Raw genomic sequence first — 55974 nt, forward strand, 5'->3', positions numbered from 1 at the left:
GCATCACGCTGTAGCCGCGCGTGCGCAGTTCACCGGTGGCGCCGCGCGGCAGGGTGACGCCGGTGACCGGGTCGACGACCTTGATCTCGATGTGCGGCAGCACCCGGCCGACCGTGCCGGTGCGGCGCTCCAGGTCGTCGTCGCGGCGGGTCTGCGTGGAGACGGGAGACGTCTCCGTCATGCCGTAGCAGATAGACACCTCACGCATGTGCATCTCCGCGACGACCCGCTTCATCACCTCGACCGGGCAGGGGGAGCCCGCCATGATCCCGGTGCGCAGCGAGGAGAGATCGTACGCCGCGAAGTCGGGCAGGTCCAGTTCGGCGATGAACATGGTGGGCACGCCGTAGAGCGAGGTGCAGCGCTCCTGCTGGACGGCGGCCAGCACGGCGGCGGGCTCGAAGGACGGGCCCGGGATGACGACGCACGCGCCGTGCGAGGTCGCGCCGAGGTTGCCCATGACCATGCCGAAGCAGTGATAGAAGGGCACCGGCAGGCAGATCCGGTCCCGCTCGGTGTAGGCGACCGCCTCTCCCACGAAGTAGCCGTTGTTGAGGATGTTGTGATGGGAGAGCGTGGCACCCTTGGGGAAGCCGGTGGTGCCCGAGGTGTACTGGATGTTGATCGGGTCGTCGCAGGAGAGCTCGGCCTCACGGGCGGCGAGCTGCTCCGGCGTGACGGCGGAGGCGGCGGTCCTCAGCTCGTCCCAGGACGGGTCGCCGATGTAGTGGACAGCGCCCAGCTCGGGGCAGTCGGCGCGGACCTGATCGATGAGGGCCCGGTAGTCGCTGGTGCGGTGGGCGAGGGAGGCGACCAGCAGGCAGATGCCCGCCTGCTTCAGGACGAACTCCAGCTCATGGGCCCGGTAGGCGGGGTTGATGGTGACCATGACGGCCCCCACGCGGGCCGTGGCGTACTGGACGAGCACCCACTCGGGGCAGTTGACCGCCCAGATGCCGACGCGGTCCCCCTTCCGCACGCCCGACGCCATCAGGGCGCGGGCCAGCTCGTCGACGTCCGCGCCGAGCGCGGCGTACGTCCAGCGACGGCCGGAGACCATGTCGACGAGTGCCTCGCGGTCGCCGTGGGCGGCGATGGTCCGGTCCAGGTTGCGGCCGATGGTGTCGCCGAGCAGGGCGGTGTCCCCGGTGCCGTGCGCGTAGGAGGCGGCGGGCGCAGCGGTGCCGGCGGGCGGGCGGGGAGCGGCGCCGGGCGCGGTGGACGGGCCGGTCATGTCAGGTCCCCCTCGTCGAACTCGGCTCCGGGGCCCCGTGCGGTGCGCTCGCGGAGCTCGATGCGGCGGATCTTGCCCGAGACGGTCTTGGGCAGGTCGGCGAACTCCAGTCTGCGGATGCGTTTGTACGGGGCGAGGACCGACCGGGAGTGCTCGAAGAGCGCCTTCGCGGTCTTCGGCCCCGGCTCCCAGCCCTCGGCCAGCACGACGTACGCCTTCGGGACGGCGAGGCGCAGCGGGTCGGGGGCGGGCACGACGGCGGCCTCCGCGACCGCCTCGTGCTCCAGAAGGGCGCTTTCCAGCTCGAAGGGCGAGATCTTGTAGTCGGACGCCTTGAAGACGTCGTCAGCGCGGCCGACGTAGGTGATGTATCCGTCCTCGTCCCGCGCGCCGATGTCCCCGGTGCGGTAGTAGCCGCCCGCCATCGCCTCCGCGGTGCGGTCGGGGTCGCCGTGGTAGCCGGTCATCAGGCCGACCGGGCGGTCGGCCAGATCGAGGGAGATCTCGCCCTCCGCAGCGCCGGGCCGGCCGGTGACCGGGTCGAGCAGCTCGACGGTGAAGCCGGGACTCGGGCGGCCCATGGAACCGGTCTTGAGAGGCTGGCCGGGGGTGTTGGCGACCTGCACGGCGGTCTCCGTCTGGCCGAAGCCGTCCCGGATGGTGACGCCCCACGCCCTTCTGACCGTCTCGATGACCTCGGGGTTCAGCGGCTCGCCCGCCGCCACGGCCTCGCGTGGCGAGGTCTTCAACCGGGAGAGGTCCGCCTGGATGAGCATCCGCCAGACGGTGGGCGGGGCGCAGAAGCCGGTGACGCCCGCGCGGTCCATCTCCGCCATCAGACGGGCGGCGTCGAAGCGGGTGTAGTTGACGATGAAGACGGTGGCTTCGGCGGTCCACGGGGCGAAGAGGTTCGACCAGGCGTGCTTGGCCCAGCCGGGCGAGGAGATGTTCAGGTGGACGTCGCCCGGCCGGAGACCGATCCAGTACATCGTCGACAAGTGGCCGACGGGATAGGACACATGGGTGTGCTCGACCAGCTTGGGACGGGCGGTGGTGCCGGAGGTGAAGTAGAGCATCAGCGGCTCGTCGGCGGCCGTCTCGCGGTCCGGCGTGAAGCCGGCGGGCGCCTCGGAGGTCTCTCCGTACGACAGCCAGCCCGCCACCTCCCCGCCCACCGCGATCCGGGTGTAGGAGCCGGGTACCTCAGCGAACTTCGCCGTGTCCGCGTCCCGCACCAGCACGTGGCGGACCCGGCCGCGCTCCACCCGGTCGCGCAGGTCGGCGGGGCCGAGCAACGGCGTGGCGGGGATGACGACGGCGCGCAGCTTCATCGCGGCGAGCGCGCTCTCCCACAGTTCGGCCTGGTTGCCGAGCATCACGAGGATGCGGTCGCCCGCCCGGGCCCCCTGCGCCTTCAGCCAGTTGGCGACGCGGTCGGAGCGCTGCGCCATCTGCGCGAAGGTCACTTCGGTGCGGCGGCCGTCCTCCTCCGCGATGTGCAGGGCGGTGCGGTGGTTGTCCGCGGCGATGACGTCGAACCAGTCGAGCGCCCAGTTGAAGTGGGCGAGGCGGGGCCAGCGGAAGCCCTCGTACGCCGTCCGGTAGTCCTCGCGGTGCTCCAGCAGGAAGTCCCGGGCGGCCCGGAACGTCTCCGTCGCGCTCGTCGGCGACATGTGCCCTCCTCGTTGCGGACCGGTCCGGTCGCTTGACATCATGTAAACAGTGACCCAGGTCTCACCACCCCCGGACGGGGGTGGTCCGGCCGGGTGGAGAGGCGTCGGTGTGCCGGAACCGGTCGATGCGGTCGAGATGCAGACGGCGCTGCTGAGGCTGCGCCGCACGAGCGGGCTTCCCGTGGTGTTCGGCGGCCTGTCGTCAGAGCCGCGCCACGCGCGGATCGCCGAACTCAACGGCGCGCAGACCAGCGCGTTGCGCGGGCTGGTCGTCTCGGCCGGGAGCGGCCTGGGCGGCAAGGCCATCGCACTGGCCCGGCCCTGCGCGGTGACCGACTACGCCTCCTCGCGCCACATCAGCCACGAGTACGACACGGCGGTGGCGGCGGAGGGGCTGCGTTCGGTCGTGGCCGTTCCCGTCGTCGTCCGCCGGGTGGTGCGGGGGGTTCTGTACGGGGCGCTGCGCACGCCGGTGACGCTGGGGGACCGGACGTTCGACGCGGCGGTGGCGGCGGCCCGCGATGTGGAGCAGGCCCTCGCGGTACGGGACGAGGTACGGCGGGTGCTCGCCGCCTCCCGGGCCCGGGTGACCGATCCGGACGCGGCGCCGGGGGCCTGGGAGGACGTGCGCGAGGCCCACCGGGAGCTGCGCGCTCTCGCCCCGAAGATCGTCGACCCGGCCCTGCGCGGTGAACTGCTGGACGTCTGCGGGCGGCTCGCGTCGGCGTCGGGCGCGCGGGCTCCCGCGGCCCGGGAGGTCGCTCTCGCGCCGCGTGAGGTGGACGTCGTGGCGTGTGTGGCGGCGGGCGCGACGAACGCGGCGGCGGCCGAGCGGCTGGGCCTGCGCCCGGAGACGGTGAAGGGCTATCTGCGGTCGGCGATGCGGAAACTGGGGGCGCACACCCGGCTGGAGGCGGTGGTGGCGGCGCGCCGGGCGGGTCTGCTCCCCTGACCCCGCCCAGCGGGCGCGGGGTCCACCCCGCGGCCCGGCACTCGCCCGGTGGGGTCAGTCGCCGAAGTCGAGGAACGCGCCGAACCGTACGTCGTGCGTCGACGCGTCCGTCATCGCCGTCAGCGTCCGCGCCGCTTCCTCGGCGATCTCCGCACGGTCGGCGCGGGAGAGGGTGTGGAGCGGTTGCACGGTCAGGACCGCCGTGTCCCCTTTCCGGTCGATGCGCCGGCAAGCGTCGAAGAACCCGTCGACCAGGACGGTCCCGTAGGGCTGGTTCCCCGCCCCGTTGCGGCCCTTGTTCACCACCGGGATGACGCGGGTGCGGTCGGCGTGGCCGAGCAGGACGTCGTCTGGGACCCGGCAACGCCCAGGCGTGAGGAGCACGGCGCGCCGCCGTCGAAAGGCGCCCCGGGGAGAGAAAGGGGCTCGGGCGCGCGCCGCCGTCCCGCTCGCGGCGGCGGATCAGGTGGTGCGCGCGAAGTCTCCCTGGACTTCGAACGTGCTGTCCCCCGCCGTCGCACGGGCCCGGTACGCGTCCGCCCCGGCGTCGCGGCCGCCCGACGCGTGGTCGTACTGGCCGGCGAAGACGTGCGTCCCGGCCGGCACCGTCCGGCCGGCCTTGAGGGTCCAGCGGTAGACGAGCATGCCGTCCCGCTCGTGCAGGGTGAGGTCGAAGTCCTCGCCGGGCGGCGTCTCCCACCGCCCGGTGCTCCTTACCCGGCCCGTCTGCGCCACGAACAGCTCCACCGTGAGCGCGGTGAGGGGCTCCTGGGTCTTGAGGGTGACGTTGCTCTGGGCCCAGTGGATGTTGTCGTCGGGGGCGACGGAGCCGTCCGCCCACAGCGGGCCGTCCGTGGTGCGGCCGCGTCCGGGCTGCGGCGGACGGCTGTCGTCGGCCGTGGGCGGGGCGGAGGCGGGGACGTCCGGCACTGCGCCGGTGGACACTTCCCGCGGCGCGGGCCCGTCCCCCCGTACGACCGCGGTCACGGCGACCCCGCCGACCACGCATACCGCGGCGGCGGCGAAGGCCGCGAGGGTCACGCGCGGCCAGGCGGGACGGGTCCGGCTGGCGCGGGCGACGCCCGGGGGGTGAGCGCCCTCGGCCCGCGCCCGCTCGATCCGGGCCAGCATGCGCGCCCGGTCCGGCCGGTGGGACCGGGCGGCTTCTTCCAGTCCGCTGCGCAGGTCGCTCATCGTCGTCCACTTTCCGCGGTCTCGACGGCGGTCCGGTCGCCCAGCAGCCGTTCGAGTTCCGCCATTGCCTTGGAGGTCTGGCTCTTCACCGTGCCGACCGATATGCCCAGGGCCAAGGCGGTGTCCTTCTCCGACAGGTCGAGCGCGTGCCGCAGCACGACGCACGCCCGCTTGCGGAAGGGCAGTCTGCGCAGCGCCTCCCGTACGTCGAGGACGGCCGCCACGTCCGGGCCGTCGGTCTGCTCGCTGCGCCGGGACCAGAACAGGGCGACCCGCCGGCGCTCGCGCACGGCGCCCCGGACGCGGCTGCGAGCCATGTTGGCGACGACGCCACGGGCGTACGCCACGGGGTGGTCGGCGGCGCGCACCCGGTCCCAGCGGTCCCAGAGCGCGACGAAGGCGTCGGCGGCCAGGTCGTCGGCGGTGTCCGCCTCCCCGGTCAGGAGGAAGGCGAGCCGGGAGAGTTCGGCGTAGTGGCGGTCGAAGAACGCGTGGAACTCCGCGGATGCGTCGTCGGCCATGCCCCGGAACCTCCGTCGTACGCGCCTGTGCGGCCTGAACGCCGGATCTTATGCCGCGGCCCCGGGGCGGCCGGCCACCGGCCCCGGGACCTGGTCGTGCGGAGGTCACCTCATCGATGCGCCGATGTCCGGCGTACCGGTCACCAGGAAGTCGGTCGCGGGGAGCGAACCGTCCGCGTGCCGGGGCCCGTAGGCGGTGGCCGGGTCGGTGGCCGGACGCTTGACCGGGGTCGCGTCCGCGTCCCAGGTGTTGGCGGCCGACACCACGCGCTTGCTGAGCTTCGCCGCGCCGGAGGTGTTGTCCAGCGCTAGTTGCGGGAGAGGCGGGAGGGCGAGGAGGCGACGTAGTAGCCGGCGGCGCCGTTGGCGTACGCGGTGTTGCGGTGCAGGCGCAGCGCCCCCGAGCCCGGCGCGGTGCGGCCGGACCACCCCTTGTCGCCGCCGGGTCTCAGAAGGTTGCCGCGGGAGGCGTGCCGTCGCCGAACGGCCGGCCGCCGAGCTGTTCGCGGTGGTGCGGGGTCCTCCAGCCGGAGAGGTCGGGGCCGAGCGGGACGATGCCGGTGGGGTTGATGCCGGTGTGCACCTGGTAGTAGTGCCGCTTGATGTGGTCGAAGTCGACGGTGTCACCGAACCCGGGCGTCTGGTAAAGGTCGCGGGCGTACGCCCACAGGACGGGGTCCTCGGTCAGCTTCGTACGGTTGCACTTGAAGTGCCCGTGGTAGACGGCGTCGAAGCGGACCAGGGTGGTGAACAGCCGGATGTCGGCTTCGGTGATGGTGTCGCCGACGAGGTAGCGTCGGTCCGCCAGGCGGGCGGAGACCTCGTCGAGGCGGGCGAAGAGCGCCTCGTAGGCGGCGTCGTACTCCTTCTGGCCGCTGGCGAACCCGGCTCGGTAGACGCCGTTGTTGACGTCCCGGTAGATGCCGTCCATCACCTCGTCGATCTCCTCGCGGAGCGGCTCCGGGTAGAGGTCGGGGGCTCCCGGCCGGTGCAGTGCGGTCCACTCGGTGGCGAAGTCGAGGGTGATCTGCTGGTAGTCGTTGGAGACCAGCTTGCCGCTCGGCACGTCCACGATCGCCGGGACGCTGACGCCGCCCGGGTAGTCGCTCTCCCGTGCGTCGTAGGCCTCGCTCAGATAGCGGATGCCGAGGACCGGGTCGCGGCCGTCCGGGTCCAGGGTGAAGCGCCAGCTGCGGTCGTCCTGGATCGGGTCGGCGACGGCGAGCGGGAGGGCGTCCTCCAGCCCGAGGAGCCGCCGGGAGACCAGGGAGCGGCTCGCCCAGGGGCAGGCCCGGCTGACGACGAGCCGGTAGCGGCCGGCTTCGACGGGCCAGCCGTCGCGCCCGTCGGCGGTGATCCGGTCGGAGAAGTGGCTGCGGGAACGCTTGAAGGGCTTGTGGCCATAGCTGGTGTTGCCGTCGCTGCCTGCTGGTGTGTCGCTCATACTGTGCTCCTGGGTGTGTCGGTGGGTTCTCGCTCCGCACGTCGTCTGCCCCGTCGGTCGGCCCCCACGTCGGCGAGCGCCACGAACAGCGCGGCCACGACGAAGGCGACCGAGACGAGGAGTCCGTGGTCGTACGCGTCGGCCCAGCCGTCCGGTCCCACCTGGGCGAAGAACACCGCGCCGACGGCGGCGATCCCGATCGCGGAGCCGACCCGCTGCCCGGTCTGGAGGGTCCCCCCGGCGCTCCCGGCCCGGGGCACCGGGACCTCCGCCAGGGTCAGGGTCTGGTTCGGGGCGATGACCAGCCCGCTGCCGAGGCCCGCGAACAGCAGCGGGGCGGCCATGGCCCACCCGGCACCGGGCCCGGGGACCAGGTGGACGGCGAGGGCGGTGCCCGCGAGACCGGCCGCGACCATGGCCAGACCGGCGACCACGAGCGGGCGTCCGAAGCGTCCGACCAGTCGGCCGCCGACGGCGGCGGCGACGCCGGAGCCGAGGGCGAAGGGGGTGATGGCGAGGCCGGCCTGAAGGGCCGAGTAGCCGAGGCCCGACTGGAGGTAGAGGGTCGTGATGAAGAAGATCGAGGTGAATCCGGCGAAGTAGAGCAGGATCAGCAGGCACCCCAGCCAGTAGGACCGCAGCCGGAACAGCGCCAGGTCCAGGACCGGCTGGGTGGGGCCGCGGGCACACCGCGCCTCCCAGCCGACGAACGCGGCGAGCAGGGCGGCGGCCAGGACCAGCAGGAGCCACTTGCCGTTGCCGGGCCACTGCTGGGCCTGGACGAACGGCAGCAGCAGGGCCAGCACCCCCGTCCCGAGGAGCGCCACGCCGACCGGGTCCAGGTCGCGCGGCCCGACCCGGCCCGCGGCGGGGGTGTCGGGGAGCAGCCGGCGGGCGAGCAGGAGGCACAGAGCGCCGAGCGGGAGGTTGACGTAGAACACCCAGCGCCAGCCGTGGTCGGGCCCGGCGGCCTGGATGAGCACCCCGCCGAGCAGCGGCCCCACCGCGGTGGAGATCCCGACGACGGTGCCGAACATGCCGAAGGCCCGTCCGCGCTCGCGGCCGGAGAACATCTGCTGGATCAGGGCGGAGATCTGCGGGGAGATCAGCCCGCCCGCGATGCCCTGGACCAACCGGGCGACCACCAGCCACAGACTGGTCTGGGCGGCTCCGCAGGCGGCAGAGGCCAGGGTGAAGAGGGCGAGGCCCGCCATGAAGACCGCCCGGCGGCCGCGCGCGTCTCCGAGGCGTCCTGCGGGGATCAGGAAGAGGCCGAAGGCGAGGGCGTAGCCGGAGAGCACCCACTGGAGCTCCGACTCGGGGGTGTTGAGCCCCTCCCTGATAGAAGGGAGCGCCACGTTGACGATGGAGACGTCCAGCAACGTCATGAAGCCCGCCACCAGGCAGACGGCGAGCGCCTGCCAGCGCCGGGGGTCGGGGCCGCCGGGGTCGGGGTCGCGCCCGGGCGGCCCGGAATGCGCCGCGCTCCGTGCCATGGTTCGCACCTTAGGCCGCTCCGGGCGATTCCTCATCCCCGGACACGTCGGGGCGCGGCCGTGGGCGTCCGCCGGCGTGTCCGGGCCCGCCGGGGGTAGGAGTTCCACATGACTGTGGAGAAGACGAGCGTTCTTGTCCTTGACTGCGCCGACCACCTGGAGCTGGCCGAGTTCTACGCCGGTCTGCTGGACGCACAGACGCGGACCGCGGACGACCCCGACTTCGTCGAGGTCGTCGCCCACGACGGCGTACGGCTGGCGATCCGCCGCGACCAGAGCTACGTTCCGCCGAGCTGGCCGCGTCCGGCGGCCGCCCAGGAAGCGCGCCTGCGGGTTCTGGTGCGCCGGGAGGACATCGACGAGGCCGAGCGGGAGGCCATCGGGCTCGGAGCCCGGCCCGTGGACACCGGTGAGACCAACAACGGCCCTCGGGATGTGCGGGTGTACGCCGATCCGGCGGGCCATTCGTTCGCGCTCGCGGTCACCCCGCTGCCGGAGGGGTGAGCCGGGGGCCCGTCGCCGGGGCACGGCGGCGGTGGGCCCGGAAGGGGTGAACAGGGCGTTGGGCTGAGCGCGTTAATAGACAGGAAAGTTTCCCAACACTGTTGACGGCATTTGGAAGGCGGCTTTACTTTCAGTGCTGCCGACATGGCGCCTCCCACCCCCTTCGAAGGGAGCACCACCATGCACCAGCGCACGAGTCCCCCCACCGAGCCCCGCTCCGCGACCGGCCGCCGCCGCTTCGCCCGCAAGGCCCTGCTCGTCGCGTCCGCGCTCGGTGTCGTCACCGCACTGGCGGCCCCCGTCCGGGCCGGAGCCGCCCCGGCCCCCACCGCACCGGCCGCCGCCACTCCGCTCGCCGCCAACGGCCGGCTCTCCGTCTGCGGCCGCCAGCTCTGCAACTCCTCCGGACAGGCCGTCGCCCTCAACGGGATGAGCACGCACGGCACCCAGTGGTACGCCCAGTGCGTCACCGACGGCTCGCTCGACGCCCTCGCCCATGACTGGCGCGCCGACGTCCTGCGCGTCTCCACCTACGTGCAGGAGGGCGGGTACGAGACGGACCCGGCCGGATTCACGGCCCGTGCGCAGAAGTTCGTGGACGCGGCGCACGCGCGCGGCATGTACGCGGTCATCGACTGGCACATGCTCAGCCCGGGCGACCCGAACGTGAACCTGGCCAACGCCAGGACCTTCTTCACGGCGATGGCGAAGAAGTACAAGGACCACCCCGGTGTGCTCTACGAGATCGCCAACGAACCCCACGGGGTGAGCTGGTCGGCCATCAAGTCCTATGCCGAGCGGATCATTCCGGTGATCCGCGCCCAGGACCCCGACGGGGTCGTCCTGGTCGGCACGCGCGCCTGGTCCTCGTTCGGAGTGTCGGAGGGCTCGAACGAGAACGAGGTCGTGAACAATCCCGTCCGCGCCGCGAACATCATGTACACCTTCCACTTCTACGCGGCCTCCCACCGCGAGGCCTACCTCAGCGCCCTCGACCGGGCGTCCGACAAGCTGCCGGTCTTCGTCACGGAGTTCGGGACGCAGACCTATTCGGGCGACGGCGCCAACGACTTCGCCATGTCGCAGCGGTACATCGACCTGATGAAGCGCAAGAAGATCTCCTGGACCAACTGGAACTACTCCGACGACCACCGCTCCGGCGCGGTCTTCAGGACCGGCACCTGCAACGGGGGCGACTGGGCGGGAACCGGGGTCCTCAAGGAGGCCGGGGTCTGGATTCGGGACCGCATCCGCCAGTGACCCCGGCCTCGCCCCTCGAAGGCGGCGCGGCGATCCGTCGCTGACGGCCGGGCCGGGCGGGGGCCGGTGTCGCCCGCCGGGCGGGAGCTCCCTCACCTGACCGGGCGGGGGCGCCCCCGCCCGGCCGTCGCCCGGTGGGCCGGGCGTCCAAAGTGGCCGACGAAGCCCGTACTCCACCCGGACGATGCCGGGAATTAACCGATGATGCCTTGTCACACCCTGTTCTACGCGCATAGTTTTTGGCCTTCACTACTCAGTTGGGGGCTCCTCCCGTGCAGATACACAGATCCGGTTCCGTCCTGCTGACCGGCGCCGTCGCCGTCGCGCTCTCGGTGACCGCCCTGCCCGCCGCCCACGCGGCCCCGTCCGCCACCGCCGTGATCTCCGAGGTGTACGGCGGCGGGGGCAACTCGGGCGCGACGCTGACCCGGGACTTCGTGGAGCTGGCCAACGCCGGCTCCACGGCCTTCGAGGTCGGCGGGCTCAGCGTCCAGTACCTGCCGGGCAGCCCGTCGGCCGGCTCGCGGTGGCAGGTCTCCGCGCTGTCCGGGGCGATCGCGCCGGGCGGCCGCTACCTGGTCTCCCAGGCCGCGGGCTCCGGGGGGACCGTCGACCTGCCGGCCGCCGACGCCGCCGGCACGGTCTCCATGGGGGCGAGCAGCGGGACGGTCGCGCTGGTCTCCGGCACGACGCCGCTCACCTGCAAGTCGGCGGCGGACTGCGCCGCCGACGCCCGGATCGTGGACCTGGTGGGCTACGGCTCCGCGGTCGTCCGCGAGGGCGGCGGGCCGGTCCCTGGCGCCTCGGCCACCGCGTCCGTCTCGCGGAGCGCCTCGCTCACCGACACCGACGACAACGCCGCCGACCTCCTGGCCGGAGCGCCGACCCCGGTCAACGCGGCAGGCGAGACGTCCGGGGGCGGCGGCCAGGAGCCGGAGGAGCCCGGCCCCACCGAGCCCGGCTCCGTCCGGGTCCACGACATCCAGGGCGCCACGCGCCTCTCCCCCCTCGACGGCACGACGGTCACCGGGGTCCCGGGCGTCGTCACCGGGGTGCGGGCGAGCGGTTCGCGTGGCTTCTGGTTCCAGGACACCTCGCCCGACGGCGACCCGCGCACCGGTGAGGGCCTGTTCGTCTACACCGGCTCCGCGGTCCCCGCCGTGGCGGTCGGGGACGCGGTCCTGGTGAGCGGGAAGGTAGCCGAGTACTACCCGGGCGCCGGGGCCCAGTCGATCACCCAGCTCACCGGGGCGCGCACCACCGTGCTCTCGTCCGGCAACGCGCTGCCCGCCCCGGTCGTCCTGGACGCCCGCTCGGTGCCGGACCGCTACGTCCCCTCCGCCGGCGGCGGGTCGATCGACACACTGCCGCTGGAGCCGTCCCGGTACGCCCTGGACCTGTACGAGTCGCTGGAGGGCTCGCGGGTCCGGATCGCCGACACCCGGGTGACCGGGGCGACGACCGCGTACGACGAGATCTGGGTGACGGTGAAGCCGCGGGAGAACCCGACCCGGCGCGGCGGCACGCGCTACGCCTCCTACGAGGACCAGAACACCGGCCGGCTCAAGGTGATGTCGCTGGACCCGGCGCGTGAGGTGCCGGAGGCGAACGTGGGCGACGTGCTGGAGGGCCGCACCACCGGCGTGCTGGACTACGCCTCGTACGGCGGCTACAACCTTCAGGCCACCGAGCTGGGCACGCTCGCCGACCGGGGGCTGCGGCGAGAGGTGACCCGCAAGCAGAAGAAGAACGAGCTGGCCGTCGCCACGTACAACGTGGAGAACCTCGACGCGCGCGACGACCAGGCCACGTTCGACACCCTGGCCGAGGGCGTCGCCGTGAACCTCGCCTCCCCGGACATCCTCTCGCTGGAGGAGATCCAGGACGACAACGGCCCGGTGAACGACGGCACGGTGGGCTCGGAGGCGACGCTGCGGCGGTTCACCGACGCGATCGTGGCGGCGGGCGGCCCGCGGTACGCCTGGCGGTACATCTCCCCCGAGAACAACGAGGACGGCGGCCAGCCCGGCGGCAACATCCGCAATGTGTTCCTGTTCAACCCGGAGCGGGTCGCCTTCACCGACCGTGCGGGCGGCGACGCCACCACACCGGTGCGGGCCGTGGACACGTGGAAGGGCGTGGAGCTGTCCGCCTCCCCGGGCCGGATCAGCCCGCGGAGCGCGGCCTGGGACAACAGCCGCAAGCCGCTGGTGGGCGAGTTCGTCTTCCGGGGCAGGCCGGTCTTCGTCATCGGCAACCACTTCGCGTCCAAGGGCGGCGACCAGTCGCTGCACGGCCGCTTCCAGGAGCCGACCCGGTCCTCGGAGACCCAGCGGGTCCAGCAGGCCGCAGAGGTGAACGCCTTCGTCGCCTCGCTGCTGAAGGCGGACCGGTCCGCGCGCGTCGTCACGCTCGGGGACATCAACGACTTCGAGTTCTCCCCGACGATGGAGCGGCTGACCCGGGGCGGGGTCCTCAAGCCGCTGATCACCACGCTGCCCGCGGCGGAGCGGTACAGCTACGTCTACGACGGCAACTCGCAGACGCTGGACCACATCCTGACGAGCCCCGGCATCCGGCGCTTCGACTACGACGTGGTCCACATCAACGCGGAGTTCGCCGACCAGGCGAGCGACCACGACCCCCAGGTCGTGCGCGTGAAGGTCAACGGCCCCCGCCGCTGACCCACCGGCCCGGCGGGGCGGGTCAGACCCGTTCCGCCGGGGCGGCGGCCTGGCGCGGCAGGGCGGCCGCGGGGACCGCCGCGTCCGGCGGCGCCCCGACCTCGCCGCCGGTGAAGAAGCGGGCCACCAGGGCCGCCACGTCGTCGGCCCGCTCCAGCACGACCCAGTGGTCCGACTCGCCCATCGTCAGGAAGCGGCTGCCCTCGATGGTCGCGGCGAACGCGCGCTGCCGCTCCGGCGAGGTGACCGTGTCGTGCTCCCCGGCGAAGACCAGCGCCGGCACGCCGGACAGCCCGCCGGAGAAGTCGGGCCGGTCGGCGAGCGCCCGGTACAGCGAGTCCGCCGCGTGCGGCGAGTTCGCCAGCGCGTGCAGGAAGGAGCGCCGGACGTAGCGGCGGGCCAGCTCGCGCCGGTGAACCGGGCGTCGGGGGTCCAGGCACATCAGCGCGTCGGCGGCCAGCGCGGCGAACCCCTCGCGGTCCCCGTTCGCCAGGAGCCGGCGGGCCCGCTCCCAGCGGGCGGCCTGGGCGGCGTCGATGTGGATCGGGACGCCGCCCAGCGCCAGCCGCGCCACCCGCTCCGGATGGCGGCGGGCGAACCCGAAGGCGATGGCGGTGCCGTAGGAGAAGCCGAAGACGTTGATCCGGGGCGCGCCGAGGTCGTCGGCGATGCGCAGGACGGCCCGGCACAGGAGGTCGGCGCTGGGGCCCGCCGGAAGGGGGTCCGCACCGCCCATGCCGGGCAGGTCGGCGGTGACCACATCGGTGGCCGGGCCCAGGTGGTCGTCCATCTGGGGCCAGCCGTACATCCCCTGGAGCGCGCCTCCCAGGACGAGCGCCGGTTCGGTGGCCGGGGGTGTGCCGGGCCGGGCGTGCGGCAGGACCCGGTAGCCGTAGCGGACCCCGTCCACCGACAGGTCCCGGATGATCTCCTCGGGCATGTGCTTGCGCGTTCCCTTCTCTCAGGCGCTGGTGAGGACGAGTGCCGCGTTGTGGCCGCCGAAGCCGAGCGAGGTCTTGACGGCGCAGTCGAAAGAGGCGTCCCGGGCCTCCTTGGCCACCACCTCGATCGGGATGCGCGGGTCGGGCGCGTCCAGATTGACGGTGGGCGGGACGCGCTGGTGCTGGAGGGCGAGCACGGTGAGCGCGGCCTCGATGCCGCCCGCCGCGCCGAGGGTGTGCCCGGTCATCGCCTTGGTGGAGGTCACCAGCGGTCCCTCGCCCAGGACCCGGCGGAGCATGGTCGCCTCGATCAGGTCGTTGGAGAGCGTCGAGGTGCCGTGGGCGTTGACGTGCCCGACGTCCTGCGGGACGAGTCCGGCGTCGGCGAGGGCGGTGCGCAGGGCGCGTTCGATGCCGAGTCCGTCGGGGTCCGGGGCCACGGCGGAGTGGGCGTCGCTGGAGGCCCCGTACCCGCTCACCTGCGCCCGGACGGTGGCCCCGCGGGCCCGGGCGTGCTCCGGGTGCTCCAGGACCAGCAGGCCGGCGCCCTCGCCGACCACGAAGCCGTCGCGGTGGGTGTCGAAGGGGCGGCAGGCGGCCTCGGGGTCCTCGCGGCGGGTGGAGACGGCCTTGAGGCGGCAGGCGCTGGCGATCAGGAGGCGGGTGCAGGTCGATTCGGCCCCGCCCGCGATGACGACGTCACAGGCTCCCGAGCGGAGCATCTGGTGAGCGGTGCCGATGGCGACGGTCCCGGAGGAGCAGGCGGTGGAGACGGCCTGGCTGGGGCCCTGCACGCCGAGATCCAGGCTGACGCTGCTGGCCGCGCCGTTGACGACGCTGAGGGGTGCGAGTTTCGGGGAGACCCGCCGGGGGCCGCGCTCGGTCAGGGCGGCGTGCTGCTCGTCGTAGAACGCCAGCCCGCCGTGGGCGGAGCCGATGACGACGCCGACCCTGCCGCTGTCCCAGACCGACGGGTCGAGCCCCGCGTCCGCGACGGCCTCCCGGGCGGCGATGACGGCGAGCTGGGCGAAACGGTCCATCAGCCGCTGGGCGGCGACCCCGAGGACGGCCTGGGGGTCGCAGTCGGTGACGGAGTAGAAGAAGTCGCAGGGCAGCCCTTCCAGTTCGGGCCGCGGGCCGACCGACGGGGCCAGGTGCTCGGTGACGCCGCGCCAAGCGGCGTCCACGCCCGTCCCGGCGGCCGTGACCAGGCCCAGCCCGGTGACGGCGGCGGCGAACGGGGCGAGCGCCGGTCGGCGGTAGGGCCGGCCGGCCGGGGCCGGGGCGGGGGCGCTCACGCGGTGGCCTTGACGTGGACGGCCTCGACGAGGCGGCCGAGGGTGTCGCGCGAGGTGAGCGCGACGTCCTCCAGGTCCACGTCCAGCCGGTCCTCGATGAGCAGCCTCAGTTCCTCCAGGGCGAGGGAGTCCAGCCGCAGCCGGTGCAGCGGGACATCGGGGCGCAGCGCCGCGGGGTCGGTGCCGAACTTCGTTACCAGCAGGGCTCTGATCTCTTCCGAAGTGCTCATTGGCGCTCCTGGGCTCAGTGACGCGGTGACGCCGGCCGCGTGAGGGAAGGTGGGGCCATCGGGGGACGCCGGCTGCTCCGGAGGGACCCTTTATACGCCTTCACGGGCGAGTCCCCGGCCTCCGTTCCCCCGTGGGGTTGGAGGGGCGTCCAGGTGTGCGAATCTTCGCTGTCGCGGCGGCGGATGCCAGGATGGGGCCCAGCCCGTACGGGAGAGCAACGAGAGAAGGAGAAGGACATGACGGCCGAGCAGGACGGCGACGCACAGGTCACGCTCAGCCCCGCCGAATGGGTCGCCCGGCAGGCGGAGCTGTACGAGTCGTCCGGCGGCACGCAGGGCACCACGCAGCTCGGCGTCCCCTGCCTGCTGATGGACTACGTGGGCCGGCGCAGCGGGGCGGTGCGGCGGACGGTCCTGATGTACGGGCGGGACGGTGAGGACTATCTGATCGTGGCGTCCAACGGCGGCTCCGACAGGCCGCCGCTGTGGTATCTGAACCTCCAGGCCAACCCCGAGGTGGAGCTGCGGGTGAACACCGAGCGCTTCCGGGCCGTCGCCGCGACGCTGCCGCCGCAGGAGAAGGCGCGGGTGTGGCCCGGTCTGGTGGAGCTCTTCCCGCGCTACGGGGAGTACCAGGCGGGCACGGAGCGGGACATCCCCGTCGTGCGGCTCACCAGGAGCTGAGCACGGCGTTCCGGCGGTCACCGGGCCGGCCCAGGCCGTCCCCCCGTGTCCGCCGGGGCCCGGCCTTCGTCAACCGGCGCGCTGGGCCTGTCGGGTGACGCTTCCCCTCCCCCGGCGAACCCTGGTCGCATGTCAACGAGGCCGTATATGCAGGAAGTTGCCAGAGGGAACGCCCCCTTTCGCGATTGTCATGCCTACCTCACATCGATAGCCTGACGGCGTTGGATCTCCCTTTGGCCCGCTCGGGCCCGAGGGCTTTTCTCTTCCTCACGGCCCCACGGACTCCGGCGGGCTCCCCCCACCCCCCGGGACTCCCACGGCCCCCACAGAGCAGGAGCCCCCATGCCCCCACGCCCCGTCGCCCGCGCCCGGGCCCGCGCCTGCGCCCTGGCGGCCCTCACCGCCACCGCCCTCCTCGCGACCGGTCAGCCGGCGAGCGCCGCGCCGGAGCCGGCCGCGGCCGAGCCGATGAACCGCGCCTTCGCCGACGCGGCCCGGGAGTACGGCGTGCCGCGCGATCTGCTGGCCGCCGTCGGCTACGGCGAGAGCCGGCTGGACGGGCACGCCGGGACGCCGAGCCAGGCGAACGGCTACGGCGTGATGCACCTGACGAGCAACCCCGCCAACCGGTCCCTGGAGAAGGCGTCCGAGCTGACCGGCGAGAGCGCGGCGCGGCTGCGGCGGGACACCACGGCCAACATCCTCGGCGGGGCCGCCGTCCTGCGCGACCACGCCGACGCGCTGGGCCTGGACGGCGCCGAACGGCGCGACGTGAACGCCTGGTACCCGGCGGTCGCCCGGTACAGCGCCGCCGACGGGCCCGCCTCCGTGCTCTACGCGGACGCCGTCTTCGCTTCCCTCGCCGAGGGCGTGGCCGCGCGGACCCCGGGCGGCGAGGAGGTGCTCGTGCCCTCCCGCCCCGTCTCCCCCGACAAGGGCGCGCTCTCCGCGGCCGCCGTCGACGCCCGGAGCACGGACTACCCGTCGGCGCGCTGGATGCCCGCCGCCGCGGGGAACTTCGCCGCCGGCCGCACGGCGGCCGTCGACAAGGTGGTCGTCCATGTCACCCAGGGCTCGTACGCCGGTTCCATCAGCTGGTTCCAGAACCCGGCGTCGCAGGTCAGCGCGCACTACACGATCCGCTCCTCCGACGGCGAGATCACCCAGTCGGTCCGGGAGAAGGACACCGCTTACCACGCCCGCAGCGCCAACGCCTCGTCCCTCGGCATCGAGCACGAGGGCTACGTGGACAACCCCGCGTGGTTCACCGACGCGCTGTACCGCTCCTCCGCCGCGCTGACCGCCCATCTCTGCGCGAAGTACGACATCCCGAAGGACCGGGCGCACATCGTCGGCCACAGCGAGGTCCCCGGCAACGACCACACCGACCCGGGCGGACACTGGGACTGGAACCGCTACATGGAGCTGGTCGGGGGCGCGCCGGGCGGTGGCGGCGACGGGCTGACCTTCGCCTCCTACACGCTTCAGCAGTCGGGCTCCACGGGCCCGCAGGTGAAGGCCGTGCAGCAGCTCCTCAACGACCAGGGGTACGCGGCGGGCGCGGTGGACGGCAGCTTCGGGCCGGCCACGAAGAGCGCCGTGCAGGCGTTCCAGCGGGCCCGTTCGCTCGTCGCCGACGGGCAGGTCGGCTCGAAGACCTGGACGGCCCTGCTGTCGGCCGGGACGACCCCGTCCCTGGCGCGGGGCGGCTCGGGCGACGCGGTGAGGCGGCTCCAGCGGGCCCTGACCGCGGCGCTCGGCACCACCGTGTCCGTGGACGGCGGCTTCGGCCCGGCCACGGAGACGGCGGTCCGCGGCTACCAGAGCGGCCGCGGCCTCACGGTGGACGGCGTGGTCGGCCCGGCCACCTGGGCGGCGCTGCAGGCAGGCCGCTGACCCGGGCCCGTCCGGACGCCGGGACCGGGGCCGCTCGGGAGCGAGCGCGTCCCGGCCCCGGCGTTCCCCGTGCCGCTACGCCGCGCCCTGCCGCGCCGCGCCGCGCGGCGTGCCGGGCCGACGGCACGCCGGCCTCCCGGGCTCGCCCCTCACTCCCCCGCGGTGCCGACCGGGTACCCGATCTCCTCGACGTCCTCGGCGAGTTCCGCGGGCGCCCGTGCCGGGTTGAGCGCGGCGACCACCGCGTCGGTCAGCGGCCGCAGCGCGTAGACGTGCCGGACGGCTTCGAGGTCGACGGAGGTCTCGAAGTAGTCCTGCGCCCACTCCTGGTAGGACTCCGGGGTCCCCTCCACGAGGAGCTGGAAGAGCCAGTCGGCGCCGTCGCAGTCCTCGCCGTCCTCCGGGAACTCGACGCGGCCCGCCCTCCAGCGGTCGTCGCCGGTTTCGCGCCAGAGGCAGGCGGTGACCACGGGCAACCCGAACTCGTCGGTGAAGGAGGGCTCGTCCACGTACGGGCGGAAGACGGCGGGCACCTCGTCGAGCACCCCGGGCCAGGGAGCGTCGTCGACGTACGGGCTCATCGGGGACTCGTGGTCGAAGCCGCGCGCGTACGCTCCGGCGGCGGAGAAGACCACGGAGTACTCACCGCCCGCTCCGTCCCGCATCGAGGCCATGGCCTCCGTGGGCGACCACCGCGCGTCGAAGCCGTGCCAGCGGTGGTCCCACTCCGGACACAGGATCGCGTCGAGCATCGCCAGGGAACGGCAGAGATCGGTGAGGGCGGATATGCCCGGCAGCCCGCGGGCCACGTCGTGAACGCTCATGGGCCTCATCCAACCGCACCCGTCCGCGTCCGCTCCGCAGCCTTGCTGCTTCAGGCCACCGACGAGAGCGGCTGGCCGCCGCCGTCGTGGTGGATGGGGGTGTGGGCCCCGGTGAGCGGGGCGCCGCTGCCGCCGCGCCGGACCGCGACGATCTCGGCCGCGATGGACAGGGCCGTCTCCTGCGGCGTACGGGCTCCGAGGTCCAGGCCGATCGGCGAGTGCAGCCGCACCAGTTCGCGCTCGGAGACCCCGGCCTCGCGGAGCCGTTCGTTGCGCTCCAGGTGGGTGCGGCGCGAGCCCATCGCGCCGACGTAGGCGACCGGCAGGCGCAGCGCGGCCTCCAGCAGCGGCACGTCGAACTTGGCGTCGTGGGTGAGGACGCAGAGTACGGTGCGTGCGTCGGTGGCGGTCCGGGCGAGGTAGCGGTGGGGCCATTCGACGACGATCTCGTCGGCCTGCGGAAAGCGCTCCGCGGTGGCGAAGACCGGCCGGGCGTCACAGACGGTGACCCGGTAGCCGAGGAACTTCCCGGCCTCTACCAGCGCGGCCGCGAAGTCGATGGCGCCGAACACGATCATGCGCGGCGGTGGCACGCTGGATTCGACCAGGAGCTGGAGGGGCCGGCCGCAGCGGGAGCCCTCCGCACCGATGACGAGCGGCCCGGTGCGCCCCGCGTCCAGCAGGGCGCGGGCCTCCGCGGCGGCCGTCCGGTCGAGTGCCGGATGGCCGCCGAGCCCGCCTTCGTGGCCGCCGTCGGCGTGGACCAGCAGCGGAAGTCCGAGCATGTCGTCGGGCCCGTCCGTGATCCGCGCGAGCGCGGCCGCCGCCCCTGCGGCGGCGGCCGCGAGCGCCGCGGCGAACACCGGGCGGGCAGGGTCCTCCGCCCGCACCGGTGTGACCAGGATGTCGATGACGCCGCCGCAGGTCAGGCCGACCGCGAAGGCGTCCTCGTCGCTGTAGCCGAAGCGCTCGCGGACGGTCTGCCCGTCCCTCAGCGCCTGTTGGCAGAGTTCGTAGACAGCGCCCTCCACGCATCCGCCGGAGACCGACCCGATGACGGTGCCGTCGCGGTCGACGGCGAGGGCGGCGCCGGGCTGCCGGGGCGCGCTGCCGCCGACGGCCACCACGGTGGCGACGGCGAACGCGCGACCCTGCGAGACCCACCGGTGCAGGTCCTCGGCGATGTCCAGCATGGGGTGTCTCCTTTGGCGAAGAGGGCCGGGGGGTCAGTGGACGCCCAGCCAGCTTTCGATCGGGTTGAGGGCGAAGAAGACGATGAAGACGGCCGTCAGCCCCCACATGAAGGCCCCGACCTCGCGGGCCCGGCCCTGGGCGAGCTTGATGGCGGAGTAGGCGACGACGCCCGCGGCGACGCCGGTGGTGATGGTGTAGGTGAAGGGCATCAGGACCACGGTCAGGAAGACCGGAATGGCGACGGAGCGGTCGCTCCAGTCCACGTGCCGGGCGTTCTGCATCATCATCGCGCCGATGACGACGAGGGCGGCGGAGGCCACCTCCGCGGGCACGATCGCGGTGAGCGGGGTGAAGAAGAGGCAGGCGGCGAAGAACAGGCCGGTGACGGCGGAGGCGAGCCCCGTCCTGGCCCCCTCGCCGACGCCGGTGGCCGACTCGACGAAGACCGTCTGTCCTGAGCCAGAGGCGACGCCGCCGATGACGCCGCCTGCGCCGTCGACGAACAGCGCCTTGGACAGGCCCGGCATGCGGCCCTTCTCGTCGGCGAGCCCGGCCTCCGTGCCGACGCCGATGATGGTGGCCATCGCGTCGAAGAAGCCTGCCAGCACAAGGGTGAAGACGATCATGCCGACGGTGATCACGCCGACATCGCCCCAGCCGCCGAACTCGACGTTGCCGAAGAGGGAGAAGTCGGGGGCGGAGACCGCGCTGCCCTCCAGGGCGGGCGGGCCGCTGCTCCAGTCCTTCGGGTCGATGTCGGCGATCGCGTTGACGGTGAGGGCCGCCAGGGTGCCGACGACGATGCCGATCAGGATCGCCCCGGGGACGTTGCGCGCCTGGAGCATGAAGATGAGCAGCAGCGTCACGCAGAAGACCAGGACGGGCCAGCCGGCGAGCTCCCCGGCCGGGCCGAGGGAGACGGGGGTCGCCTGGCCCTGGTGGACGAACCCGGCCTTGTAGAGGCCGATGAGGGCGATGAAGAGCCCGATGCCCATGGTGATGCCGTGCTTGAGGGCGAGCGGGATCGCGTTCATGATCATTTCACGGAGGCCGGTGACCACGAGGAGGCAGATCACCACACCGTAGATCACGCACATGCCCATGGCCTGCGGCCAGGTCATGTTGGGCGCGACCTGCGAGGCGAGCACCCCGGAGACGCTGAGTCCGGCGGCGAGCGCCAGGGGCACCTTGCCGACGAACCCCATGAGCAGGGTCGTCGCGGCGGCCGCGAAGGCGGTCGCGGTGATCAGCCCGCTCTGGGAGAGGACATCGCCGGCGGCGTCCTCTCCACCGAGGATCAGCGGGTTGAGCAGGAGGATGTACGCCATGGCCATGAAGGTCGTGACGCCGCCGCGCACTTCGCGCGCGACGGTGGACCCCCGGTCGGATATGTGGAAGTAGCGGTCGAGCCATGATCTTCCGGCGGGGACGCGCGAGCCGGGGCCCGCGGCCTCCGCGCTGGTCTTCGGTTCCACTGACTGCTGGGTCATGATGCCTGACTCCCAAGGTTCACAGGGGCACCCGCGTGGAGATTGCTGACTGCGGGATTTGGGATGACTGCGTCGGCCGCACGACCCGGGGACGGCCGGGACGGACTGGGGAAGCAGGTACGGGGTGTGCCGAAGGGCACGGGTGTCCGTGAGGCGCTGCTGTGCGGGGGGGGGGTGCGGTGCGGGACCGCGGGGGTGCGGTGCTCGGTGTCTTCGGACGGTGCGACGGGCCGAGGGGTGTCACGTGACCCGGCTCGGCGCACCGCCCGGAGAGGGCGGGGGGACCGCGGGGAGACCGCCGGGCGACGTCCGGTGGGAGGCCGCCCGGCGGGCTCTCAGACGCCGGTGATGTGCTCGGGGCGCACCGGCGTCCGGGTGAGCTCCAGCCCGGTCGCGTTCCGGATCGCCGCGAGGACGGCCGGAGTGGACGACAGGGTGGGGGCCTCGCCGATGCCGCGCAGCCCGTACGGGGCGTGGTCGTCGGCGAGTTCGAGCACGTCGACCGGGATGGCCGGCGTGTCGAGGATCGTGGGGATCAGGTAGTCCGTGAAGGAGGGGTTGCGCACCTTCGCGGTTCTGGGGTCGACGATGATCTCTTCCATCACCGCGACGCCGAGGCCCTGGGTGGTTCCGCCCTGGATCTGGCCGACCACGGAGAGCGGGTTGAGGGCCTTGCCGACGTCCTGGGCGCAGGCCAGCTCGATGACCTTGACCAGGCCCAGTTCGGTGTCGACCTCGACGACGGCCCGGTGCGCGGCGAAGGAGTACTGGACGTGGCCGTTGCCCTGCCCGGTGCGCAGGTCGAACGCCTCTGTGGGCCGGTGGCGCCACTCCAGCTCGATGTCGACCGCCTCGCCCTCCAGGACGTCCGCGATGTCGGCGAGCACCTCGCCGCCGTCGGTGACGACCTTGCCGCCCTCCAGGAGGAGCTCGGCGGTGGCCCAGGCGGGGTGGTGGGCGCCGAGCCTGGCGCGGCCGATCTCCAGGACCTTCTCCCGTACGGCTTCGCAGGAGTTCTTGACCGCGCCGCCGGTGACGTAGGTCTGGCGGGAGGCGGAGGTGGAACCGGCGGAGCCGACCTGGGTGTCGGCGGGGTGGATGGTGACCTGGCTGACGCCCAGCTCCGTGCGGGCGATCTGGGCGTGGACGGTGACGCCGCCCTGGCCGACCTCGGCCATCGCGGTGTGCACGGTGACGACCGGTTCGCCGTTGATGACCTCCATCCGGACACGGGCGGTGGAGTAGTCGTCGAAGCCCTCGGAGAAGCCGACGTTCTTCAGGCCGACCGCGTAGCCGACGCCGCGCACGACACCTTCCCCGTGGGTCGTGTTGGAGAGGCCGCCGGGCAGCGCCCGGACGTCGACGGAGGCGCCGGCGCTGCCCGCCGCCAGCCACTGCTGCTCGGGCGGCAGCGGCCGGGACTTGACCCTGCGCAGCAGCTCGGCGACCGGGGCCGGCGAGTCGCAGGGCTGGCCGGTGGGCAGCAGGGTGCCCTGTTCCATGGCGTTGAGCTGCCGCAGCTCCACCGGGTCCATGTCCAGCTCGGCGGCGAGCTTGTCCATCTGGGCCTCGTAGGCGAAACACGCCTGGACCGCGCCGAAACCGCGCATCGCGCCGCAGGGGGGATTGTTGGTGTAGAGGGCGAGCGCTTCGATGTCGACGTTCTCGACGGCGTACGGGCCGACCGCGAGCGAGGAGGCGTTGCCGACGACCGCCGGGGAGGCGGAGGCGTAGGCGCCGCCGTCCAGGACGATGCGGCACTTCATGTGCGTGAGCTTGCCGTCCCTGGTCGCGCCGTGCTCGTAGGAGAGCTTCGCGGGGTGCCGGTGGACGTGGCCGAAGAAGGACTCGAACCGGTTGTAGACCATCTTGACGGGCTTGCCGGTGCGGAGCGCCAGCAAGCAGGCGTGGATCTGCATGGACAGGTCCTCGCGGCCGCCGAAGGCCCCGCCGACGCCGGAGAGCGTCATCCGGACCTTCTCCTCCGGCAGGCCGAGGACGGGGGCGATCTGGCGGAGGTCGGAGTGCAGCCACTGGGTGGCGACGTACAGCTCGACGCCGCCGTCCTCCGAGGGCACCGCGAGGCCGGACTCGGGGCCGAGGAAGGCCTGGTCCTGCATGCCGAAGGTGTACTCGCCCCGCACGACGACGTCGGCGCGCGAGGCGGCCGCTTCGGCGTCGCCGCGGATGATCGGCTGGCGGTGGACGATGTTGGGGTGCGGGACGTGGCCGCTGTGGTGGTCGTCGCGGCCCGCGTGGATCAGCACCGCGTCGGGGGCGGTCGCGGAGGCCTCGTCCGTGATGAGCGGCAGCTCGGCGTAGTCGATCCGGATCTTCGCGGCCGCCCGGCGGGCGGTCTCCGGGTGATCGGCGGCGACCAGGGCGACCGGCTCGCCGTGGTGGCGGACCTTGCCGTGGGCGAGCACCGGAGTGTCCTGGATCTCCAGGCCGTAGTTCTTCGTCTCTGCGGGCAGGTCGTCGTAGGTCAGCACCGCGTGGACGCCGGGCGTCGCCAGTGCCTCGGTGATGTCGATGGAGCGGATCTCCGCGTGCGCCACGGTGGAGCGGAGCGTGTGGCCCCACAGCATGTCCTCGTGCCACATGTCGGAGGAGTACGCGAACTCTCCGGTGACCTTCAGGGTGCCGTCGGGGCGCAGCGTCGACTCGCCGATGCCTCCCTTGGCGGTCGAGCCCTGGGTGATCTTGGTGGGGGCGCCGGCCGGCCCGGCAGCGGGCTTCGGGTGCGTCGTCATGACTGGACCGCCTCTTCCTGACGGGCGGCCGCGAGGCGGACCGCGTCGAGGATCTTCTCGTAGCCCGTGCAGCGGCACAGGTTGCCGGAGAGCGCCTCGCGGATGTCCTGGTCGGACGGTGAGGGGCTCTGTTCGAGGAGCTCGTCGGCGGCGACCAGCAGACCGGGGGTGCAGAACCCGCACTGGACGGCTCCGGCGTCGATGAACGCCTGCTGGATCACGGACAGCTCGGCGGTCTCGCCGGCCCGGCCGTCGGCGGGCTTGGCCTGCCAGCGCCGGGCGGCGTCCAGCGGGGTGCCGCAAGCGCCCGAGGCGCAGCCGCCGCCGGGGTGGGCGTCCTGGCGGTGCTTGGCGTAGTCGGCCAGGCCCTCGACGGTGACGACCTCCCGCCCCTCTGCCTGGCCGGCGGCGACCAGGCACGAGCAGACGGGGACGCCGTCCAGGCGGACCGTGCAGGACCCGCACTCGCCCTGCTCGCAGGCGTTCTTGGACCCGGGCAGGCCCATGCGCTCGCGCAGGACGTACAAGAGGGACTCGCCCTCCCACACGTCGTCGGCTTCCTGCTGACGGCCGTTGACCGTGAAATTGACTCGCATGGTTACGCAGCTCCTTCCAGCGTGCGGCCCGCGCCGCGGTACTGCTCCCAGGTCCAGCCGAGCGTGCGGCGGGCCATGATGCCGACGGCGTGCCTGCGGTACGCCGCCGTGCCGCGCACGTCGTCGATCGGGTTGCAGGCGCCGGACGCGAGGGCGGCGAACTGCTTGGCGATCGAGGGGGTGATGATCTTGCCGCTCTCCCAGAACCCGCCGTCCTCCAGCGCGGCGTTCAGGAAGTCCTCGGCCTCCCGGGCCCTGATCGGGGTCGGGGCGGCGGAGCCGATTCCGGTGCGCACGGTGCGCGTCTCGGGGTGCAGTGCGAGACCGAACGCGCAGACGGCGATGACCATCGCGTTGCGGGTGCCGACCTTGGAGTACTGCTGGGGCCCGTCGGCCTTGCGAATGTGCACGGCGCGGATCAGCTCGTCCGGCTCCAGGGCGTTGCGCTTGACGCCCGTGTAGAAGGCGTCGATGGGAATCAGCCGCGTGCCGCGTACGGACGCGGCCTCGACCTCGGCGCCGGCGGCGAGCAGCGCCGGGTGGGCGTCACCGGCGGGCGACGCGGTCCCGAGGTTGCCGCCGACGCCGCCGCGGTTGCGGATCTGCGGGGAGGCGACGGTGTGCGAGGCGAGCGCCAGACCGGGCAGCTCGGCCCGCAGGTGCTCCATGATGCCGCTGTACGGCACGGAGGCGCCGAGCCGCACGCTCTCCTGGCCCACCTCCCATGCGGACAGCTCACCGATGCGGTTCAGGTCCAGGAGGTATGCGGGCCGCCGGTGGTCGAAGTTGATCTCGACCATCACATCGGTGCCGCCCGCGATGGGCACGGCCGTGGGGTGCTCGGCCTTGGCGGCGAGCGCCTCCTCCCAGCTGGCGGGGCGAAGGAAGTCCATGAGTGGCTCTCTTCTTCTCAATCGGTCGTTCGCTGGGGCTGGGGACGGCCGGCCCTCGACTGGCTCGTACGGGTCGTTCATACGGTGTTCACGTGGTGTGTGGCCCAGTACACAAGCCACGCTCCCGCCGGTGCAGTCACCGAAACACTGAAGGAGTTGGCTGGTCCCCGTCCTCGTCTTGTAGATTCGAACGAATGGCGGGAACCGGTGGCCTCACCGCACTCCACAGGTACCCCCTGGCCTCACGGGCTCCCCCGCCCGCGCACTGCTTCACCCGCGTACCTTGCCCTCCACCCACTCCCCCACCCACCTTCCTCATCCACCCGGTCCATCACCCACGGAAAGAACGGCGGCGACGACATGCGGCTGCGCGCACTGCTGGAGACCGACGCGCTGGGCCTGCGGCTGCTCGGCGGCGAGAGCGAGCTGGACCGCACGGTCCGGGGCGTCATGACGACCGATCTGCGCGACCCCAGCCGCTATCTCTCCGGGGGCGAGCTGGTGCTGACGGGCCTCGCCTGGCACCGGGGGGCGGCGGACTCGGAGCCGTTCGTGCGGATTCTGGCGGGGGCCGGGGTGGCCGGGCTCGCGGCCGGTGAGGCGGAGCTCGGCGACGTGCCCGCGGATCTGGTCGAGGCGTGCGTACGGCACCGGCTCCCGCTCTTCGCCGTGCACGAGACCGTGGCGTTCGCCGCGATCACCGAGCACGTCGTGCGCCAGGTGTCCGGCGAACGGGCGGGCGATCTGGCGGCCGTGGTGGACCGGCACCGCCGGCTGATGACCTCGGGACCGGCGGGCGGCGGCCCCGAGGTCGTCCTGGACCTCCTCACCTCCGACCTGGACCTGCGGGCCTGGGTCCTGTCCCCCACCGGCCGCCAGATCGCCGGGGCGGGCGAGCCGCTGCCGGGGCCGCTGGGCGCGGCGCTGGCCGGGCGCCATCTGGCGGCGACCCGGACGGGCAGGCGGGGGCCGCACCGGGCAGCGGTCGCGGGCAGGACGTACGCGCTCTTCCCGATCCGCACCACCGGCAGGGGCGCGGCCCCGGCCGCCCGCGACGCGCGGGAGTCGGTCCTGTCAGACTGGCTGCTGGCCGTAGAGGCGGACGCCTCGGACTGGCCCGCCGCACGGCTCGACCTGCTCCAGGGCGTCACCCAGTTGATCGCGGTCGAACGCGACCGGCGGGACGCGGCCCGCACGGTGCGCCGCCGGCTCGCCCAGGAGGTGCTGGAACTGGTCCAGGCGGGCGCCGCGCCGGCCGAGATCGCGGCCCGGCTGCGGGTCGCCGCCCCGGTCCTGCTGCCGGGCGTCGGCGGGACCCCGCAGTGGCAGGTCGTGGTGGCCCGGGTCGACTGGGACACACCGGCCGGACCCACCGCGTCGGGCCCTGCGGGCTCGACGGGCCCGGCGGGCTCTTCCGGCGGCGACGCGGGCGGCCCCCTCGCCCAGGCCCTGCTGGAGGAGATCCTCGTCGACCCGGCGGTCGGCGGCCCCGACTCCGCGGACCGGATCGCCGTCGCGCACACGGGCGAGGAGGCCATCGCGCTGGTCCCGCTGCCCGCCGCCCCGGCCCCGGGCGCTCCGCTCCCCCCGGCCGCGGCTGTCGAGGACACGGGCCAGGGGGTGAAGAAGCGCGCGAAGGGCGCTCTCCCGGCCGAAGCCGACGGCGGGGCCGCCACGGAGCTCGGGAACCCGGCGCTGCACGCCGACGCGCTGCTCGCCTCCGTGCGGGAACCCCTCTCGGAGGGCCTCGCCGACGACGGCCGGCTGACCCTCGGTGTCAGCGCGGCGGTGTATTCGGCCGACGGGCTGCGCGGGGCGCTGGAGGAGGCCCGGCACGCCCGCCGGGTGGCGGCGGCCCGCCCGGGGCGGGTCTGCGCGGCCGGTCATCACGAGCTGGCCTCGCATGTGCTGCTGCTGCCGTTCGTCCCCGACGACGTGCGGCGCGCCTTCACCGCGCGGCTGCTGGACCCGCTGCGCGACTACGACCGGCGCCACCGTGCGGAGCTGATCGAGACGCTGGAGGCGTTCTTGGACTGCGACGGCTCCTGGACGCGCTGCGCTGCCCGGCTGCATCTGCACGTCAACACGCTGCGCTATCGCGTCGGACGAATCGAGCAGTTGACGGGGCGGGACCTTTCCCGCCTGGAGGACAAGCTCGACTTCTTCCTCGCCCTGCGCATGAGCTGATCCCCCGGCCCACCCAGGCCCTTTTCGGACCCGGTCGCACTCCCACCGATTGTGAAATATTTCACCTGACATGGTCCGGACCCCTTGGCCCGGCGTGCCAATCCGTGCTGAGATGCGGCCGTACCCAACAGCACAATGGCGCGCTCGGGGAGGGCAATGTGGCGCATACCGCCATGTCTGGTTCCGGAACGACAGCAGATGACGATCCGCCGCTCCAGACAGCGGTATGGCGGCTGCGATCACGCGCCTGCTGGCTGGACGCGGCCGCCCTGCTGGAGCCGCACGCGGCGACCGATCCCGCGGCGGCGCTCCAGCGCACCGCCCTGCTGACTGAACGGTGCCTCTACACCGGCCAGGGCTGGACCGACGCCGAGGACGCGCTGCGCACGGCGGAGGCCATCGCGCGCACCGACGACGAGCGCGGCGCGGCCGCGTGCGAACGGGGGCACCTCGCGTACGCCTCGACGCTCCTGGCGAACCGGGACCGGGCCGACGAGGCGAGCGTCGCACTGAGCCGGGCGGCCGCGCTGCTGGCCCCGACATCGCCGGCGCGACCGCTGCTCGACTTCCGGCGTGGGCTGATCGCCCAGAACATCGCGGACTCGCCGCAGTCGGCGCGCGCCGCCTTCCGCCGGTCGCACGCCGGTGCGACCACCCGGGGCGACCGCCTGCTGCTCTCCTCCACCTGGCGGCATCTGGCCGCGCTGGCCCTGCATGAGGGCGAGTTGGCGGAGGCCAGGCACGGTTTCTCGGAGTCGCTGCGCATCCGGGAGGAGCTGGGCTTCCTGGTCGGCACGGCCCCGGCGCTGATCTCCCTCGCCGACGCCGAGCCGGAACCGGAGGCAGCCCGGCTGCGCGCGGAAGCCGGACGGCTGTTCCGCCTCCTGGGCGGCGTGCCCACCTGGCTGGCCCCGCGCCTCGGCCCTCCGGCCCAGCGCGCCGCGGGGGCGAGCTGAGCGAAGGGCGCCGGGCGGGGGCGGCGAGCGGCGTGTGACGGCCGGGCGGGGGCGGAACGGCGGGCCGCCCCCACGGCCAGGGCGGCGGCCGTCACCCTTGCCACACGCCCCGCGGCGGCCTTCGCGTCATCCCCGCCGCCGCTCCTCCGGGCGCGGGGCGGTCATGACCGCGCGGTGCGGCACGCCCTGTCCGCCGGGTCGCGGGGCGCGCCCCCCGGCCCCGGCCCGCGCGCCGGCCGGGGCCGGGACACGCGGGGTGCGCCGGAGATCCGCGCCGGACGCGCACCCCGACGCACGCGCCCCTCCCGCCTCCTGAGATCCTCCGCCTGCCGCGGGCCGACTCGCGTATGCCCCGTCTCGTGTGCACGATAGAAGGAAGAGGCTGCAGTCCAAACATCGATGACGTCGGGTAAGGTTAGCCTTACCTGCAAACGATCCCGATTCGGTGGTCCCTGCATGACCCTCTCCCCGCCGTTCACCAATGCCGCGACGTCCCCCGTGACCGCTGCGTACGGACGTCTGGCCCAGGTCTTCCCCGGCCTGCGCGCCGATGTGCTCGACGCCGACGCCCCCGCACCGTCCGGCGCGGGCTGGGTCGGCGCGGCCGAGCTGGCGGCGGGCGGAGCGGCCGTGGACGCCTTCCTGGCCTGGGACGACGCGCAGGTGCTGCGCGACTACGGACAGCAGGCCCGCCCGGACGTGGTGGCCAGCCTCGGCCTGCACCGGTACGCGTGGCCCGCCTGCCTGCTGGTGACCGTGCCCTGGTTCCTGGAACGCCGGGTGCCGCGCATCCCGGTCCAGGACGTCGCCTTCCAGCGGGCGCTGGGCCATCTGACCGTCAGGGTCGGGGAGTTCGCATGCCTGCCGCACGATCCGGCAGCCGCGCTGCCCGGCGCTCGCGTCGTCGACGACGAGGCAGCGCTGCGGGCCGAGGTCCTGGCCTCGCTCACCGAGCACCTCGGTCCCGTGCTGGAGGGGTTCGGCCCGCGCATGCGGCGCGGAAAGCGGGCGCTGTGGGGGATGGCGACGGACGAGATCGTCGAGGGCCTCTGGTACATCGCGCACCTGCTGGGCGAGGAGCGACGCGCAATGGCCGAGCTGGAGCTGCTGCTCCCCGGCACGACGAAGCCGTACGTCGGCGCCGCCGGCTTCCGGGAGCTGACCGGGCCCGACGGCCGGCCGCTGCCGACCCGGGACCGGGCGAGCTGCTGCCTCTTCTACACCCTGCGCCCCGAGGACACCTGTGTCACCTGTCCGCGCACCTGTGACACCGACCGGGTGCGGAAGCTCGCGGCGGCTTCCTGATCCACACCGCCCGTCCGGATGACGTGGATGCGAACGTTTCCCAGTGCATCCGTACGAGGGTACGAGAAGATTCCACCCATCGATATCCTCTGCCACCCCCATGGCGTGCTCTTGTCCCGAAAGCCCCGGAGCCGGACGGGAATTCCGTCACGATGGCGCACGAAACGCCCTACGTGACGCAAGGGACCGCGCATGAGACTGACCGACATATCGCTTGACTGGCTGCTTCCGGGCGCCGTGCTGCTCGTGGGAGTCATGGCGGCGGTGACGGTGGTCGCACGCGGCAAGCGCGCCGCCGGCAAGGCCGCGGCCGACGACTCCTGGGAGCGCAGCGAGGAACGCCGCAGGCGCAAGGAAGCGCTGTACGCCACCGCCTCGTACGTCCTGCTGTTCTGCTGCGCGGCGGTCGCCGCCGCGCTCTCCTTCCACGGGCTCGTCGGCTTCGGTCGGCAGAACCTGAGCCTCAGCGGAGGCTGGGAGTACCTGGTCCCGTTCGGGCTGGACGGCGCCGCGATGTTCTGTTCCGTGCTGGCCGTGCGGGAGGCGAGCCACGGCGACGCGGCGCTCGGTTCCAGGCTGCTCGTGTGGACGTTCGCCGGGGCTGCCGCCTGGTTCAACTGGGTGCACGCCCCCCGGGGCCTGGACCACGCGGGCGCTCCGCACTTCTTCGCGGGGATGTCCCTCTCGGCCGCGGTGCTCTTCGACAGGGCGCTGAAGCAGACCCGCCGCGCCGCGCTGCGCGAGCAGGGCCTGGTGCCCCGCCCGTTGCCGCAGATCCGGATCGTCCGCTGGCTGCGGGCTCCGCGGGAGACCTTCGGCGCCTGGTCGCTGATGCTCCTGGAGGGCGTCCGCACGCTGGACGAGGCGGTGGACGAGGTGCGGGAGGACCGCAGGGAACGCGAGCAGGACCGGCTGCGCAGACGGGACCAGGAGAAGCTGGACCGGGCCCGTATCAAAGCCCTGAACCGGCAGAACCGGGCCTGGGGGCGCGGCGGCCGACTCGGGCGCCAGGTGGACGCGCCGGCACTCGCGCCAGCGGCGGGCTCCGGGCCGCCGGCCGCCGTGGAGCCTGCCATAGCGGAGCCGGGACAGCTGCCTCTGCGCCCCCGGCCATCCCTCCAAGCCGTCGGGCCCAAGCAGCCTGCGGACGGTCCGAGCGCGAAGGGCCAGGGCGCCCGCACCCAGGGAAGTGACCCCCGGACGGTCGACCTGACCGCGGAGGACGACACACAGGCGCTTCCCCGGCTCGACTCCCTGGAACAGAAGCTCAAGGATCTGGAGCAGCAGTTCGGCTGAGTGGGCGGGCCCCCGGGGGNGGCCCGCCCACTCAGCGGCACGCGGTTCAGGGCCGGAGGCCGTGCAGTTCGAACCAGACCACCTTGCCGAGGGCTCGTGCCTCCACGCCCCAGGCGTCGGCCAGGCTCCGGACCAGGATCAGGCCCCTGCCGTGCGTACCGTCGTCGGCGTTCGGTACGTACGGCGCGGGGAGGTCCGCCGCGAAGTCCTGAACCCCCACCCGCAGGGCGGTGGCCGTCGCCGTGGCCGTGACCACGGCGCCGTGCCGGGTGTGGATCAGTGCGTTGGTCACCAGCTCGCTCACCAGCAGCTCCGCCACGTCGATCTGCTCCGGCCCGCAGCGGTGTAGGAGCAGCTCCCGCAGCTCGCGACGCACGTCGCCCACCGCCGACCGTTCCGTGTGGCCCACCCTGCGGTGCATCAGGGGCGACGGCGACATCGCCCCGGGTCTCCGGCCACGGGGGACGCGTCCCTCAGCGACCCCGGCCCCTTCCTGACTTCTGGTCATCTCCCCCGCCCGCACAGCGCACCGACCTCCTCCGGTCCGGCTGTCCGTCGAACAGCCTCACGGCATGCATGCCCCTGTACGCGCACGGCCACGCTTGGTGACTCGTCAATAAGTGAACGGTCGGGAGCGGCGAGGGGCGCACGGTATTCCGCCACCCGCGCACGCCGTCACCGCGTGGGCGCAGCTTCCGCCGGCTCCGCACGGCCCGCGCCCCGTCGCGATGGGCCCGGGATCGAAGCCCTCAGGGGCGCGGCAGGTTACGCAGGTTGGAGCGGGCCATCTGGACCATCCGGCCCACTCCGCCGTCCAGCACGATCTTGCTGGCAGAGAGCGCGAAGCCGGTGACCATGTCAGCGCTGATCTTCGGCGGAATGGAGAGCGCGTTCGGGTCGGTGACCACGTCGACGAGCGCGGGGCCCTTGTGCTTGAAGGCGTCCCTCAGCGCGCTCTGCACCTGCTTGGGTTCCTCCACGCGTACGCCCCAGGCGCCGGCCGCGCGGGCGATGGCGGCGAAGTCGGGGTTCTTGTTGGTCGTCCCGTAGGACGGGAGCCCCGCGACCAGCATCTCCAACTCGACCATGCCGAGGGAGGAGTTGTTGAACACCACCACCTTCACGGGCAGGTCGTACTGCACCAGGGTGAGGAAGTCGCCCATCAGCATGGAGAACCCGCCGTCTCCGCACATGGCGACGGTCTGCCGGTTCCGGTCGGTGAACTGGGCCCCGATCGCCTGCGGCAGGGCGTTGGCCATCGAGCCGTGGGTGAACGAACCGATCACCCGGCGCTTGCCGTTGGGCGTCAGATAGCGCGCCGCCCAGACGTTGTTCATCCCCGTGTCCACGGTGAACACCGCGTCCTCCGCGGCGACCTCGTCCAGGACGGACGCGACGTACTCGGGATGGATCGGGGTGTGCTTCTCGACGTTGCGGGTGTACGCCTTGACCACGCCCTCCAGGGCGTTCGCGTGCTTCTTCAGCATCCGGTCGAGGAACCTGCGGTCGGTCTTCGGCTTCACCCGGGGCGTCAGGCAGCGCAGCGTCTCCCGGACATCGCCCCAGACCGCGAGGTCCAGCTTGGAGCGGCGGCCCAGGTGCTCGGGGCGCACGTCGACCTGGACGATCTTCACGTCGTCGGGGAGGAAGGCGTTGTACGGGAAGTCGGTGCCGAGCAGGATGAGCAGGTCGCACTCGTGGGTCGCCTCGTAGGCCGCTCCGTATCCGAGCAGCCCGCTCATCCCGACGTCGTACGGGTTGTCGTACTGAATCCACTCCTTGCCGCGCAGGGCGTGGCCGACCGGCGACTTGGCCTTCGCGGCGAACTCCATCACCTCGGCGTGCGCCCCGGCCGTGCCGCTGCCGCAGAACAGGGTCACCCGTTCGGCCTCGTCCACCATCCGGCAGAGCTGGTCGATCTCGTCGTCGCCGGGGCGGACGGTGGGCCGCGCCGTGACCAGCGCGTGTTCGACGGTCTTCTCGGGCGCAGGCCGGGAGGCGATGTCGCCGGGCATCGAGACGACGCTGACGCCGCCGCGCCCGATCGCGTGCTGGACGGCCGTCTGGAGCAGCCGCGGCATCTGCTCCGGGTTGGAGATCATCTCGTTGTAGTGGCTGCACTCCTGGAACAGCAGCTCGGGGTGGGTCTCCTGGAAGTAGCCGAGGCCGATCTCGCTGGAAGGGATGTGCGAGGCGAGCGCCAGCACCGGCGCCATGGAGCGGTGCGCGTCGTAGAGGCCGTTGACCAAGTGGAGGTTGCCCGGTCCGCACGAGCCGGCGCAGGCCGCCAGCGAGCCGGTGACCTGCGCCTCCGCTCCGGCGGCGAAGGCAGCGGTCTCCTCGTGGCGGACGTGCACCCAGTCGATGGCGGAGTTGCGCCGGATGGCGTCCACGACCGGGTTCAGGCTGTCGCCGACGACACCGTACAGACGTTTGACGCCTGCCCTCACGAGGATGTCGACGAACTGCTCCGCCACGTTCTGCTTGGCCATGGCCGCGCACCTTCCTTGCCCGTGCTCCCTGCACTTCGGCTGTCCGGACTCCGGAGTCCGCATCCATCGAGCGGCCGGGCTCCGAGGTCCATCAACCCACGGCGCGCCCGGTCACGCCTCCCAGACGGCGGCGGCCGTGCGATCGTCGGCGTACCCCTTGACCCGGAGTTGCACGTCGGCGAGGAAGGCGGGCAGTCCGGGCGGCCCGCCGGTCCCCCAGCGCCGTGCGAGCTCCTCCGGGAGCGCCGGCTCGCCGCGCATCGGCTCGGCGAGCCCGGCGCCACACAGGAGCAGCATGTCGCCGGGGCGCGCCACGGAGGCCCGGAACCGGAAGAGTTCGGCGGGCCGGGGAGTGCGGCTGCCGCCGTCCGGCGCCGGCACCACCGTGATCGGAGCATCCGGGGCCGGCCGGGCCTCACGAGGCTTCTCCTTCCGTCCGGGCGACGGCTGCGGGGCGCCCCCTTCCTCGCCCAGGGGCTCCAGGTCCTGCCAGAGGCCGTCGCGGAGCCGGAAGAGCCCGCCGCCTCCGGTGCCGAAGAAGACCCGGGTGCGGCAGTCGGGGTCTGCGGAGAGCAGCAGACAGCGCAGGCTCGCGGTGTACGCGGCGGGGGCCACGCCCCCCGCGGCGGCGCGGGCGCGCAGCTTGCCGTACGTACGGTCGGTGAGCCGGTGCAGCCCGGACCTGAGGGCGTCGCGCCGGCCGGCCCTTATGTCCGCGGAGAGCCGGGCGTGGCTGCGGGCGACGGACCCGCCGATCCACCGGCACGCGTCGGCCGCCGCCAGGTGCGCCGCCTCCCCGGCCCGCGTCCCTCCGGCGACGGCGACGAGGACGAGGGCGCTCTCCGCGTCTCCGAAGCGCGCGGTGAGCAGCGCGTCGCGCCGGGGCTCACCGCGGAAGCGGGCCAAGTCGCCCCGTACGGAAGCGGCGCGCAGCGTGTACGTCCCGTACCGGGCGCCGTCCAGCACGGTGTCGGGGGCCAGCCCCTCCAGACTCTGCGAGGTGGCCGCGGGCAGCGCACCGGGATCGGCGTCGTAGGTGGGCGGCCGGTCCCCGAGGCGCCGGACGACGGGCCGTACGGGGGCCGTCGCATCCGCCGACGGGCCGGGGGCGTCGCCCGCCTCCACCGGCCCGGCGGGCCGGCCCGGCCCCGGCGCGGCGAACGTGCGCGGCCCGGGCGGCCCTGAGGGCGGCTCCCAGGGGGCGGGGAAGGCGACGGTGCGAGGGGCGGCGGGCCGTGCGGGGGCGGGCGGGCGCGGGGACGAGGCTGATCGCCGGCGGGCGGCAAGCGGTGGGGTGGACCCGCTCACGGGCTCGGGCACGGGTGCGGAAGCGGGCGCCGCGGGCTCGGGTCGCGGTACGGGCACGGACGCAGGCGACGGCTCCGGCTCGGACGCGGCCCGGGCTACGGGGCCGCCCGGGGGCGCCGCGGGCCGCGTGGGCTCCGGTGGACCGTACGCCTGTGCGGGCGAACTCCGGGGCGGGCCCTCGCGCTCCTCCGCGCACGCGCCGCGGGCGGACCCGCGCGCCGCGTCCCGGTGGTCGCCGCCCACCGTGTCGGACACGGAGTCGAAGCGGTCGTCGAGGCTGTCGGCAGCGCTGCCGGCGCCGGCGTCCGGGGCGGTCACGTCGTACAGCTTGCGCCACCACTCGTCCTCGTGGGCGGTGGGCTTCTCCCCCTGCTGACTCATGCCTCCATTGTTCACCGCCGGGGCCGCACGGAACGGGGCATCGGGAAAAGCGGCCTGGAGCCGGGGCCGCGGCGCTGCCGTGGCCGGTGCGAGCGCGGCGAGGGCGCGCACGGCGGCCGCCGCTCCGAGTGCCGTACACGATATCGGGCGCATCGCTCTCCCTGGGTCATTACGGAAGGAAGCGCATCAAGGAGCCTCATTCCGGAGGCCGTTGGAGCGGCGGTGGCTGAGCGTTCAGGGGCACGGGGGATGATGTGCACGGCGGGTTCACGCCGTGGCCCATTCCCGTCGCACGGGGGCCCGCAGGCAGGCACGCCGCGATGGGCGCTCATCACACCCGGGGAGGTCAAAGAATGCTGGGGGCCATAGGTCTCGACGAGAGACAGGAAGCCGTCTACCGCGTGCTCGTCGCGGCGGGGGCCGCTGAACTCACCGACCTCGCGCGCCGGCTGGCACTGCCGGAGACGGACGCCGAACGGGTGCTGCGACGGCTGGAGCAGCAGGGGCTGGCCGCCCGGTCCTCGGCCCGGCCGGGCCGCTGGGTGGCGGCTCCGCCGGGGGTGGCCCTGGGCGCGCTGCTGATCCAGCAGCGGCACGAACTGGAGCAGGCGGAGCGCGCGTCCGCGCTGCTCGCCGAGGAGTACCGGGCCGAGTCGGGCGAGCCGGCCGTGCACGACCTGGTGGAGGTCGTGACGGGGGCGAGCGCGGTCGCCCAGCGTTTCCACCAGTTGCGGCTGGGCGCGGTGTCCGAGGTGTGCGCTCTGGTCACCGGGGCGCCGATCGCGGTCACCGGGGCGGAAAACGAGGCCGAGGAGCGGGCCGCCTCGCGCGGGGTGGTCTGCCGGACGGTGGTCGAGCGCGAGGTTTTGTCTCTGCCGTCCGGCGTCCTGGAGCTGTCGGCCGCGCTGAGCCGCCACGAACAGTGCCGGGTCGTGGAGCGGGTGCCGACGAAGCTGGTCGTGGCCGACGGCAGCCTCGCGATGGTCCCGCTGTCCGGGCGCGGGGCGGAGCCCGCCGCGCTGGTGGTGCACGCGAGCGGGCTGCTGGAGTCGCTGACGGGGTTGTTCGAGGCCGTGTGGCGGGAGGCGATGCCGCTGCGGCTGGGCGAGCGCGGCGGGGCGCACGAGGTGGGGGCCGGCCCCGACCCGACCGATCTGGAGATCCTGTCGCTGCTGCTGGCGGGGTTCACGGACGCCAGCGTGGCCAAGCAGCTGGACCTGGGGCTGCGTACCGTGCAGCGCCGGGTGAAGGGGCTGATGGAGCTGACGGGGGTCTCGACGCGCCTCCAGCTGGGCTGGCAGGCGTACGAACGTGGCTGGGTGGCCCGTACCGCGCCCGCTTGAGCGCCGTGCCGCGTCCGGGAGGACCGCGCGGGACCGGGGTGCGCCGGCGGGCGGGGCGGTGCGCTCTCCGGCAGGCTGGTCGGATGAGTGTGTGGCAGCTCGTCGCCGTCGGCCTGGTCATCCTGCTGGGCCTGGTCGGCGTGCTGGCGCCGGGCGTCCCGGGCCAGGCGATCGTCTGGGCGGCGGTGCTGTGGTGGGCGTTGACGGACATGACGCCGACCGCGTGGGGCGTCCTGATCGGCGCGACGGCCCTGATGCTGCTGAACCAGGCCCTCAGGCCGCTGCTGCCGCCGCGTCGGCCGGATGAGTCGGGCGCGCCCCGCCGGACCCTGGTGATCGGCGGGGTCGCGGCGATCGCGGGGTTCTTCGCGGTGCCCGTGGTGGGCGGCGTCCTCGGGTACGTGGGGGCGGTCTTCGGTGCGGAGCGGCTGCGGCTGGGAAGCGCGGGCGCGGGATGGGCGTCGGTCCGTTCCGTGATGCGGGCCACGGGCTACGCGGTGCTGGTCGAGCTATTCGCCTGTCTGCTGGTGGCGGGGGCGTGGCTGGGCGCGGTGCTCTGGGGCTGACCCGCTCCGGGGGGCGGCGGCGGGGGCCGCGGGCCGGCCGGTCAGGCCCGGGGCCCCGCGGCGGCCGCTTCCAGGTGGCGTACGGCGTACGAGCGCCAGGGCCGCCACCGTCCGGCCCCCGGCGTCCCGTACGGGTCCACGTCCGGGTCGCCGAGCGCCCGCATCCGGATCAGCGCGGCGGTGCGCCGGCCTATCCCGGGCAGGGCCAGCAGCGTCCGCTCGGCCTCGTCCCGGTCGGCCCCCGCGTCCAGCCGCAGCCGCCCGTCGGCGAGCGCGGCGGCCAGGGAGCGCAGCACCGGGTCCTCGGCGGAGTCGGCGAGCGCGGCGGGCTCGGGGAACACGTGGGTGAGCCCGCCGCACGGCAGGTCCAGCGCCTTCCCGTACCGCTCCACCAGCTCCTCGGCCGCCCTGCGCCCCACCAGCGTCCGCACGGCGGCCTCGTCCGGGTCCGCCGCACCCGGTGAGCGCAGTCCGGGGCGGGCGGCGACCAGCGGGGCGAGCCGGGCGTCGGAGGCGAGGGCCTCGTCGGCGGCGTACGGGTCGGCGTCCAGGTCGAGGAGGCGACGCACGCGCTGAACGGCCGTGGTCAGGTCGCGCAGGTCGGTGAGGTGCATCCGGGCCTCCAGCCACGGGCCGGGGGACGCCTCCTCGACCGCGACGAGCCCGGCGCCGTACGGCAGCCGCAGGGTGCGCCGGTACGTCCGCCGCCCGGCCGGCCCCGCCATCTCCTCGACCCGGGCGACCGCCTCCCCGCCCAGCAGGTCGAACATGGCCGCGGCGGCGTACGGACCGCGGTGGGCGAGCCGCAGCGGAATGCCGGTCCGCGCGCTCTCGCGGCGTCTGCCGCCGAGTCCGGTCGCGGCCTCGGCGCGCAGCCCGCTGGGGGTGCGGGCGTAGATCCGCCGGATGGTGTCGTTGAACTGCCGCACGCTGGCGAAGCCGGCGGCGAAGGCGATCTCGGTGACCGGCAGTCCGGTGGTCTGGAGGAGCACCCGGGCGGTGTGGGCACGCTGGGCACGGGCGAGCGCCACGGGGCCTGCGCCCAGCTCGGCGTTGAGCTGGCGCTGGACCTGCCGGGCGCTGTATCCGAGCCGCCCGGCCAGTCCGGGGACGCCTTCGCGGTCCACCACGCCGTCGCCGATGAGGCGCATGGCCCGGCCGACGACGTCGGCGCGCGCGTTCCACTCGGCGGAGCCGGGCACCGCGTCCGGGCGGCAGCGGCGGCAGGCCCGGAAGCCGTCGGCCTGAGCCGCCGCCGCCGTGAGGTAGAAGCGCACGTTGGTGCGCTTGGGGGTGACGGCGGGGCAGCTCGGCCGGCAGTAGACGCCGGTGGTCACGACGGCGAAGAAGAACGCGCCGTCGAACCGCGCGTCGCGGCTGCTCACCGCCTCGTACCTGGTCCGTTCGTCCATCACACCGTCCAGTGTGCGGCAGCTCCCGCTGCCGCACTCGCGGTTTTCGGACGTCGAACCGGGCGTTTGGCGGCTACCGCACCCGGCCCCGCTTGGCCTCCATCGCCGCCCGCCCGAGCGCACCCTTGCGCTTCCAGTCCCGCAGCAGCTCGGAGCGCACCCGGGCATCGGTCTTGGCGACGATCCTCCGGTTCTCGCGGAGCAGCTTGCGGTAGCTGTCGAGGCGCCGCTCGGGCAGGCTGCCGTCGGCCAGCGCGCTCAGCACGGCGCACCCCGGTTCCGCCTCGTGCGCGCAGTCGTGGAAGCGGCACTCCGCGGCCAGCTCCTCGATCTCAAAGAACACCTCCCCCACCCCGGCCCCGGCGTCGTACAGGCCCACCCCGCGCAGTCCGGGGGTGTCGATGAGGACGCCCCCGTGCGGCAGGACGAGGAGGTTGCGGGTCGTGGTGGTGTGCCGGCCCTTGCCGTCGACGTCCCGGGCGGCCCGCACCTCCATCACGTCCCCGCCGAGCAGGGTGTTGGCCAGCGTGGACTTGCCCGCGCCGGAGATGCCGAGCAGCACGCTCGTACCACTGGAGACGACGGCGCCGAACACGTCGAGCCCCTCCCCCGTGGTGGAGCTGACGGGCAGCACCTGCACGCCGGGGGCGATGGCCTCGACGTCCTGGACCAGGTGGGACAGGGTGACGGCGTCGGGCACCAGGTCCGCCTTGGTGAGCAGCACGATCGGCTGCGGGCGGCACGCGTCGGAGCCGTTCCCCTCCCCCAGCAGCGCGGCGCCGCTGGAGCTGGAGAGGGCCAGCGCGAGGAAGCGCTCCAGACGCCCGAGGTCCAGTTCGACGGCGAGCGAGACGCAGATGGCGATGTGGTCGACGTTGGTGGCGAGGACCTGCCCCTCGGACCGCTGCGAGGAGGTCGAGCGGACGAAGGCGGTACGGCGCGGCAGCAGCGTACGGACGAACCGCGGGTCGCCGTCCGCGTCGACGGCCGCCCAGTCGCCGGTGCAGACGACCCGCATCGGGTCACGCGGCGCCACGAAGGCGGTGTCGGCGCGGACCGGGCCGTCAGCGGTGATCACGTCGCACTGACCGCGGTCCACCCGCACGACCCGCCCCGGCAGGAGCCCCTGCTCGGCGTACGGGGAGAAAGCGGCCGCCCAGTCCTCGTCCCAGCCGTACGGGGCCAGCGGGTGCGGGGAGGTGGGGGCCGGAAGAAACGAGAAAGACAAGGGAAACCCTTCACAGGGTGGCCCCGGCACGCGCGCTCGGCGCGGTGGATACGGATTGAGGGATCAGCCGGTGGCCACGGGGATGAGAACGATGCTCTTCTGGCGGGCAGTGCCCATCGCAACGACAGTCATCAATGTCCTCACCTCCTGATTCCCCTGGTCCCGGGCCGCAGGCGCGGTCGGCCTGCGGAACGGTGCCCACCCTAGCCCGGCCCCCGGGAGCGGCGTCAACAGGTTTTCTCCGACGTCCCGGTGCAGCGTGACGGAGGGTCCGACCGGACGTTTCACCGGAGTTACCCACGTCTTCCCTCGATCGGGTGATACGCATGCATAGTGGCCGGTCCTGGGCCGTTAGGGTGCCGGGTATGACCACACCCAAGACCTCCAACGGCACGTACACCGAGGCCCAGTTGGGCACTCAGATCCTGATCGGCTGGAGTGGCCGGCAGCCCGACGCCGAACAGGACACCGCCTTTCTCCTCGCTTATTCGCTGGGCGACGGACAGGACGGCCCGGAGGTCGGCCGCGAGGCCCTGCGCACGGCGCTGGACTCCGCGGGCCTCCAGGTCGGCGGCCCGATCCAGGACGCGTCCATCTCCCCGAACATTCAGGTGAAGCTCCTCGTCGAGGCGGGACAGGCCGTCCTGACGCTGCCTCACCTGAAGGCGCAGTACCCGGCCCCCGCCGAGTGGGTGGCGGCCGCCCTGGGCCAGGGCCAGGTGTACGGCATGTTCGCCACGAGCCCCTGGCCCGAGGCCGTGCCGGGGCAGCCGGTGAGCGAGGACCGGCTGCGGGCGTTCGCCACCGACGAAGAGGTCGTCCGCACCTCCGCACACTGCCTGCTCCCGGTCCGCTCGCTGGGCTGAGGCCCGCGCCCGCCCCTCCCCAAGGCCCGGAGGGAGCCGTACGGAGATGCCCACCACTCCACGGGGGGTGGTGGGCATCTCCGTACGGCCCCCTCCGTGTGGCCCTCTTCGTGGGGCTCGTGCGACGGGGAGGCGCAGAACGAAAGCGGGCGGCCCGGAGGGTGACCTCCGGACCGCCCGCGCTCGGTACGTCAGTTGTTGCCGACGCCGTTGCCCGACAGGACCGGGATGTCGTCCAGGATGTGCGACAGCGGCTCGTCGCCCTTGGCCTGGGTGGAGTTGTCGGTGCACTGCTGGTTCTGCGGGTTGGACAGGACGTTGATGTCCTGGACCGTGACCGGCACGATACCGATGAGCGAACCGACGTTCACCTTGGCGGGCAGGCCGACGCAGAGCTTGTTCAGGGTGCCCTGAACCAGCTGGTTCTGCGGGCTCCAGGCGCCCTCGGTCTCGGCGTTGCCGATCTCCGACTCAGCGCCGTTGCCGTTGACCGTGGTGGTGCCACCGTCATTGCCGATCGCCATGGCCGTGGGAGCCCCGACCGCGGACAGACCGAGCAGGGACACGGCCACTGCAGCGCCGGCCATCATCTTCTTCATCAAGCTTCACCTTTCGGAACGTCCCCTTGTGGAACGTACTGATCAACTGCCGACGGCCTGATTGGTTGCGCAGCACCACTCAAATGGGTTTGTTTTGGCGCAAGGTCGACGCCGCTGCCTCTGCCGAGAACGGGTCCCAGGCCCTCAGCCCCCGGCCGCCTCGCCCGAGGCGCGGGCCGCCGGCACGAAGCCGCCCCGGCTCACGCCCGGCTCCTGGTGGGCGGGCAGCGGCCGCCCACGTCCGGCCGCCAGCCACTCGGCGACGAGCCGGTCGTAGATCGGGGTGCCGCCCGGTGCGGGCCGTCGCTCTCTGCTCTGCGGGGTATGACCGTCGTACGCATCCATGCAGAGGCCTTACCCCGCCCGGCCGGTAACGTTGGCCGGGTCTCAGGCATCTGGCCCAACCACCGGCCCCACATGGATCACACGGTGCGGACAGGCGGTTTCCGGGCCGTTCCCGACAAGTTCGAGGAAGTCAGCGGGGGCCCGGGGTCATCCGGTCTCAGTTGTTGCCGGCGCCGTTGCCGGAGAGGATCGGGATGTCGTTCAGGAGGTGCGACAGGGCCTCGTCACCCTTGGCCTGGGTGGAGTTCTCGGTGCACTGCTGGTTCTGCGGGGAGGACAGGACGTTGATGTCCTGGACCGTGACCGGCACGACGCCGATGAGCGAACCGAGGTTCGCCTTCGCCGGCAGGGCGATGCAGGGCTTGTTCAGCGAACCCTGGATGAGCGCGAACTGCGGGCTCCAGTCACCGTGGGTGGCGGAGTTGCCGTAGGCCTGCGAAGCGCCGTTGCCGTTGACCGTGGTCGTGCCGCCGTCGTTGGCGATCGCCATGGCGGACGGGGCGGCTGCGGCGGAGGCACCGACGACCGAGGCAGCCATGACTGCCGAGGCCATAATCTTCTTGATCATAAAAAAGCCCTTCTGGGATGTTCCTGTGCCCGCCTGTACGGAGCGCTCTGCTCAACTCCGTCCGGCGGGTGGTGGTTGTGCTCTTTCACTCGAACGATGCTTTCCGCTGTCCGTCCCGCTCGTCCGTCGAGGACGCGGATCGGACGCGGGAGACATGTCGGCCGGTGAAGGGTTCGGGGTGCCGCACTGCGCCGGTCAGCGGCCGAGCGGAACTCCGCCGAGCAGCGGAGCCGCGCCCTCGGCCGCGTCGGTGGCCTGGTCCGCCAGCTTGCGGACCGTACCGTTCTTCGACACCGTCTCCGCCGTCTCCGCGACGGTGCCCACCAGGGGGTTCACGACCAGCGGAGTGCTGGCCATCACCTGGTTGAGGCCCTGGTCGAGGCTGAAGTTGGGGGCCGTGACGTCAGTGGCGGCGAAGGCGGGAGCAGCCGTTCCGAGGGCAGCCACCGAGCCGGCGATGAACGCGGCGGTCTTCGCGTACTTCACTTTTCTGGTTCCCTTCCGCACGGCATCTGCTTCGGTCACGTTTCCGTGCCGCGCACAAGCTTTCTTTACCTGTGACCTCTGCCGCTTTCGTGAGGGATAACGATCCGGCTGCTCGCGGGAAACTGTGCCCGCGGGACTTTCTCCCGCCGACAGGAGGAGAACATCGGCCGGGGCAACGCGAAGGCCCCGGGCGGCCGATGCCGCCCGGGGCCGGGCCGGTACGGGCGGTCAGCCCGGCCGGTCAGTCGTTCACGCGTTGACGCAGGTGTTGCCGAAGGCCGGGTTCAGCACGCCGACCACGTTGACGGTGTTGCCGCACAGGTTGACCGGAATGTGGATCGGGACCTGCACGATGTTGCCGGACAGCACGCCCGGGGAGTTCGTGGCGACGGCCCCGGCGCCCGCGTCGGCCATGGCCGGCGCGGCGAAGCCCATCGCCATGAGCGTTCCGGCGGCGACAGCGGCGATCTTGGTGTACTTCACTTCTCGTACCTTTCCTCGGTGGATTCCGGGGCGGTCACGGCTGGCGTGCCCGCCCGAGCCGGGCCCTGCCCGGCCAGTGAATCCGGCGCTGCCATGCATAACGACGGGCACCGGGAATCGAAACTCCTCGGCGGGCGAGTTTCCGGTTTATCCGCTCGAATGACGTAGTGCCCGTGGGGCGGCGCCACGAGAGATGCGGACGGTGAGCCGACTGCCGCCCCACGGGAGAGCGGAACGCCGTCCCGCGACAGCGACGGGCCCGAGCCGATCGGTGGAGGAACGCCGATGGCCCGGGCCCGGGATGGGGTGGCTGTCGATCAGTTGTTGGCGGCGCCGTTGCCGGAGAGGATCGGGATGTCCTCCAGGATGTGCGACAGGGCCTCGTCACCCTTGGCCTGGGTGGAGTTCTCGGTGCACTGCTGGTTCTGCGGGGAGGACAGGACGTTGATGTCCTGGACCGTGACCGGCACGACGCCGATGAGCGAACCGAGGTTCGCCTTCGCCGGCAGGGCGATGCAGGGCTTGTTCAGCGAACCCTGGATGAGCGCGAACTGCGGGCTCCAGTCACCGTGGGTCTCGGCGTTGCCGTACGACTGGGAAGCGCCGTTGCCGTTGACCGTGGTCGTGCCGCCGTCGTTGGCGATCGCCATGGCCTGCGTGGAGCCGAGACCGAGGATGGAGGCGGCGACAGCACCCGTGGCCAGAACCTTCTTGATCACGATAAACCCTTCTCGTACCTGGTTGCCCCGTAGCGGAGCGTTCTGACCAACTCGGCACCGGGGTTTTGGTTCCGCCCATTCACCCGAATGCCGGGCGCCGGGGGGCGCACCGCGCCGGAGCACGATCGCCGGAAGGCCGCGCGCCCACCGCCCGCCTCCGCAGGCGCGGCCGTTTGCGCGTGAAGGAACCGCGCGCCCCTGCGACAGGCTGATTCGCCCGTACGGGCGGCCGGGGCCGGCGCCATCGGCCCGCCGCCCGCACATCAGGCGCACGCCCCTGAGACGTCAACCTCAAGGATTACGACTCGGGCTAGAAGCGAATCGTTTTTCCCTTTCTGCGGGCTGGGGGTGCGGGAGAGAGACCCGTCATCCGTTCGGGTGAGTACGCATTTTTCACTCAACTCGAAGTTTCCCGCTCGCCTGTCCGTCGTTAGAGAGATCGTCCAGCGTGCACGTGATGGCGAGTTGCACCACCGCTTCCCGCAGGCTCCGACTGTGCGGCGGCTCCGTCCGACGGTCCCCCGTGCTCCGGGCGCGAAGCTCCCACGCGATGTCCTCGCGAATTGTCCTAAGGAAGGGCGAGTAATGCGACAGGTCTTGAACAAAGGCATCATCGTCATGGCGGCCGCATCAGGCCTCCTGGCCGCGGTCGGCGGCACCGCACACGCCGACGCGTCGGCCGAGGGAGCTGCCGTCGGCTCGCCGGGTGTCGGTTCGGGGAACGCCGTGCAGGTGCCGGTGCACATCCCGGTCAACCTCTGCGGCAACACCGTCAACGTGATCGCCCTGCTGAACCCGGCCTTCGGCAACACGTGCGTGAACGCTGACGGCCCGAAGGAGGGCCCCCCGCCGGTCGACAAGCCCCCGGTGGACCAGCCGCCCGTCGACAAGCCGCCCGTCGACAAGCCCCCGGTGGACCAGCCGCCCGTCGACAAGCCGCCCGTCGACAAGCCCCCGGTGGACCAGCCGCCCGTCGACAAGCCGCCCGTGGAGGAGCCGCCGACCGACGCCCCCGGCACGGGTACGCCTGGCACGCCTGGCACGCCCGGCACGCCCGGAACTCCGGACGTCCCCGGCACGGACGCCCCCGGCGCTCCGGGGACTGACACGTCCGGCTCTTCCGGCACGGACGCCCCTGACGCCCCTGGCGCCCCGGGGACTGACACGTCCGGCTCTTCCGGCACGGACACCGTCGGCCCCAACGTCCCGGACCCGCAGCTGGCCGCCACCGGCACCGCCGACCTCGGGCTGGCCGCCGGCGCGAGCGCCGCGCTGCTGCTCGGCGGGACCGTGCTGATGCGCCGCAACCGCAGCGCGCGGGACTGACGGCGCGCCTGCGCGCAATGAGGTCCGGTCGGAACAGTGAGAGCTGTCCCGACCGGACCTTCTCCGCGTCACGCCGTGACCGGAGGCCCCGGCCTCGGGCCGGCGCGGCGGCATGACGGCCGTACGGCGGTGCGGCCCGGACCGGCCTCAGCCCGCGATGCGTTCGAAGACGGCGGCGAGGCCCTGCCCGCCGCCCACGCACATCGTCTCCAGGCCGTAACGGGCCTCGCGGCGGTGGAGTTCGCGGGTGAGTGTGGCGAGAATGCGGGCCCCTGTGGCGCCGACCGGGTGGCCCAGCGAGATTCCCGAGCCGTTGACGTTGATCCGCTCGTGGTCCGTCTCCCCGAGCCCCAGCTCCCTGGTGCAGGCCAGCACCTGGGCGGCGAACGCCTCGTTCAGCTCGATCAGGTCGAGGTCGGCGAGGGCGAGGCCGGCCCGGCCGAGCGCCGCGCGGGTGGCGGCGACGGGGGCGATGCCCATCGTCGCGGCGGGGACTCCGGCGCGGGCGACGGAGACGAGCCGGACGAGCGGGACGAGGCCGAGGCGTTCGGCGGTGTCGGCGGTGGTGACCAGGCAGGCGGCAGCCGCGTCGTTCTGTCCGCTGGCGTTGCCGGCCGTGACCGTGGCGTCGGGGTCGGTCCCGACCATCATCGGCCGCAGGGAAGCGAGTTGCTCGGCGGTCGTGTCGGGTCGGGGGTGCTCGTCCACCGTGACGACCCTCTCGCCCCGGCGGGTGCGTACGGGGACGGGGACGGTCTCCGCGTCGTATCGGCCCTCGGCGGCCGCGCGGGCGGCGCGCTGCTGGGAGCGCAGCGCGAGGGCGTCCTGGTCGGCACGGCTGATCCCGTACTCCCGGCGCAGGTTCTCCGCCGTCTCGACCATGCCGCCGGGGACCGGGTGGTGCGCACCGCCCGCGGTGACGCGGGCGCGGGCGAGGGAGTCGTGGAGCTGGAGCCCGGGGCCCTTGATCCCCCAGCGGCCGTCGTGGGTGTAGTAGGGGGCGGTGCTCATGACGTCGACGCCTCCCGCGATCACGACGTCGCTGAGGCCGGCCCGGATCTGCGTCGCCGCGTCAACGACCGCCTGGAGACCGGAGCCGCAGCGGCGGTCGATCTGGTACCCCGTGACGGTGGCGGGCAGCCCGGCGTCCAGGGCGGCGACCCTGCCGATGGCGGGGGCCTCCGCGGTCGGGTAGGCGTGGCCGAGGATCACCTCGTCGACCAGGCCGGGGTCGATGCCGGTGCGGGCGACGATCTCCGCGATGACGCGGGCGGCGAGGGAGGCGGGAGTCTGCTGGGCGAACGCTCCGCCGAACCGGCCGATGGGGGTGCGCAGGGGTTCGCAGACGACGATGTCGAGCGGCACGGCAAGGCCTTCCTTCAGGGCGGCGGACGGAGCGCGGGTGGTGAGCTGACCTTCGCATCCTCCGACTGAGCCGGTCCAATACTGAATGCGCCCCCGTTCGAGAGGTTCGGCGTCTCAGTAGGTGTGCCGCTCGGCCGTACGGGGGTGGGCAGGGCGTCGCGGGCGACGGCGAGCACGGCGTGCAGGGCGGCGGAGGAGTTGTCGGCACGCCAGGCGAGAGCCGCCTGGCGGCGGATGGGCGGTCCCGCGAGGGGGCGGTAGACGAGGCCGCTCTGCTGGATGTGCCGGACGGAGCTGACGGTGAGGGTGACTCCGACCCCGGCGGCGACGAGCGCCATGATCGTGTAGGAGTCGGGGGCCTCCTGGACGACGCGCGGGGTGAAGCCGGCGCTCTCGCACGCCTGGGTCAGGGCGTCGCGGACGCTGGAGCCGGTGTTGGCGGGGAAGGAGACGAACGGTTCGTCCGCCAGGTCCCCCAGGCGCACGGACTCGCGTCCGGCGAGCGGGTGGTCGCAGGGCAGGGCGCACAGCAGTTCCTCCTCGTCGATCACCCGGTACGCCACTCCCGGCCGGTTGACCGGGAGCCGGACGAAGCCTAGGTCGAGCGAGCCGTCGGCGACCCGGGACAGGGCGACGTTGGCGTAGGTCTGGCCGGTCATGACCAGTTCGAGCCCGGGGTGGGCGGCGCGGACGGCCCGGGTGAGGCGGGGCAGTGTCTCGTTGCTGGAGGCTCCGGCGAAGCCGATGGTGACGCGGCCGTACTCCCCGCGGCCGGCGGAACGGGCGGCCCGTACCGCGGTGTCGAGGTCGTCGAGGAGGGCGCGTACCGGTTCGAGGAAGGCCTCCCCCGCGCTGGTGAGCCGGACCGAGCGGGTGTTGCGCCGGAAGAGCTGCACGCCGAGCTCCCTCTCCAGCTGTCTGATCCGCTGGCTCAGCGGCGGTTGTGCCATCTGGAGCCGTTTGGCGGCCCGGCCGAAGTGCAGTTCCTCCGACACGGCGAGGAAGGCCTTCAGGTGGCGCAGTTCCATGCGGGTGTTCCTCGTGCGGCTCGGGCAAAGGCGCACGGGGCGTGCGGCTCGGACGGTGTGGCGGTGCACAGTGGCCGGATGAGATCTCCGGCGTCCGAATCCGACCCTAATTCGGTATTGGACACCGATCAATGGCGCCTGGCACGGTGGGGCTGCCTGCATTCCGACGCCGGGGAGCGCTGTGGAACGGACGACGGCCGTGAAGAGCGACGCCGGGAAGGTCATGTCGTTGCGGGAGGCCGTCGCGCGCTTCGTCCACGACGGGGACACCGTGAGCCTCGAAGGGTTCACCCATCTGATCCCGACCGCCGCGGGCCACGAGATCATCCGGCAGGGCCGGCGCGGCCTGACGGTCGTGCGGATGACGGCGGACATCGTGGTGGACCAGATGGTGGCGGCGGGCTGCGTCGCACGGTTGGTCTCCTCCTTCGTGGGCAACTCCTCCGCCGGTTCGCTCGGTGAGCTGCGGCGGCGGATCGAGCGGGCCGACCCGGAGCCGCTGGCGTTCGAGGAGTACAGCCACTACGGGATGGTCTGCCGGTATCTCGCGGGTGCGCAGCGGTTGCCGTTCTATCCGCTGCGCTCGTACGGCGGCAGCGATCTTCCCTCGGTCAACCCCGCCATCCGCAAGGTGACGTCGCCCTATGCGGGGCCGATGGGACAGGCGCCCGAGCAGATCTACGTGGTGCCTCCGGTCAACCCGGATGTGACCGTCATCCACGCCCAGCGTGCCGATCGCCGGGGCAACACGCAGATCTGGGGGCTGACCGGCGTCCAGGCAGAGGCGGTGTACGCGGCGGACCGGGCGGTCGTGGTCGTGGAGGAGCTGGTCGACGACGAGGTGGTGCGCTCGGACCCGAACCGCACGCTGGTGCCGGCCCACGCGGTCGAGGCGGTGGTGGTCTGCCCGCGCGGGGCGCACCCCTCGTTCGCGCAGGGTTACTACGACCGGGACAACGCCTTCTACCGGGCGTGGTCCGCGATCAGCGCGGACCCGGCCCGGCTGCGGGAGTGGCTGGAGGAATGGGTGTACGGCACGGCCGATCACGGGCAGTACGTGGCGAAGCTCGGCGAGGAGCACTGGGCGGGACTCGCGGTGGGCGAGGCGCTGAGCGCGCCGGTGGACTACGGGCGGCGGCTGTGAGCGCGTCGCGGGTGACGGGGCCGGTCGCGGACGGTGGTGCGCCCGCCACCCCGTCCGAGCTGCTGGCCGTCGTCGCCTCCCGGGAACTGGCCGGGCGGCGCACGGTGTTCGCGGGGATCGGGTTGCCGACGCCGGCGGTCGAGCTGGCGCGTCTGACCGTCGCTCCGGGCATCGAGGTGGTGTACGAGTCCGGGGTGTGCGGGGCGCACCCCTCCCATCTGCCGGAGACCATCGCGGACGCGGTCCTGATCACCGGGGCCGAGGCGGTGCTGGCGATGCCCGCGCTGTTCGGTTCGGTCCTCCAGGGCGGGCACATCGACGTGGGTTTCCTGGGGGCCGCCCAGATCGACCGGTGGGGCAGTCTCAACACGTCGGTCATCGGCGACTGGGACCGTCCGTCGGTGCGGCTGCCGGGCTCCGGCGGCGCGGTCGAGGTGATGGCGAACGCCCGTGAGGTCTTCGTGGTGATGCGCCGCCACACCCCCCGTTCCTTCACGGAGGTCCTGGACTTCTGCACCACGCCCGGGCCGGACCGGGCGCTGGCGGACGGGACCCGTCCGCTCGGCGCCGGTGTCACCCGGGTCATCACCGAGCTGGGCGTTCTCGCCCGTGACGGCGTCGGGGACGAGCTGCGGCTGGTCGCCGTGCACCGCGGTGTCACCGTCGAGCAGGTCCGCGCGGCGACCGGGTGGGACCTGAAGGCGGCCGACCGGGTCGCGACGGTGGACCCCGTCTCCCCCGCGGAGCTGCGGCTCCTGCGCGACGACGTCGATCCCGACCGTGTCTATCTCCGCTGAAAGGGCCTCACTGCCATGCGTATCAGGATCATCGGAGCCGGGGCCATGGGCCGCGGCATCGCCCAGTGGGCGGCGAGCGCCGGACACACCGTCGAACTCGGTGACGTGCGGCCCGAGGCGGTGGCCGAGGCGGTGGAGTTCGTCGCGTCGATGCTGGACCGGGCGGTGGCCAAGGGCCGGATGTCCGCCGCCGACCGGGACGGGTCCCTGGCGCGGCTGGCGCCGCTCGGCGATCCGTGGGCGGCCGGCCCCGACGTGGAGCTGGTCATCGAGGCCGTACGGGAGGACCTGGGCGCCAAGGCGGAGGTGTTCGGCCGACTGGAGCGGGTGCTGCCCCCCTCCGCCGTCTTCGCGACCAACACCTCGTCCCTGTCGGTGACCCGGATCGCCGCGACGCTCCAGGACCCCTCGCGCCTGGCCGGACTGCACTTCTTCAATCCGGTGCCGCTGATGAGGATCGTGGAGGTGGTGCCGGGGGCGGCCACCCGCCCGGACATCCCGGCCGCGCTGAGCCGGCTCGTCGAGGGCTGCGGCCACCGGGCGGTCGTCGTGGCGGACACCCCTGGGTTCCTGGTCAACCACGCCGGGCGGGGGCTGGTGACCGAGGCGCTGGCGCTGCTGGAGGAGTCGGTGGCGGATGCCGCGGAGATCGACCGGATCGCCCGGGACGTCCTGGGTCTGCGGATGGGCCCCTTCGAGCTGATGGACCTGACCGGGCTCGACGTGACGGCCGCGGTGATCGACTCCATCTGGGAGGGTTTCCGGTACGAGGACCGGCTGCGCCCGTCCTTCCTCACCCCGAACCGGGTGGCGGCGGGGTTGCACGGACGCAAGACGGGCCGGGGCTGGTACGCGTACGGCGAGGGGGCGGCCGGCCCCGCGCCGGAGAGTCCGGTCTCCGGTGACGGTGGGCGGCCGGTGTTCTGGGCCGCGGGCGGGCAGCGGGCGGCCGGCCCCTACGAGGAGGCCCTGGCCGGTGCGCTGGAGGCGGCGGGGGTCGACCTCGAGCGGGGCGGGCGGCCCTCCGCGCGGGCGGTGGTGCTGGTGCCCGGCTGGGGTACGCCGGTGGCGGAGGCCGTCGCGGCGGGCGGACTGCCCCCGGAACGTACCTTCGGCGTCGAGGTGTTGCCCGCCGCCGGGCGCCGGCGTGTGCTCGCGGTGACGGCGGCCGGCGACCCGGCGGCCGCCCGTGACGCCCGGGCGGTGCTGGCGCGGGCCGCAGAGGGCGAACAGCCGTACGCGGTCTCGGTCGTGCGGGACACCGCGGGCTCGGTCGCGCAGCGTCTGCTGTCCTCCGTCGTCGCCGTCGGCTGCTCGATCGCGGAACGCTCGCTCGCCACGCCCGCCGACATCGATCTGGCGGTCGCCACCGGTCTCGGCTATCCGGCCGGCCCCCTGGCGTGGGGCGAGCGCGTCGGCGCCGCCCGGATGCTGGAGCTGGGGCGGGCGCTGCACGCGACGACGGGCGACCCGCGTCACCGTCCGACCCGTTGGCTCGCCGAGCGGGCCGCCCTGGGCCTCGCCCTGACCGACCCGGGCGCCTCGCCCGCGGACTGCCTGGACTGAGGGGGGCTGCTGCGCTGCCGCGCTGCGGGAGGGTCAGAGGTGCGGGCCGGCGTTCCCGCCGGACGGTCCGTTCCCAGCGCTTCCCCGGCTCCCGCTGCTCTCCTTGCTCTCCTTCGCGTCCCTGGGTTCCTTCTCCCATGTCGCGTGCAGCCGGGACCTCACGTCGTCGGGCGGCAGGAAGCGGGACCAGCGCTCGGGGAACTCGGAGGGCATGTACGCGGGGCCGTCGTCCTCGTCGTCCGCGCCGTCCCAGACGGCCGGGCGAATCCGGGCGACGAACTCGGCGGCCTGGGCCGCCCGGGCGCGTTCGGTGGCCTCGCGGGCGGCGGCGGTGGCGAGCGAGGGCCATACCCGGTCGATGGCCGCGTTGACCGCGGCGCCGACCAGCACGGCGAAGGCCGAGATGCCGATCCAGAGCAGGACGGCGATGGGCGCGGCCAGGGAGCCGTAGATGGTGGGGCCTTCGACGGTGTTGGTGAGGTAGATCCGCAGCAGGAAGCTGCCGAAGACCCACATGCCGAGCGCCACGAGCGCTCCGGGCACGTCCTCGATCCAGGGTGAGCGCACCGGGACGGACACGTGGTAGAGCGTCGTGAGGAACGCGACGGTCAGCAGGATGACGAGGGGCCAGTACAGGACGGCTATGACCTCGGTGCCCCAGGGCACGAGCTCGACCACCCGGTCCGGGCCGACGACCAGCAGCGGCAGCACCACCGCGCCCAGCAGCAGGGCGACGACGTAGAGCAGGAAGGCGAGCAGCCGGGTCTTGACGATCCCGCGGTGGCCGTCGAGTCCGTACATCACGGTGATGGTGTCGATGAAGACGTTCACCGCGCGCGAGCCGGACCACAGGGCGATCGCGAAGCCGATGGAGATGATGTCGGGGCGGGCGCCGGTCGTGACGTCGGCGAGCAGTGGTTCGGCGAAGTCCTCGACCCCGCGCTCGGACAGCACCGCCTGGGAGGCGGAGAGGATGTTGCGCTCGATGGAGGCGACCGTGGTGGTCGTCGTCCACTCGTCCACGTAACCGAGCAGGCCGATCAGCCCGAGCAGCAGCGGGGGCAGCGAGAGCAGGGTGAAGAACGCCGCCTCTGCCGCGAGTCCGAGGATGCGGTACTCGATGCACGAGTTGACGGTGTCCTTGAGCAAATGCCACGCCATCCGCCGTTTGGACACGTTGCGGTAGAGCACTCGCGCCCGGTGGAGCCGGCCCGGTGGCCGCTCGGGTGTTTCGTTTGCTGCCTGCACGTCCTTACCGTATCGGCATGGCAGCTACGACCCACACCGTGACCAATCAGGTTCCGCCGCTGGTCGACTATGACGTCTTCGCAGCCGATCGGGCCCTGTCCGAGGCCGTCGGGCGGCATATCGAGCCGGGCGTCCTGCCCGAGGCCCTGGAAGAACTCGGAGCCCTCGGCCGGGCCGCGGGCTCCGCCCAGGTCCAGGAGTGGGGGGCGCAGGCGAACACGTATCCGCCCGTTCTGCGCAGCCACGACCGTTATGGGCACCGCGTCGACGAGGTGGAGTTCCATCCCTCCTGGCACCGGCTGCTGAGCCGTGCCGTCTCCGCCGGGCTGACCGATGCCTGGGGGCGTCCGGCCGGGCACGTCCGGCGTGCCGCCGGGTTCCTGGTCTGGACGCAGGCCGAGGCGGGGCACGGCTGCCCGCTGTCGATGACGCATGCCGCGGTGCCGGCGCTGCGGACCGATCCGGCGCTGGCCGCCGAGTGGGAGCCGCTGCTGACCTCGCACACGTACGACGAGGGGCTGCGGCCCGCCGGGACGAAGAGCGGGGTGCTCTTCGGGATGGGGATGACGGAGAAGCAGGGCGGCACCGACGTGCGGTCGAACACGACGCGGGCAGAACCGCTTCCGGGGGACGGCGGGTATCTGCTCACCGGGCACAAGTGGTTCTGCTCGGCGCCGATGTCGGACGGATTCCTGGTGCTGGCGCAGGCGCCGGGCGGGCTCAGTTGTTTCCTGGTGCCGCGTGTGCTGCCGGACGGCGTGCGCAACGTGTTCGCGATCCAGCGGCTGAAGGACAAGCTGGGCAACCGGTCCAACGCGTCGAGCGAGGTGGAGTTCGACGGGACGTGGGCCCGGCGGGTCGGCGAGGAGGGGCGCGGCGTGCGCACCATCATCGAGATGGTGGCGGCCACCCGGCTGGACTGCGTGGTCGGCTCGGCGGCGCTGATGCGGCAGGCGGTGGCCCAGGCGATCCACCACGGCGCCTCCCGTCGCGCGTTCGGCGGGCCGCTGATCGACAAGCCTCTGATGCGCAACGTCCTGGCGGACCTCGCCCTGGAGTCGGAGGCGGCGACGGTCCTGGCCCTGCGGCTGGCCTGCGCGTACGACACGGACACCGAGGAGGAGCGGGCCTTCCTGCGGCTCGCGGCGCCCGCGGCGAAGTACTGGGTGACCAAGCGCTGCACCGCGGTGGTGGGCGAGGCGCTGGAGTGCCTGGGCGGCAACGGGTACGTGGAGGAGTCGGGAATGCCCCGGCTGCTGCGTGAGGCGCCGCTCAACTCGATCTGGGAGGGGTCGGGCAATGTGCAGGCGCTGGATGTGCTGCGCGCGCTGCAACGGGAGCCGCGGGCGCTGGACGCGTTCCTGCGCGAGGTCGGGAAGGCGCGCGGGGCGGACCACCGGCTCGACGCGGCGATCCGGAACCTGCTGACCGAGCTGGCGGACCTGGAGGGCATCGAGGCGCGGGCCCGGCGGCTGGTGGAGCGGATCGCCCTGGTGCTCCAGGGATCGCTGCTGGTGCGCTGGGCCCCGTCGGAGGTCTCCGACGCGTTCTGCGCCTCGCGTCTGGGAGGCGACTGGGGTTCGGCGTTCGGGACGCTGCCGCACACGCTGGACCTGGCGTCGGTGGTGGCGCGGGCCCGGCCGGACGTCGCCTGAGGGCTGCCCTCCGGGGGAGCCCCGTGACAGGCGTCGGGGGGAAGCGGAGGAGAGTGGTGCTGCGCCGACACGGCACCACCCTCCACGCTCATGCACCACCGGGCGGCCGGAAAGACCCGGCGCACGGTGTTCTGTCACTCTTCTACGGGCCGGCAGCACATGGCCAGAGTTGCAAAGGGTTGCAAGCGTTGTGTGGACTGTACAACGGTCCTCTCGGGGCGGTGCGGGGACCGGGCCGTGCGCCGGGGGCCGGAGCACGGGGAGCGTTCGGGGGAGACCATGGCCAGGACAGAATCTGCCGGGGTGGTGCGGGTGACCGGCCGGGGTACGGACCGCGACGCCGTACGCCTGCTCCACCGGGCCCGGGAGACGCGGCTGACGGGCGGGCGCGGGAGCGTCGTGCCCCGGGCCGAGATCGACGCCTCGTGGGACCGCGTGGTGCGCAGCGGCATCGATCCGGAGCAGTCGCCGGAGAGCGAGCTGCTGGAGACGGACGAGATCGAGCACCGGCGCCGGAGCACGGCACTCGGCGAGTTGATGCCGCTGTTGCAGGCGGGGCTGGCGTCGATCGCCGACGAGACTCAGCAGATCATGGTGATCACCGACGCCGACGGCCGGGTGTTGTGGCGTCAGGGCAACAGCGCGGTGCTGCGCCGGGCCCACGACATCTGCCTCCAGGAGGGGGCGGCCTGGGCGGAGGCGGCGACGGGGACGAACGCGATCGGTACGGCGCTGGCGGCCCGCGCCCCCGTCCAGGTCCACTCGGCCGAGCACTTCATCCGGGCGCTGCACGGCTGGACCTGCGCGGCGGCCCCGATCCGGGACCCGCGCGACGGGCGGCTGATCGGGGTCGTGGATCTCAGTGGGCCGGCGGCCACCGCCCACCCGGCGACGCTGGCGCTGGTCGACTCGGTGACCCGGCTCGCCGAGGGTGAGATCCGCTCCCGGCACCTGGTGGAGGTCGAGCGGCTGCGCGCGGTGGCCGCGCCGATCCTGTGCCGACTGGGCGGGCGGGCGCTGGCGGTGGACACGCACGGCCGGCTGGCCGCGGTGACGGGGATGCCTCCGGTGGACCGGCTGCCGCTGCCGAAGTCGCTCAGGCCGGGGCGGGTCTGGCTGCCCTCGCTCGGCATGTGCCGCGTCGAGCCGCTGCCGGGCGGGTGGCTGGTCCAGGCGGACGACGGCGGCGCGGAGGGGCCTGGACGCCGGGTGGTGCTGGACCTGAGCCGGCCGCGGTCCCTCGCCGTGCATCTGACCGGCCCGCTGGGCGACTGCGCCCAGCGGCTCTCGCCGCGCCACGCGGAGCTGCTGTACGCGTTGGCGGTGCACCGCCACGGGCGCACCGCTTCCGAGCTGGCGCTGGACGTGTTCGGGGACGCCACCCGGACGGTGACGGTCCGGGCGGAGGTCTCCCGGCTGCGGCGACGGCTGGCGGAGGTGCTGGCCCACCGCCCGTACCGCTTCGCGGACGGGGTGGAGGTGGAGGTGGTCCGCCCGGAGCACCCCGCCGACCTGCTGCCGCACTCGACCGCCCCGGTGGTGGT

At 73.3% G+C, this 55974-nt stretch carries 49 protein-coding genes and 1 pseudogene (2 of these 50 only partly in view); 19 read left to right on the top strand and 31 right to left on the bottom strand.

From position 1 onward, the window contains the following. Together V9U70_RS17450 and V9U70_RS17455 are read right to left on the bottom strand one after the other, a co-directional pair. Positions 1-1234 carry the 5' portion of an AMP-binding protein gene (locus V9U70_RS17450; protein ID WP_336676297.1) on the bottom strand. It extends 431 nt beyond the left edge of the window, so 1234 of the gene's 1665 nt are visible here — the first part of the coding sequence; its start codon is at positions 1232-1234; the stop codon falls past the left edge of the window. Further along, positions 1231-2907, bottom strand: coding sequence for an AMP-binding protein (locus V9U70_RS17455; protein WP_336676299.1), 1677 nt, complete (start codon positions 2905-2907; stop codon positions 1231-1233). The genes V9U70_RS17450 and V9U70_RS17455 overlap by 4 nt, the downstream gene beginning before the upstream one ends. A 109-nt stretch (positions 2908-3016) precedes the next feature. Between V9U70_RS17455 and V9U70_RS17460 the strand changes: the two genes are divergently transcribed. Beyond that, a complete protein-coding gene (locus V9U70_RS17460; protein ID WP_336676300.1) occupies positions 3017-3859 on the top strand; it encodes a response regulator transcription factor in 843 nt (280 codons plus the stop codon). Positions 3860-3913: 54 nt separating this feature from the next. Here the strand turns inward: V9U70_RS17460 and V9U70_RS17465 are convergent. The 6 genes and pseudogenes from V9U70_RS17465 to V9U70_RS17490 form a co-directional block, all read right to left on the bottom strand. Then, positions 3914-4210 (bottom strand): annotated as a pseudogene (locus tag V9U70_RS17465) (DNA glycosylase AlkZ-like family protein); the annotation flags it as partial. Positions 4211-4321: 111 nt separating this feature from the next. Continuing rightward, positions 4322-5053, bottom strand: a complete 732-nt coding sequence (locus V9U70_RS17470) for a hypothetical protein (protein WP_336676302.1) — start codon at positions 5051-5053, stop codon at positions 4322-4324. Continuing rightward, positions 5050-5574: a SigE family RNA polymerase sigma factor gene (locus V9U70_RS17475; RefSeq protein WP_336676303.1), complete on the bottom strand. Its 525-nt coding sequence runs from the start codon at positions 5572-5574 to the stop codon at positions 5050-5052. The genes V9U70_RS17470 and V9U70_RS17475 overlap by 4 nt, the downstream gene beginning before the upstream one ends. A gap of 105 nt (positions 5575-5679) precedes the next feature. Beyond that, positions 5680-5838: a hypothetical protein gene (locus V9U70_RS17480; protein WP_336676305.1), complete on the bottom strand. Its 159-nt coding sequence runs from the start codon at positions 5836-5838 to the stop codon at positions 5680-5682. A gap of 184 nt (positions 5839-6022) precedes the next feature. Continuing rightward, positions 6023-7018, bottom strand: a complete 996-nt coding sequence (locus V9U70_RS17485; RefSeq protein ID WP_336676307.1) for a glutathione S-transferase family protein — start codon at positions 7016-7018, stop codon at positions 6023-6025. Next, positions 7015-8514: an MFS transporter gene (locus tag V9U70_RS17490; protein WP_336676308.1), complete on the bottom strand. Its 1500-nt coding sequence runs from the start codon at positions 8512-8514 to the stop codon at positions 7015-7017. Before V9U70_RS17490 ends, V9U70_RS17485 begins: the two co-directional genes overlap by 4 nt. Positions 8515-8622: 108 nt before the next feature. Between V9U70_RS17490 and V9U70_RS17495 the strand changes: the two genes are divergently transcribed. The 3 genes from V9U70_RS17495 to V9U70_RS17505 all read left to right on the top strand — a co-directional run bounded on the left by V9U70_RS17495 (position 8623) and on the right by V9U70_RS17505 (position 12962). Continuing rightward, positions 8623-9018, top strand: a complete 396-nt coding sequence (locus tag V9U70_RS17495) for a VOC family protein (RefSeq protein ID WP_336676310.1) — start codon at positions 8623-8625, stop codon at positions 9016-9018. Positions 9019-9198: 180 nt separating this feature from the next. After that, positions 9199-10278: a glycoside hydrolase family 5 protein gene (locus V9U70_RS17500; RefSeq protein ID WP_336676311.1), complete on the top strand. Its 1080-nt coding sequence runs from the start codon at positions 9199-9201 to the stop codon at positions 10276-10278. A gap of 272 nt (positions 10279-10550) precedes the next feature. After that, positions 10551-12962 (top strand): endonuclease/exonuclease/phosphatase family protein, encoded by a 2412-nt coding sequence (locus V9U70_RS17505; RefSeq protein ID WP_336676313.1) that lies wholly within the window; start codon positions 10551-10553, stop codon positions 12960-12962. 22 nt (positions 12963-12984) lie between these two features. Here V9U70_RS17505 and V9U70_RS17510 read toward each other — a convergent pair whose 3' ends face one another. From V9U70_RS17510 to V9U70_RS17520, 3 genes are read right to left on the bottom strand one after another with little or no spacing between them, the layout of a single operon-like run. Beyond that, positions 12985-13902, bottom strand: coding sequence for an alpha/beta fold hydrolase (locus V9U70_RS17510; RefSeq protein ID WP_336676314.1), 918 nt, complete (start codon positions 13900-13902; stop codon positions 12985-12987). Between the two features lie 21 nt (positions 13903-13923). After that, entirely contained in the window at positions 13924-15201 is a 1278-nt protein-coding gene (locus V9U70_RS17515; protein WP_336676315.1) for a beta-ketoacyl-[acyl-carrier-protein] synthase family protein, read from the bottom strand. After that, on the bottom strand, positions 15198-15431 hold the full coding sequence (locus V9U70_RS17520) for an acyl carrier protein (RefSeq protein WP_336676316.1): 234 nt from the start codon (positions 15429-15431) through the stop codon (positions 15198-15200). Before V9U70_RS17520 ends, V9U70_RS17515 begins: the two co-directional genes overlap by 4 nt. A 237-nt stretch (positions 15432-15668) precedes the next feature. On the opposite strand from V9U70_RS17520, the gene V9U70_RS17525 reads away from it, so the two are divergent. Further along, positions 15669-16115 carry a nitroreductase family deazaflavin-dependent oxidoreductase gene (locus V9U70_RS17525; protein ID WP_336676317.1) on the top strand — a complete coding sequence of 149 codons (447 nt, stop codon included), beginning with the start codon at positions 15669-15671 and terminating at the stop codon, positions 16113-16115. A gap of 342 nt (positions 16116-16457) precedes the next feature. Beyond that, complete coding sequence (locus tag V9U70_RS17530) at positions 16458-18011, top strand: peptidoglycan-binding protein (protein ID WP_336676320.1); 1554 nt, start codon at positions 16458-16460, stop codon at positions 18009-18011. 149 nt (positions 18012-18160) lie between these two features. Here the strand turns inward: V9U70_RS17530 and V9U70_RS17535 are convergent, their stop codons facing one another. The 6 genes from V9U70_RS17535 to V9U70_RS17560 form a co-directional block, all read right to left on the bottom strand. Then, positions 18161-18835, bottom strand: a complete 675-nt coding sequence (locus tag V9U70_RS17535) for a hypothetical protein (protein WP_336676322.1) — start codon at positions 18833-18835, stop codon at positions 18161-18163. A gap of 50 nt (positions 18836-18885) precedes the next feature. Further along, positions 18886-20028, bottom strand: coding sequence for an XdhC family protein (locus V9U70_RS17540; protein ID WP_336676323.1), 1143 nt, complete (start codon positions 20026-20028; stop codon positions 18886-18888). A 33-nt stretch (positions 20029-20061) separates the two neighbouring features. After that, entirely contained in the window at positions 20062-21519 is a 1458-nt protein-coding gene (locus tag V9U70_RS17545) for an NCS2 family permease (protein ID WP_336676324.1), read from the bottom strand. Positions 21520-21854: 335 nt separating this feature from the next. Beyond that, positions 21855-24272, bottom strand: a complete 2418-nt coding sequence (locus tag V9U70_RS17550) for a xanthine dehydrogenase family protein molybdopterin-binding subunit (protein ID WP_336676326.1) — start codon at positions 24270-24272, stop codon at positions 21855-21857. After that, a complete protein-coding gene (locus V9U70_RS17555) occupies positions 24269-24868 on the bottom strand; it encodes a (2Fe-2S)-binding protein (RefSeq protein ID WP_336676327.1) in 600 nt (199 codons plus the stop codon). Before V9U70_RS17555 ends, V9U70_RS17550 begins: the two co-directional genes overlap by 4 nt. A 2-nt stretch (positions 24869-24870) precedes the next feature. Continuing rightward, positions 24871-25761, bottom strand: a complete 891-nt coding sequence (locus V9U70_RS17560; RefSeq protein WP_336676328.1) for an FAD binding domain-containing protein — start codon at positions 25759-25761, stop codon at positions 24871-24873. 360 nt (positions 25762-26121) lie between these two features. Between V9U70_RS17560 and V9U70_RS17565 the strand changes: the two genes are divergently transcribed. The 4 genes from V9U70_RS17565 to V9U70_RS17580 all read left to right on the top strand — a co-directional run bounded on the left by V9U70_RS17565 (position 26122) and on the right by V9U70_RS17580 (position 31505). After that, complete coding sequence (locus tag V9U70_RS17565) at positions 26122-27948, top strand: PucR family transcriptional regulator ligand-binding domain-containing protein (RefSeq protein ID WP_336676329.1); 1827 nt, start codon at positions 26122-26124, stop codon at positions 27946-27948. A 173-nt stretch (positions 27949-28121) separates the two neighbouring features. Next, positions 28122-28904: a hypothetical protein gene (locus tag V9U70_RS17570; protein WP_336676331.1), complete on the top strand. Its 783-nt coding sequence runs from the start codon at positions 28122-28124 to the stop codon at positions 28902-28904. Between the two features lie 456 nt (positions 28905-29360). Continuing rightward, the gene (locus V9U70_RS17575) at positions 29361-30209 is read left to right on the top strand and encodes a (2Fe-2S)-binding protein (RefSeq protein WP_336676332.1); all 849 of its coding nucleotides are present in this window, start codon (positions 29361-29363) and stop codon (positions 30207-30209) included. Positions 30210-30401: 192 nt separating this feature from the next. Beyond that, positions 30402-31505, top strand: coding sequence for a DUF2637 domain-containing protein (locus V9U70_RS17580; RefSeq protein ID WP_336676334.1), 1104 nt, complete (start codon positions 30402-30404; stop codon positions 31503-31505). A 46-nt stretch (positions 31506-31551) separates the two neighbouring features. Here V9U70_RS17580 and V9U70_RS17585 read toward each other — a convergent pair whose 3' ends face one another. The 3 genes from V9U70_RS17585 to V9U70_RS17595 form a co-directional block, all read right to left on the bottom strand. Then, positions 31552-31914, bottom strand: coding sequence for an ATP-binding protein (locus V9U70_RS17585; RefSeq protein ID WP_419724001.1), 363 nt, complete (start codon positions 31912-31914; stop codon positions 31552-31554). A gap of 340 nt (positions 31915-32254) precedes the next feature. Continuing rightward, the gene (locus V9U70_RS17590; protein ID WP_336676338.1) at positions 32255-33997 is read right to left on the bottom strand and encodes a pyruvate dehydrogenase; all 1743 of its coding nucleotides are present in this window, start codon (positions 33995-33997) and stop codon (positions 32255-32257) included. A 111-nt stretch (positions 33998-34108) separates the two neighbouring features. Next, on the bottom strand, positions 34109-35686 hold the full coding sequence (locus V9U70_RS17595) for a protein phosphatase 2C domain-containing protein (protein WP_336676340.1): 1578 nt from the start codon (positions 35684-35686) through the stop codon (positions 34109-34111). A gap of 353 nt (positions 35687-36039) precedes the next feature. On the opposite strand from V9U70_RS17595, the gene V9U70_RS17600 reads away from it, so the two are divergent. Together V9U70_RS17600 and V9U70_RS17605 are read left to right on the top strand one after the other, a co-directional pair. After that, positions 36040-37029, top strand: coding sequence for a helix-turn-helix domain-containing protein (locus V9U70_RS17600; RefSeq protein ID WP_336676342.1), 990 nt, complete (start codon positions 36040-36042; stop codon positions 37027-37029). 83 nt (positions 37030-37112) lie between these two features. Next, positions 37113-37595: a DUF456 domain-containing protein gene (locus tag V9U70_RS17605; RefSeq protein ID WP_336676343.1), complete on the top strand. Its 483-nt coding sequence runs from the start codon at positions 37113-37115 to the stop codon at positions 37593-37595. 41 nt (positions 37596-37636) lie between these two features. Here V9U70_RS17605 and V9U70_RS17610 read toward each other — a convergent pair whose 3' ends face one another. After that, positions 37637-39007: a DNA-3-methyladenine glycosylase 2 family protein gene (locus V9U70_RS17610; protein WP_336676834.1), complete on the bottom strand. Its 1371-nt coding sequence runs from the start codon at positions 39005-39007 to the stop codon at positions 37637-37639. Between the two features lie 73 nt (positions 39008-39080). Beyond that, positions 39081-40235, bottom strand: a complete 1155-nt coding sequence (gene rsgA, locus V9U70_RS17615; protein ID WP_336676345.1) for a ribosome small subunit-dependent GTPase A — start codon at positions 40233-40235, stop codon at positions 39081-39083. A gap of 365 nt (positions 40236-40600) precedes the next feature. On the opposite strand from rsgA, the gene V9U70_RS17620 reads away from it, so the two are divergent. Further along, positions 40601-41101 (top strand): DUF5949 family protein, encoded by a 501-nt coding sequence (locus V9U70_RS17620; protein WP_336676347.1) that lies wholly within the window; start codon positions 40601-40603, stop codon positions 41099-41101. Positions 41102-41292: 191 nt separating this feature from the next. On the opposite strand, the gene V9U70_RS17625 is transcribed toward V9U70_RS17620, so the two are convergent. The 6 genes from V9U70_RS17625 to V9U70_RS17650 all read right to left on the bottom strand — a co-directional run bounded on the left by V9U70_RS17625 (position 41293) and on the right by V9U70_RS17650 (position 44301). Next, positions 41293-41700, bottom strand: coding sequence for a rodlin (locus V9U70_RS17625; RefSeq protein WP_336676349.1), 408 nt, complete (start codon positions 41698-41700; stop codon positions 41293-41295). A 144-nt stretch (positions 41701-41844) separates the two neighbouring features. Then, positions 41845-42045 carry a hypothetical protein gene (locus tag V9U70_RS17630; protein ID WP_336676351.1) on the bottom strand — a complete coding sequence of 67 codons (201 nt, stop codon included), beginning with the start codon at positions 42043-42045 and terminating at the stop codon, positions 41845-41847. Positions 42046-42202: 157 nt separating this feature from the next. Then, positions 42203-42613, bottom strand: coding sequence for a rodlin (locus V9U70_RS17635; protein WP_336676352.1), 411 nt, complete (start codon positions 42611-42613; stop codon positions 42203-42205). Positions 42614-42808: 195 nt separating this feature from the next. Continuing rightward, positions 42809-43099 carry a hypothetical protein gene (locus V9U70_RS17640; RefSeq protein ID WP_336676353.1) on the bottom strand — a complete coding sequence of 97 codons (291 nt, stop codon included), beginning with the start codon at positions 43097-43099 and terminating at the stop codon, positions 42809-42811. A 249-nt stretch (positions 43100-43348) separates the two neighbouring features. Beyond that, entirely contained in the window at positions 43349-43582 is a 234-nt protein-coding gene (locus V9U70_RS17645; protein ID WP_336676354.1) for a chaplin, read from the bottom strand. A gap of 317 nt (positions 43583-43899) precedes the next feature. Beyond that, entirely contained in the window at positions 43900-44301 is a 402-nt protein-coding gene (locus V9U70_RS17650) for a rodlin (RefSeq protein WP_336676355.1), read from the bottom strand. Between the two features lie 585 nt (positions 44302-44886). On the opposite strand from V9U70_RS17650, the gene V9U70_RS17655 reads away from it, so the two are divergent. Then, positions 44887-45627 (top strand): chaplin, encoded by a 741-nt coding sequence (locus tag V9U70_RS17655; RefSeq protein ID WP_336676357.1) that lies wholly within the window; start codon positions 44887-44889, stop codon positions 45625-45627. A 147-nt stretch (positions 45628-45774) separates the two neighbouring features. Here V9U70_RS17655 and V9U70_RS17660 read toward each other — a convergent pair whose 3' ends face one another. Then, positions 45775-46992, bottom strand: a complete 1218-nt coding sequence (locus V9U70_RS17660; RefSeq protein WP_336676359.1) for an acetyl-CoA C-acetyltransferase — start codon at positions 46990-46992, stop codon at positions 45775-45777. Positions 46993-47006: 14 nt separating this feature from the next. Beyond that, entirely contained in the window at positions 47007-48020 is a 1014-nt protein-coding gene (locus V9U70_RS17665; protein WP_336676361.1) for a LysR family transcriptional regulator, read from the bottom strand. Between the two features lie 223 nt (positions 48021-48243). Between V9U70_RS17665 and V9U70_RS17670 the strand changes: the two genes are divergently transcribed. Genes V9U70_RS17670 through V9U70_RS17680 form a run of 3 tightly spaced genes read left to right on the top strand, consistent with a single transcriptional unit; the run spans position 48244 to position 51527 of the window. Then, entirely contained in the window at positions 48244-49164 is a 921-nt protein-coding gene (locus V9U70_RS17670; protein ID WP_336676836.1) for a CoA transferase subunit A, read from the top strand. Further along, positions 49161-49961: a CoA-transferase subunit beta gene (locus V9U70_RS17675; protein WP_336676363.1), complete on the top strand. Its 801-nt coding sequence runs from the start codon at positions 49161-49163 to the stop codon at positions 49959-49961. Before V9U70_RS17670 ends, V9U70_RS17675 begins: the two co-directional genes overlap by 4 nt. A gap of 15 nt (positions 49962-49976) precedes the next feature. Beyond that, on the top strand, positions 49977-51527 hold the full coding sequence (locus V9U70_RS17680; RefSeq protein ID WP_336676365.1) for a 3-hydroxyacyl-CoA dehydrogenase: 1551 nt from the start codon (positions 49977-49979) through the stop codon (positions 51525-51527). Between the two features lie 33 nt (positions 51528-51560). Here V9U70_RS17680 and V9U70_RS17685 read toward each other — a convergent pair whose 3' ends face one another. Then, positions 51561-52718 (bottom strand): YihY/virulence factor BrkB family protein, encoded by a 1158-nt coding sequence (locus tag V9U70_RS17685; protein WP_336676838.1) that lies wholly within the window; start codon positions 52716-52718, stop codon positions 51561-51563. Between the two features lie 74 nt (positions 52719-52792). Between V9U70_RS17685 and V9U70_RS17690 the strand changes: the two genes are divergently transcribed. Both V9U70_RS17690 and V9U70_RS17695 read left to right on the top strand, forming a co-directional pair. Continuing rightward, on the top strand, positions 52793-54430 hold the full coding sequence (locus tag V9U70_RS17690) for an acyl-CoA dehydrogenase family protein (RefSeq protein WP_336676366.1): 1638 nt from the start codon (positions 52793-52795) through the stop codon (positions 54428-54430). Between the two features lie 279 nt (positions 54431-54709). Next, a protein-coding gene (locus tag V9U70_RS17695) for a helix-turn-helix domain-containing protein (protein ID WP_336676367.1) crosses the window boundary here: on the top strand, positions 54710-55974 show its 5' portion. Its footprint extends 127 nt past the window's final position; 1265 of the gene's 1392 nt are visible here — the first part of the coding sequence; its start codon is at positions 54710-54712; its stop codon lies beyond the right edge, outside the window.

Source organism: Streptomyces pratensis, from assembly GCF_037137275.1.
GTDB classification, from domain to species: Bacteria; Actinomycetota; Actinomycetes; order Streptomycetales; family Streptomycetaceae; genus Streptomyces; species Streptomyces pratensis_B.

Bases quoted from the DNA above. Each gene is read 5' to 3' on its own strand.
- V9U70_RS17455 (WP_336676299.1), bottom strand. From the start codon at position 2,907: ATGTCGCCGACGAGCGCGACGGAGACGTTCCGGGCCGCCCGGGACTTC.
- V9U70_RS17470 (WP_336676302.1), bottom strand. From the start codon at position 5,053: ATGAGCGACCTGCGCAGCGGACTGGAAGAAGCCGCCCGGTCCCACCGG.
- V9U70_RS17475 (WP_336676303.1), bottom strand. From the start codon at position 5,574: ATGGCCGACGACGCATCCGCGGAGTTCCACGCGTTCTTCGACCGCCAC.
- V9U70_RS17485 (WP_336676307.1), bottom strand. From the start codon at position 7,018: ATGAGCGACACACCAGCAGGCAGCGACGGCAACACCAGCTATGGCCAC.
- V9U70_RS17490 (WP_336676308.1), bottom strand. From the start codon at position 8,514: ATGGCACGGAGCGCGGCGCATTCCGGGCCGCCCGGGCGCGACCCCGAC.
- V9U70_RS17495 (WP_336676310.1), top strand. From the start codon at position 8,623: ATGACTGTGGAGAAGACGAGCGTTCTTGTCCTTGACTGCGCCGACCAC.
- V9U70_RS17500 (WP_336676311.1), top strand. From the start codon at position 9,199: ATGCACCAGCGCACGAGTCCCCCCACCGAGCCCCGCTCCGCGACCGGC.
- V9U70_RS17510 (WP_336676314.1), bottom strand. From the start codon at position 13,902: ATGCCCGAGGAGATCATCCGGGACCTGTCGGTGGACGGGGTCCGCTAC.
- V9U70_RS17520 (WP_336676316.1), bottom strand. From the start codon at position 15,431: ATGAGCACTTCGGAAGAGATCAGAGCCCTGCTGGTAACGAAGTTCGGC.
- V9U70_RS17525 (WP_336676317.1), top strand. From the start codon at position 15,669: ATGACGGCCGAGCAGGACGGCGACGCACAGGTCACGCTCAGCCCCGCC.
- V9U70_RS17530 (WP_336676320.1), top strand. From the start codon at position 16,458: ATGCCCCCACGCCCCGTCGCCCGCGCCCGGGCCCGCGCCTGCGCCCTG.
- V9U70_RS17535 (WP_336676322.1), bottom strand. From the start codon at position 18,835: ATGAGCGTTCACGACGTGGCCCGCGGGCTGCCGGGCATATCCGCCCTC.
- V9U70_RS17540 (WP_336676323.1), bottom strand. From the start codon at position 20,028: ATGCTGGACATCGCCGAGGACCTGCACCGGTGGGTCTCGCAGGGTCGC.
- V9U70_RS17545 (WP_336676324.1), bottom strand. From the start codon at position 21,519: ATGACCCAGCAGTCAGTGGAACCGAAGACCAGCGCGGAGGCCGCGGGC.
- V9U70_RS17550 (WP_336676326.1), bottom strand. From the start codon at position 24,272: ATGACGACGCACCCGAAGCCCGCTGCCGGGCCGGCCGGCGCCCCCACC.
- V9U70_RS17555 (WP_336676327.1), bottom strand. From the start codon at position 24,868: ATGCGAGTCAATTTCACGGTCAACGGCCGTCAGCAGGAAGCCGACGAC.
- V9U70_RS17560 (WP_336676328.1), bottom strand. From the start codon at position 25,761: ATGGACTTCCTTCGCCCCGCCAGCTGGGAGGAGGCGCTCGCCGCCAAG.
- V9U70_RS17565 (WP_336676329.1), top strand. From the start codon at position 26,122: ATGCGGCTGCGCGCACTGCTGGAGACCGACGCGCTGGGCCTGCGGCTG.
- V9U70_RS17570 (WP_336676331.1), top strand. From the start codon at position 28,122: ATGTCTGGTTCCGGAACGACAGCAGATGACGATCCGCCGCTCCAGACA.
- V9U70_RS17575 (WP_336676332.1), top strand. From the start codon at position 29,361: ATGACCCTCTCCCCGCCGTTCACCAATGCCGCGACGTCCCCCGTGACC.
- V9U70_RS17580 (WP_336676334.1), top strand. From the start codon at position 30,402: ATGAGACTGACCGACATATCGCTTGACTGGCTGCTTCCGGGCGCCGTG.
- V9U70_RS17590 (WP_336676338.1), bottom strand. From the start codon at position 33,997: ATGGCCAAGCAGAACGTGGCGGAGCAGTTCGTCGACATCCTCGTGAGG.
- V9U70_RS17595 (WP_336676340.1), bottom strand. From the start codon at position 35,686: ATGAGTCAGCAGGGGGAGAAGCCCACCGCCCACGAGGACGAGTGGTGG.
- V9U70_RS17600 (WP_336676342.1), top strand. From the start codon at position 36,040: ATGCTGGGGGCCATAGGTCTCGACGAGAGACAGGAAGCCGTCTACCGC.
- V9U70_RS17605 (WP_336676343.1), top strand. From the start codon at position 37,113: ATGAGTGTGTGGCAGCTCGTCGCCGTCGGCCTGGTCATCCTGCTGGGC.
- V9U70_RS17610 (WP_336676834.1), bottom strand. From the start codon at position 39,007: ATGGACGAACGGACCAGGTACGAGGCGGTGAGCAGCCGCGACGCGCGG.
- V9U70_RS17620 (WP_336676347.1), top strand. From the start codon at position 40,601: ATGACCACACCCAAGACCTCCAACGGCACGTACACCGAGGCCCAGTTG.
- V9U70_RS17625 (WP_336676349.1), bottom strand. From the start codon at position 41,700: ATGAAGAAGATGATGGCCGGCGCTGCAGTGGCCGTGTCCCTGCTCGGT.
- V9U70_RS17630 (WP_336676351.1), bottom strand. From the start codon at position 42,045: ATGGATGCGTACGACGGTCATACCCCGCAGAGCAGAGAGCGACGGCCC.
- V9U70_RS17635 (WP_336676352.1), bottom strand. From the start codon at position 42,613: ATGATCAAGAAGATTATGGCCTCGGCAGTCATGGCTGCCTCGGTCGTC.
- V9U70_RS17655 (WP_336676357.1), top strand. From the start codon at position 44,887: ATGCGACAGGTCTTGAACAAAGGCATCATCGTCATGGCGGCCGCATCA.
- V9U70_RS17665 (WP_336676361.1), bottom strand. From the start codon at position 48,020: ATGGAACTGCGCCACCTGAAGGCCTTCCTCGCCGTGTCGGAGGAACTG.
- V9U70_RS17670 (WP_336676836.1), top strand. From the start codon at position 48,244: ATGTCGTTGCGGGAGGCCGTCGCGCGCTTCGTCCACGACGGGGACACC.
- V9U70_RS17680 (WP_336676365.1), top strand. From the start codon at position 49,977: ATGCGTATCAGGATCATCGGAGCCGGGGCCATGGGCCGCGGCATCGCC.
- V9U70_RS17690 (WP_336676366.1), top strand. From the start codon at position 52,793: ATGGCAGCTACGACCCACACCGTGACCAATCAGGTTCCGCCGCTGGTC.